General features: G+C 73.0%; 36 protein-coding genes and 1 pseudogene (1 of these 37 only partly in view). 27 read left to right on the forward strand and 10 right to left on the reverse strand.

Annotated elements, in window-relative coordinates:
* Positions 1-391, forward strand: partial view of an MATE family efflux transporter gene (locus ABD126_RS30475; protein ID WP_343937463.1) — the 3' portion only. Its footprint begins 908 nt before the window's first position; the window shows 391 of its 1,299 coding nt (coding positions 909-1,299); the start codon falls outside the window, past its left edge; its stop codon occupies positions 389-391.
* Here ABD126_RS30475 and ABD126_RS30480 read toward each other — a convergent pair.
* Positions 381-1,274, reverse strand: a complete 894-nt coding sequence (locus ABD126_RS30480; RefSeq protein WP_343937465.1) for an NAD-dependent epimerase/dehydratase family protein — start codon at positions 1,272-1,274, stop codon at positions 381-383. The two genes, ABD126_RS30475 and ABD126_RS30480, sit on opposite strands and share 11 nt — an antisense overlap.
* A gap of 116 nt (positions 1,275-1,390) precedes the next feature.
* On the opposite strand from ABD126_RS30480, the gene ABD126_RS30485 reads away from it, so the two are divergent.
* Positions 1,391-2,386 (forward strand): ATP-grasp domain-containing protein, encoded by a 996-nt coding sequence (locus ABD126_RS30485; protein WP_343937467.1) that lies wholly within the window; start codon positions 1,391-1,393, stop codon positions 2,384-2,386.
* On the opposite strand, the gene ABD126_RS30490 is transcribed toward ABD126_RS30485, so the two are convergent.
* The gene (locus ABD126_RS30490) at positions 2,373-2,996 is read right to left on the reverse strand and encodes a response regulator (RefSeq protein WP_343937469.1); all 624 of its coding nucleotides are present in this window, start codon (positions 2,994-2,996) and stop codon (positions 2,373-2,375) included. The genes ABD126_RS30485 and ABD126_RS30490 overlap by 14 nt on opposite strands.
* A complete protein-coding gene (locus ABD126_RS30495; protein WP_343937471.1) occupies positions 2,993-4,090 on the reverse strand; it encodes a sensor histidine kinase in 1,098 nt (365 codons plus the stop codon). The genes ABD126_RS30490 and ABD126_RS30495 overlap by 4 nt, the downstream gene beginning before the upstream one ends.
* A gap of 173 nt (positions 4,091-4,263) precedes the next feature.
* Here ABD126_RS30495 and ABD126_RS30500 point away from each other — a divergent pair, with 173 nt between their 5' ends.
* From ABD126_RS30500 to ABD126_RS30535, 8 genes are all read left to right on the forward strand, one after another.
* Positions 4,264-5,274 carry an ABC transporter permease gene (locus ABD126_RS30500; RefSeq protein WP_343937473.1) on the forward strand — a complete coding sequence of 337 codons (1,011 nt, stop codon included), beginning with the start codon at positions 4,264-4,266 and terminating at the stop codon, positions 5,272-5,274.
* Positions 5,271-5,936, forward strand: coding sequence for an ABC transporter ATP-binding protein (locus ABD126_RS30505; protein WP_343937475.1), 666 nt, complete (start codon positions 5,271-5,273; stop codon positions 5,934-5,936). The genes ABD126_RS30500 and ABD126_RS30505 overlap by 4 nt, the downstream gene beginning before the upstream one ends.
* A gap of 58 nt (positions 5,937-5,994) precedes the next feature.
* Complete coding sequence (locus ABD126_RS30510) at positions 5,995-6,417, forward strand: VOC family protein (protein WP_343937477.1); 423 nt, start codon at positions 5,995-5,997, stop codon at positions 6,415-6,417.
* A gap of 57 nt (positions 6,418-6,474) precedes the next feature.
* Positions 6,475-7,104, forward strand: coding sequence for a nucleotidyltransferase domain-containing protein (locus ABD126_RS30515; RefSeq protein WP_343937479.1), 630 nt, complete (start codon positions 6,475-6,477; stop codon positions 7,102-7,104).
* Positions 7,101-7,847: a nucleotidyltransferase domain-containing protein gene (locus ABD126_RS30520; protein ID WP_343937481.1), complete on the forward strand. Its 747-nt coding sequence runs from the start codon at positions 7,101-7,103 to the stop codon at positions 7,845-7,847. Before ABD126_RS30515 ends, ABD126_RS30520 begins: the two co-directional genes overlap by 4 nt.
* 96 nt (positions 7,848-7,943) lie before the next feature.
* The gene (locus ABD126_RS30525; protein ID WP_343937482.1) at positions 7,944-8,975 is read left to right on the forward strand and encodes an efflux RND transporter periplasmic adaptor subunit; all 1,032 of its coding nucleotides are present in this window, start codon (positions 7,944-7,946) and stop codon (positions 8,973-8,975) included.
* On the forward strand, positions 8,972-9,904 hold the full coding sequence (locus ABD126_RS30530; protein ID WP_343937484.1) for an ATP-binding cassette domain-containing protein: 933 nt from the start codon (positions 8,972-8,974) through the stop codon (positions 9,902-9,904). Before ABD126_RS30525 ends, ABD126_RS30530 begins: the two co-directional genes overlap by 4 nt.
* Positions 9,901-11,205: an ABC transporter permease gene (locus ABD126_RS30535; protein ID WP_343937485.1), complete on the forward strand. Its 1,305-nt coding sequence runs from the start codon at positions 9,901-9,903 to the stop codon at positions 11,203-11,205. Before ABD126_RS30530 ends, ABD126_RS30535 begins: the two co-directional genes overlap by 4 nt.
* A gap of 302 nt (positions 11,206-11,507) precedes the next feature.
* Here ABD126_RS30535 and ABD126_RS30540 read toward each other — a convergent pair whose 3' ends face one another.
* The 3 genes from ABD126_RS30540 to ABD126_RS30550 form a co-directional block, all read right to left on the reverse strand.
* The gene (locus tag ABD126_RS30540; protein ID WP_343937487.1) at positions 11,508-12,122 is read right to left on the reverse strand and encodes a pentapeptide repeat-containing protein; all 615 of its coding nucleotides are present in this window, start codon (positions 12,120-12,122) and stop codon (positions 11,508-11,510) included.
* A gap of 29 nt (positions 12,123-12,151) precedes the next feature.
* Positions 12,152-13,195 carry a hypothetical protein gene (locus ABD126_RS30545; protein WP_343937489.1) on the reverse strand — a complete coding sequence of 348 codons (1,044 nt, stop codon included), beginning with the start codon at positions 13,193-13,195 and terminating at the stop codon, positions 12,152-12,154.
* 126 nt (positions 13,196-13,321) lie between these two features.
* Positions 13,322-13,891, reverse strand: a complete 570-nt coding sequence (locus tag ABD126_RS30550; protein ID WP_343937491.1) for a TetR/AcrR family transcriptional regulator — start codon at positions 13,889-13,891, stop codon at positions 13,322-13,324.
* A 138-nt stretch (positions 13,892-14,029) separates the two neighbouring features.
* Here ABD126_RS30550 and ABD126_RS30555 point away from each other — a divergent pair, with 138 nt between their 5' ends.
* The 3 genes and pseudogenes from ABD126_RS30555 to ABD126_RS30565 all read left to right on the forward strand — a co-directional run bounded on the left by ABD126_RS30555 (position 14,030) and on the right by ABD126_RS30565 (position 16,506).
* The gene (locus ABD126_RS30555; RefSeq protein ID WP_343937493.1) at positions 14,030-15,148 is read left to right on the forward strand and encodes a hypothetical protein; all 1,119 of its coding nucleotides are present in this window, start codon (positions 14,030-14,032) and stop codon (positions 15,146-15,148) included.
* Positions 15,149-15,333: 185 nt separating this feature from the next.
* Positions 15,334-16,137, forward strand: a pseudogene (locus ABD126_RS30560) (S1 family peptidase); the annotation flags it as partial.
* Between the two features lie 51 nt (positions 16,138-16,188).
* A complete protein-coding gene (locus ABD126_RS30565) occupies positions 16,189-16,506 on the forward strand; it encodes a proprotein convertase P-domain-containing protein (protein ID WP_343937537.1) in 318 nt (105 codons plus the stop codon).
* 124 nt (positions 16,507-16,630) lie between these two features.
* On the opposite strand, the gene ABD126_RS30570 is transcribed toward ABD126_RS30565, so the two are convergent.
* Positions 16,631-17,245, reverse strand: coding sequence for a TetR/AcrR family transcriptional regulator (locus tag ABD126_RS30570; RefSeq protein WP_343937495.1), 615 nt, complete (start codon positions 17,243-17,245; stop codon positions 16,631-16,633).
* Positions 17,246-17,345: 100 nt separating this feature from the next.
* Between ABD126_RS30570 and ABD126_RS30575 the strand changes: the two genes are divergently transcribed.
* The 9 genes from ABD126_RS30575 to ABD126_RS30615 all read left to right on the forward strand — a co-directional run bounded on the left by ABD126_RS30575 (position 17,346) and on the right by ABD126_RS30615 (position 28,781).
* Positions 17,346-18,527, forward strand: coding sequence for a lipase family protein (locus ABD126_RS30575; RefSeq protein WP_343937497.1), 1,182 nt, complete (start codon positions 17,346-17,348; stop codon positions 18,525-18,527).
* 347 nt (positions 18,528-18,874) lie between these two features.
* Positions 18,875-22,240 carry a fibronectin type III domain-containing protein gene (locus tag ABD126_RS30580; protein ID WP_343937499.1) on the forward strand — a complete coding sequence of 1,122 codons (3,366 nt, stop codon included), beginning with the start codon at positions 18,875-18,877 and terminating at the stop codon, positions 22,238-22,240.
* Between the two features lie 255 nt (positions 22,241-22,495).
* Positions 22,496-24,022 carry a sensor histidine kinase gene (locus ABD126_RS30585; protein WP_343937501.1) on the forward strand — a complete coding sequence of 509 codons (1,527 nt, stop codon included), beginning with the start codon at positions 22,496-22,498 and terminating at the stop codon, positions 24,020-24,022.
* Positions 24,010-24,651 carry a response regulator transcription factor gene (locus ABD126_RS30590; RefSeq protein ID WP_343937503.1) on the forward strand — a complete coding sequence of 214 codons (642 nt, stop codon included), beginning with the start codon at positions 24,010-24,012 and terminating at the stop codon, positions 24,649-24,651. The genes ABD126_RS30585 and ABD126_RS30590 overlap by 13 nt, the downstream gene beginning before the upstream one ends.
* Before the next feature lie 77 nt (positions 24,652-24,728).
* Positions 24,729-25,748, forward strand: a complete 1,020-nt coding sequence (locus tag ABD126_RS30595) for a hypothetical protein (protein WP_343937505.1) — start codon at positions 24,729-24,731, stop codon at positions 25,746-25,748.
* Positions 25,745-26,527, forward strand: coding sequence for a hypothetical protein (locus tag ABD126_RS30600; RefSeq protein ID WP_343937507.1), 783 nt, complete (start codon positions 25,745-25,747; stop codon positions 26,525-26,527). The genes ABD126_RS30595 and ABD126_RS30600 overlap by 4 nt, the downstream gene beginning before the upstream one ends.
* The gene (locus ABD126_RS30605) at positions 26,524-26,844 is read left to right on the forward strand and encodes a cupredoxin domain-containing protein (protein ID WP_343937509.1); all 321 of its coding nucleotides are present in this window, start codon (positions 26,524-26,526) and stop codon (positions 26,842-26,844) included. Before ABD126_RS30600 ends, ABD126_RS30605 begins: the two co-directional genes overlap by 4 nt.
* A complete protein-coding gene (locus tag ABD126_RS30610) occupies positions 26,841-27,959 on the forward strand; it encodes a hypothetical protein (RefSeq protein ID WP_343937511.1) in 1,119 nt (372 codons plus the stop codon). Before ABD126_RS30605 ends, ABD126_RS30610 begins: the two co-directional genes overlap by 4 nt.
* Before the next feature lie 48 nt (positions 27,960-28,007).
* The gene (locus ABD126_RS30615; RefSeq protein ID WP_343937513.1) at positions 28,008-28,781 is read left to right on the forward strand and encodes a Calx-beta domain-containing protein; all 774 of its coding nucleotides are present in this window, start codon (positions 28,008-28,010) and stop codon (positions 28,779-28,781) included.
* Here the strand turns inward: ABD126_RS30615 and ABD126_RS30620 are convergent.
* Positions 28,765-31,731: an AfsR/SARP family transcriptional regulator gene (locus tag ABD126_RS30620; RefSeq protein WP_343937515.1), complete on the reverse strand. Its 2,967-nt coding sequence runs from the start codon at positions 31,729-31,731 to the stop codon at positions 28,765-28,767. The genes ABD126_RS30615 and ABD126_RS30620 overlap by 17 nt on opposite strands.
* Before the next feature lie 17 nt (positions 31,732-31,748).
* Here ABD126_RS30620 and ABD126_RS30625 point away from each other — a divergent pair, with 17 nt between their 5' ends.
* The 5 genes from ABD126_RS30625 to ABD126_RS30645 all read left to right on the forward strand — a co-directional run bounded on the left by ABD126_RS30625 (position 31,749) and on the right by ABD126_RS30645 (position 38,018).
* Positions 31,749-32,993, forward strand: coding sequence for a hypothetical protein (locus ABD126_RS30625; protein WP_343937517.1), 1,245 nt, complete (start codon positions 31,749-31,751; stop codon positions 32,991-32,993).
* A 160-nt stretch (positions 32,994-33,153) separates the two neighbouring features.
* Positions 33,154-34,554 (forward strand): FAD-binding oxidoreductase, encoded by a 1,401-nt coding sequence (locus tag ABD126_RS30630; RefSeq protein WP_343937519.1) that lies wholly within the window; start codon positions 33,154-33,156, stop codon positions 34,552-34,554.
* Positions 34,555-34,755: 201 nt separating this feature from the next.
* Positions 34,756-35,514 carry a bestrophin-like domain gene (locus ABD126_RS30635; RefSeq protein WP_343937521.1) on the forward strand — a complete coding sequence of 253 codons (759 nt, stop codon included), beginning with the start codon at positions 34,756-34,758 and terminating at the stop codon, positions 35,512-35,514.
* A 4-nt stretch (positions 35,515-35,518) separates the two neighbouring features.
* The gene (locus ABD126_RS30640; protein ID WP_343937523.1) at positions 35,519-36,637 is read left to right on the forward strand and encodes an NHL repeat-containing protein; all 1,119 of its coding nucleotides are present in this window, start codon (positions 35,519-35,521) and stop codon (positions 36,635-36,637) included.
* Between the two features lie 265 nt (positions 36,638-36,902).
* Positions 36,903-38,018: a DUF418 domain-containing protein gene (locus ABD126_RS30645; RefSeq protein ID WP_343937525.1), complete on the forward strand. Its 1,116-nt coding sequence runs from the start codon at positions 36,903-36,905 to the stop codon at positions 38,016-38,018.
* An 8-nt stretch (positions 38,019-38,026) separates the two neighbouring features.
* Here ABD126_RS30645 and ABD126_RS30650 read toward each other — a convergent pair whose 3' ends face one another.
* Together ABD126_RS30650 and ABD126_RS30655 are read right to left on the reverse strand one after the other, a co-directional pair.
* The gene (locus ABD126_RS30650; protein WP_343937527.1) at positions 38,027-38,449 is read right to left on the reverse strand and encodes a nuclear transport factor 2 family protein; all 423 of its coding nucleotides are present in this window, start codon (positions 38,447-38,449) and stop codon (positions 38,027-38,029) included.
* A 263-nt stretch (positions 38,450-38,712) separates the two neighbouring features.
* A complete protein-coding gene (locus tag ABD126_RS30655; RefSeq protein ID WP_343937529.1) occupies positions 38,713-40,905 on the reverse strand; it encodes a discoidin domain-containing protein in 2,193 nt (730 codons plus the stop codon).
* Between the last annotated feature and the right edge of the window lie 381 nt (positions 40,906-41,286).

A 41,286-nucleotide genomic window follows, 5' to 3' on the forward strand; every position in this document is an offset into this window, starting at 1 on the left:
GCTCGCGACGGCCGGCTACGCGGTGGTGACGGTCGTGTTCGTGCTGGCCGGGGCGCCGCTGGCGGACCTGATGGCGGCGGACCCGGCGGTGGTGGCGGAGGTCCGGGCGTTCCTGACCGTGATGGGGCCGACGTTCGGGTGCAACGGCCTGGTGCTGGTCGCGTTGACCGTGGTGCAGCAGGTCGGGCGCGGTGGCGCGGCGGTCGGGTTGAACCTGGCGTACTTCGTGCTGGTGATCGTGGTCGGGTGGATCGCGGTGGCGCGGACCGGCGACGCGCACGGCCTGGTGGTGACGATGGCCGTGCTGGGGTACGCGAGCGCGGTCGTGGGGCTGCCGGCGTCGGTGTGGTTGGTGCGCAAGGCGATCCGACCGCGGCTGGTCACCGTGTGAACGTCTCGCGCAGGGCGTGGTCGATCGCGCCGGGTGTGCCGTCGCCGACGAACAGCTCGCGCAGCAACAGGTCCGGCAGGTGCGCCGGGTCCAGTCCGGACTCCTTGCCCTGGACGGATTGCGTGATGCCCGTGAGGCGCATCGCGGCTTTGAGGACACCGGCCGGCAGGGACCGCACGCGGCGCGGGTGACCGGTGGCGTCGGCGATGCGCCCGAACATCTCGCGCCAGGTCAGGTTCTCGTCGGCCACCGGGATGTCCGCACCGGACCGCTCGTCCAGCGCCGCCACCACCACTTGCGCGACCCGGCGGGCGGTCGTGGCGGCGCTGCCCCCGGGCGGCGCGACCAACGGCGACCGCGACCGCGCCCACTTCTCCAACGGCTCCGCCCAGTTCGGCAGCCGGTCGCCCGCGCGCCCGAACACGAACGGCAGCTCCAGCACGGCGACCGGCAGGTCCGGCCCGGCGGCCTCGCGGGCGGCGCGGGCCTGCTCCACGCGGCTGCGGATGTACGGGTGATTCGCGGCGAGCCGCCACTCGGGGTGCTCGCGGTGGAAGTGCGTGTAGTACGAGCCCAGGACGACGGCCCGGGTGAGGCCGTGCGCCCTGGCGGCGGCCAGCAACCGGGCGACCGGCTCGACGTTGCCGGCGTGGAACACCGGGTAGGCGGGTTTGCGCGGGACGTTCCGGTCGTCCACACCGGCCGCGAACACGACGCCGTCGTGGCCTTCGAGCGGGGGCGTGTCCTTCGTGGCGTCCAGGGCGTGGTCGACGTCGGGTCCGGGCGTGCGCGCGACGGTGGTCGCGTGGTGGCCCTTCTCCCTCAGAAGCGCGACGACGTGCCGCCCGACCAACCCGCTCGCACCGACCACAACGATCCTCATGGGGACATCATGTCGCCTCCGGCCTCGCCCGCGACGCCGGAGGCGGCGCAATCCAACACTGTGCTTGGCTATGGGCCGTGGATGGGCGTTTCCCTCAGACCGGGCTGCGGCACTTCGTGACACAGGTCGAGCAGGCGTGTGCCGAACACGGGGCGAAGGTGCGGTGGCACTCCGACCACTGGGTGGCCGAGGTGCTCGCCGACGACCGGCGGTTCCTGGTCATCGGGCAGGTGTTCCCGCTCAACACGGCCTCGGCCGCGCAGGTCGCCACGGACAAGGTCGCCACCGCCGGGCTGCTGGCCGACCGGGGCGTGCCCGTCGTGCCGCACCACCTGCTGCGCTTCGCCACCGACCGCGACCCGGTCGCGCTGACCACCAAGCTGGTCGGGCTGCCGGCCGTGCTCAAGCCGCACCGCGAGAGCAGCGGCGTGGACGTGCTGCGGGCGCGGGACGAGACCGAGGCGCGGGCCGGGCTGGCCCACCTGGCCGGGCGGTACCGGGCGATCGCGGTGTCGCCGCTGCTGCCGATCGAGGACGAGTTCCGGCTGGTCGTGCTGGACGGCGAGGTGCTGCTGGTCTACCGCAAGGCCATCGCGCCGGGGGAGTGGCGGCACAACCTGAAGTTCGGCGCGCGGCCGGACCTCGACGTGCCCGCCGACCGCGCCGCCGCCCTCGGCCCGCTCGCCCTAGCGGCGATGCGGGCGCTGGAACTGCGGTTCGCCAGCGTGGACGTCGTGTGGGTGGCAGGCCGGCCGCTGGTGCTGGAGGTCAACAGCGGGGTGTCGCTGGAGCACTTCAGCCAGGCCGGGCCGCGCCACCGGGACCTCGCGGCGGAGGTCTACCGGACGGCGATCCGGGCGTGCCTGGCGAGCACGGAGGTCGGGGGCGCCGGCGGTGGGGGTGCGGGCGGCGGCGGTGGGGGCGCGGGCGGCGGCGGTGGGGGCGCTAGCGGTGGGGCTGCGGGCGGTGGGGGTGCGGGCGGCGGCGCCGGCGGTGGGGGTGTCGGCGGTGGGGGTGTCGGCGGTGGGGGTGTCGGCGGTGGGGGTGTCGGCGGTGGGAGTGCCGGCGGTGGGGGTGCCGGCGGTGGGGGCGCGGGCCTCACGGCCGGATGAGGCCGCGCTCGCGGGCCGCCGCCACCGCCGCCGTGCGGTTGTCCACGCCCAGCTTGGCGTAGATGTGCACCAGGTGGGACTTCACCGTGGCCTGGCTGAGGAACAGCCGCTTGCTGATCTGCTGGTTGGACAGGCCGGCCGCGACCAGGTCCAGCACCTCGGTCTCCCGCCGGCTCAGCGCGGACCCCGGCGAGCGCAGCCGGCCCAGCAGGCGCTGGGCGACCGCGGGCGCGAGCGCGGACCGGCCCGCCGCCGCGTCCCGCACGGCCGCCGCCAGGTCCGCCGGGTCGGCGTCCTTGAGCAGGTAGCCGGTCGCGCCGGCCTCGATGGCGGCGAGGATGTCCGCGTCGCTGTCGTAGGTGGTCAGCACGAGCACCCGGGGCCCGCCTGCCCGCGCGGTGATCTCCCGGGTGGCCTGCGCGCCCGCCATGCCCGGACCGAAGCGCAGGTCCATCAGCACGACGTCGGGCGCGAGGGTCACCGCCAGCTCCACCGCCCGCTCGCCGCTCGCGGCCTCGCCGACCACCTCGAAGTCCGGTTCGGCGGCCAGCACCGCCCGCAACCCGGACCGGACGATCGGGTGGTCGTCGGCGATCAGGAGCCGGATCACGGCTCGGCCCGCGGGAAGCTGACCGCCAGCGCGGTGCCCTGGCCGGGCGCGGACTCCACCACCAGCGACCCGCCCAGCTCGGCGACCCGCGCCCGCATCGCGACCAGCCCGAACCCGCCGCTCGCGGGCACCGCGTCGGGGTCGAAGCCCACGCCGTCGTCCACCACGTCCAACGTCACCCGGTCCTCCATGTAGCTCAGCGTGAGGTCGACGTGCCCGGCGCGCGCGTGGCGGACCGCGTTGGCCACCGCCGACTGCGCGACCCGCAACAACGCCACCTCGTACGCGGTCGGCAGCGGGACCGGGGCGCCGTCGACGTGCAGCGTCGCGGGCAGCTCGCGGGTGCCCTCGCACAGCCGCCGCAGCGCCGCCGGCAGCGACTTCCCGGCCAGGTCCGGCGGGGTGAGGGCGTGCACGAACCGGCGCGCCTCGGCGAGGTTGTCCTGCGCGGTCGCGCGGGCCTGCTCGACGTGGCCCGCCGCCGTCCCCGGGTCGTCGGGCAGGCTGCGGGCCGCCGCGCGCAGCAGCAGCTGGATGCTGGACAGGCCCTGCGCGAGGGTGTCGTGGATCTCGCGGGCCAGCCGTTCCCGCTCGCCCAGCACGCCGCGCTCCCGTTCCGCCGCCGCCAGTGACGCCCGGGTCGCCTCCAGCTGGTCGATGAGCTGCCGCCGCCGCTCGCTCTCCCGGTACAGCGCCTGGTAGCCGAGCACGCCCGCGACCGTCACCACCGCGCCCAGCGTCGGCCCCACCACCGCGGCGACCGTGAACTCGCCCCGGTGCCACGCGAACCCGGCGACGGCGACCACGGTCGTGGCCGCGACCGCCAGCAGCCCCGGCACGCGCGGCAGCAGGTGCGCCTGGAGCAGGAACAGCGGGAACGCCAGCCACACCCCGTCCGGGCTGACCGCCAGCACCCCCGCCCACGCGGCGGTCACGGCCAGCAGCCACCAGCGCGGCGGCGCCACCACCCCGAGCGCGTACACCGCGGCGAACGCGCCCGCCGCCACCGCGCCGCCGCGGAACACCACCACCGCCAGCAGCACGGCCACCAGGACGTGCACCGGCCAGGGGCGGGCGAAGCGGTGGGTCGTCACGAGCGTTCGACACTACGTCCCCGCCGACCGGGCATCAACCGGCCGGGCATCAACCGAAAGGTTGACTTCCGGCTCCGCACTTCGGTGCGCGGCAAGCGTTCCCGGGCGCGATGTCCACAGCGGACGCCGGCGGCAGGCTCGACGGTGTCGTGTCGGCACGAGAAGGGTCCGCTGTGTTCGTGGCGTGGAGAGACCTGCGGTTCGCCCGAGGGCGGTTCGCGTTGATGGGCGCCGTCGTGGTGTTGATGACCATGTTGGTGACGTTGTTGTCCGGGTTGACGGCGGGGTTGGCGCGGGAGAGCACGTCCGCCGTCGCCGACCTGCCGGTGGACCACGTCGTGTTCGCCGGCGAGACCTTCGCCGAGTCCGCGATCACGCCGGCCGCCCGTGCGGAGTGGGCGCGGGTGCCGGGCGTGGAGTCGGTGCAGGCGTTGGCGATCTCCACGGTGAAGGCGGTCGCGGGGACGCGGACGGCGACGGTGTCGGTGTTCGGCGTCGAACCGGGCGGTCCCGTGCCGTCGGCCCCGGAGGGTGAGGCCGTGCTGTCGGCCGGGGCCGCCGAGGAGCTGGGAGTCGCCGCCGGGCAGTCGGTGCGGCTGAACGGGCGCAGCGTCGAGGTGGCCGCCGTGTCCGGGGACGCCTCCTACAGCCACCTGCCGGTCGTGTGGACGGGCGCGCCGGCCGACGCGACCGTGCTCGCGCTGACCACCGACGGCACCGCCGACCTGGCCGCCGCCGACCAGCGCCTGGGCACCCGCACGGTCAGCCGCGCGGACGCCCTGTCCTCGATCGGCTCCTACGCCTCGGAGAACGGGTCGCTCCAGCTCATGCGCGGGATGCTGTTCGCCATCTCCGCGCTGGTCATCGGGGCGTTCTTCACCGTGTGGACGATCCAGCGCAGCGCGGACATCGCGGTGCTCAAGGCGCTGGGCGCGACCACCGGCCACCTGATGCGCGACGCACTCGGCCAGGCGTTGGTGCTGCTGGTCGCGGGCACGGCCGTGGGCGCGGGGCTGGCCGCTCTCCTCGGGGCGTGGGCCGCGACCGCCGTGCCGTTCGTGCTGGACGCCTCCCTGGCCCTGCCCGCCGTCGTGATGACCGTGCTCGGCCTCGTGGGAGCCGCGCTGGCGGTCCGCCGCATCACCTCCGTGGACCCCCTCACCGCCCTGGGGAGCACCCGATGAGCCTCAGCCTGACCGACGTCACCCTGACCTACCCCGACGGCGACGGCCGGCTGACCGCGTTGGACGCGGTGAGCCTGGACGTCGCGGCGGGCACCACCACGGCGGTGGTCGGCCCGTCCGGCTCGGGCAAGTCCAGCCTGCTCGCCGTCGCGGCCACGCTCGTCACGCCGGACGCGGGACGGGTGGTCGTGGCCGGCGTGGACGCCACCGACCTGGGCCCGGCGCGGCGCGCCGAACTGCGCCGCACCCGCATCGGGATCGTCTTCCAGCAACCCAACCTGATCCCGTCGCTGACGGCGTTCGAGCAGGTGGAGCTGATGGCCCGGCTGGCCGGCGTCCGGTCCCGCGCGGCGGACCTGCTGGCCGCCGTCGGCCTGGCCGACCACGCCCACCGCCGCCCGCACCAGCTGTCCGGCGGCCAGCGCCAGCGCGTCAACATCGCCCGCGCCCTGGCCCACGACCCGGCCGTGCTGCTGGTCGACGAACCCACCAGCGCCCTGGACCACGCCCGCGGGGCGGAGGTGTTCGCGCTGCTCACGCGGCTGTCCGCGGAACGCGGCGCGGCCACCGTGGTGGTCACCCACGACCGGGCCCACCTCGACGGCGTGGACCGGGTGGTCGAGGTGGTGGACGGCCGGGTGCGGGCCGGCGCGGTCCGGTAGCGCGATCCCGGGGCGCTTGTCAGGATGTGGCCACCCTCGACCCCCCAGGGAGGACCCCGTGGCCTCACGCCTGAACCCGTACATCAGCTTCGACGGCAACGCCCGGGAGGCGATGGAGTTCTACCGGGACGTGCTCGGCGGCGAGCTGCGGCTGAGCACGTTCGGCGAGTACGCGCCCCCGGACACCCCCGGCGGTGACAAGATCATGCACGCCATGCTGGAGACGCCCGGCGGCTTCACCCTGATGGGCGCGGACACCCCTCCCGGCCAGCCGTACCACCGCGGCGACAACATCTCGATCAGCCTCAGCGGCGAGGACGCCGGCGAGCTGCGCGGCTACTGGGAGGGGCTGTCGGCGGACGGGACCGTCGCCGTCCCGCTGGAGAAGCAGATGTGGGGCGACGAGTTCGGCATGTGCGTGGACCGCTTCGGCATCACGTGGATGGTCAACATCGCCGGCTCCTCCAGCCCGGCCCCCTGATCCGCGCGGCGGAAAATCGTTGCGGCCCACCGGCCACCGTCCGGCACACTCCAGCGCGTGCTGGTGTTATCGGTGGTGGTCGGTTCGCGCGCCCACGGGCTCGCCACCTCGGAGTCCGATGTGGACAGACGAGGCGTGTTCGTCGCGCCCACCCGCGACTTCTGGCGGTTCGACAAGCCGCCGACCAGCTACGAGGGCCCGCGGCCGGAGGAGCTGAACTGGGAGGTCGAGCGGTTCTGCGCGTTGGCGTTGAAGGCCAACCCGACCGTGCTGGAGGTGTTCGCCTCACCCCTGGTCGAGCACGCCGACGCCCTCGGCCGTGAACTGCGCGACCTGCTGCCGCACGTGTTGTCCCGCCAGGCGGTGGACAGCTTCGAGCGCGCCACGGCGGCGCAGTTCGCGCGGGGGCTCGGCCGTCCCGGGTGGAAGCAGCTCATGCACGTCGTGCGGCTGTTGCTGGTGTGCCGCGACCTGGTCCGCACCGGCACGCTCAGCATCGACGCGACCGAGCACCGCGACCGGCTCCTGGCCATCCGGCACGGCCAGACCTCGTTGCGGGACACGACGAAGTGGGTGGAGGAGTTGCGCGCGGACATCGCCGCCGCGCGCGGCCCGTTGCCGGTGGAACCCGACCGCGACACCGTCGAGGCGTGGCTGGTCTCGGTGCGCGAGAGGGGGTTGGCGTGAGCTACGAGGTGCCCGACGTGGCGGACGTGGTCGCGGAGCAGCCCAGGCCGCTGCTGTTCGTGACCGTGTCCGGCGCGCACCTGTACGGGTTCCCGTCCCGCGACTCCGACATCGACCTGCGCGGCGTGCACGTCCTGCCGGTGGAGGAGGTCGTCGGGCTGCGGCACGGGCCCGAGACGGTCGAGCGGATGTGGGTGCGCGACGGGGTCGAGCTGGACCTGGTCACCCACGACGTGCTCAAGTTCTGCCGGCTCCTGTTGCGCCCCAACGGTTACGTGCTGGAGCAACTGCTGTCGCCGCTGGTCGAGCACACCACGCCCGCGCACCGCCGGCTGTGCGCGATCGCCCCGCGCTGCCTCACCCGGTGGCACGCCCGCCACTACCGGGGCTTCGCGCGCAACCAGTGGCGGCTGTTCGAGCGGACCGGTGAGCTGAAACCGCTGCTCTACACGTTCCGCGCGCTGCTCACCGGCGTCCACCTGATGCGCACCGGCGAGGTGCTGGCGAACCTGCCCCGGCTCGCCGAGGCCCACGGCGGTCCCGCCTACCTGTCCGACCTCGTCACGGCCAAGGCGTTGGGCGAGCACCGGAGGGTGGAGGAGGACCCGGCGCGGTTCGCGGCGGACGTCGAGCGCTGGCACGAAGTCCTGGACGACGCCCACCAGCGCACGGCGCTGCCCGCGGCCCCGACCGCCGAGCCGGAGCTGCAAGACCTCCTGCTGGACCTGCGCCTGGGTCGCTGACCTGCCGCGGGACGGCCGGATGCAACCCGGTGCGGGTTCCGGGCGTCCTCTCGGTAGGTTGGGCCAAACCGGCAAGTGATCGCTTGGGGGAAACCGGTGTCGAAACAAGCGCAGCTCAGCGCTGCCGTCCTCGCGTGCGCGCTGGTCGCGACCGCGTGCACGTCGAGCGGCCCCGAGGCCGCCACACCCGACCTGGCGCCGCGCGGCACGACCATGACCACGGCCAAGCCGACCAGGCAGGACCTGACCAACAAGGTCAGCCTCACCGGCAAGGTCGCCATGAACCCGGTGTACGGGATCACCGCGCCGGTCGCCGGCCAGGTCCGCTACCTGGAGGTCGCCCAGTCCACGGCCACGCCGACCAAGCCGACGCGCGTGGCCACGGTGTGGGCCGACGGCAAGCCCAACCACGTCGAGGTGCCCGCCGGGTCGAGCTTCGGCGGCCGGCTGGTGGACGACCGCGCCACGGTCACCGCCGGCATGCCCGTCGCGTCGGCGAAGTACGCGGGCTACGGCATCGTCGCCGACATCAACGGCGAGCAGGCCTACCAGATCGCCGACGCGGTCAGCGGCACCATCCAGGCGCAGATCAAGAACGGCCCCGGCCCGTTCCCGTGCACCCTGCTGGGCACCATCGCGGCGCTGCCCGCGGGCACCGTCCCCGCGCCGCCGCCGCCCGCCCAGCCGGAGGAGCAGACCCCGGAGACCGCCGGCCGCCAGGCGCCGCCGCAACAACAGCAGCAGCCGCAACAGCAGCAGCAACAGCCGCAGCAACAGCCGCAGCAGCCCGGCGGCTCGTCCGAGGCGACCGGTCTGCGCCTGGTGTGCACCGCGCCCGACGACGTGAAGCTGATCAACGGCGCGACCGCGACCCTGGAGGTCGTCACGGCCAGCGCGCAGAACGCGCTCGTCGTGCCGGTCGAGGCGGTCGCGGGCGGGCAGGGCAAGGGCAAGGTCGACGTGGTCGGCCCGGACGGCGCGAAGACCACCAAGGACGTCGTGCTCGGCCTGACCGACGGCAAGGTGGTGGAGGTCAAGGAGGGCCTGACCGGCGAGGAGACCCTGGCCGTGCCCGGCCCGGACCTGCCGCAGGCGCCGCAGGGACAGCCCGAGGCGGGTGGCAGGTGACCGCACCCACGCCGCCGACCGGCGCGGGTGTGCCGCCCTTCGCGCCGCCCCAGGCCGGCGCGTTCCCGCCCGCTGCTCCCGTTCCCGGTGCGTTCCCGCCCGCTGCCGACCGTGTCGGCGCGTTCCCGCCCGCTGCCGACGGTGTCGGCGCGTTCCCGCAGGTTGCTGTTCCGGGCCGTTCGCCGCACGCTCCCGGAACACCGCCGCTGCTCCAGCTCACCGGCGTCACGAAGACGCTCAAGGGTCAGCAGGAACCCCGCACCATCCTCGCCGGCGTGGACCTCACCGTCCACAGTGGAGACTCGATCGCCATCCTCGGCCGCTCCGGCTCCGGCAAGTCCACCCTGCTCAGCGTGATCGGCCTGTTCGACCGCCCCGACGGCGGCCGGTACCTGCTCAACGACCGCGACATCACGAAGCTGCCCGAGCGCAAGGCCGCCGCGCTGCGCAGCGCCGAGTTCGGGTTCGTGTTCCAGCGGTTCTTCCTGCTCAAGCACCTCACCGCCGCGCAGAACGTGGCGATGGCGCTGGTCAACGGCCAGGGCTGGCTGCCGCGCCGCAAGCGCAAGGCCAAGGTCATGGCCGCGCTGGACCGGGTCGGCATCGCGCACCTGGCCAAGCACAAGCCGCCGCGCCTGTCCGGCGGTGAGCAGCAACGCGTCGCCATCGCCCGCGCCCTGGTGCGGGAACCGCGCGTGCTGCTCGCCGACGAACCGACCGGCGCCCTGGACACCGAGACCGGCAACCTTGTCGTCGAGGTCCTGCGCGCCACCACCGACCAGGGCTGCGGCCTGGTGCTGGTGACCCACGACCGCGACCACGCCGCCAAGATGGGCCGCGTGCTGCGGCTGGCCGACGGCGTGCTCAACCCGGCTGACGGCGTGCGCAACCCGGCCGACGGCGTGCGCGACGAGCGGGTGGTCGTGTGATCCGGCTGTCCGGGCGGCTGCGGTCGTCGCTGATCATCGGTGGGCAGGGCATCCGGGCCCGCAAGCTGCGCACGTTCCTGTCCATGGTGAGCCTGTTCATGGGCGTGCTGGCGGTCGTCGCGGTGCAGGCCGGCGCGGAGATCGCCAACCGCGCCATGCTCGCCGACGTCGAGCTGCAGACGGGCAAGGACGGCACCCGCATGATGTACATGCCGCCCACCGCCGACGTGGACACGGTCCTGGAGGTCGTGCGCGGCCGGTCCGACGCGGTCGCCATGACCGGCACCCAGGCGATCATCGGTGAACCGGGCGTCAAGCCGATCAACGAGGGCGGCGGCCCGATCGACCAGCCCGGCGGCTACGGCCAGCGCATGACGTGCGACCAGAACGGGTGCCGCGAGCTGAGCGACGGCAACAAGGACCGGCCCGGCGGCCAGGCGATCGAGTTGCAGCTGACCGGCCTGACCGGCGACGTCCGCACGTTCAAGCCGTTCCGCGCGGTCTCCGGCCAGTGGCTGGAGTTCGGCGGCGACCCGTCCCTCGCGCCGAGGCTGGTGCTCAACACCAAGGCGGCGGAGGCGTTCGAGCGCTACCGGGTGCCCGCAGAGATGCGCGTCAACGGCGCGCCCACCAACGCCACCCCGCGCTTCATCGGCGTGGTCGACGACGGCAACTGGAGCCCCGCCGCCTACGTCCGCTCCGACGAACTGGCCAACTGGCTGCCCGCGCGGGGCATGAGCGACGGCCGCAACGGTCCGGGCTTGCAGGTCCTGATGTCCCCGACCGCGTCCGACGTGGAACACGCCCTGCGCGCCCGCCTGGTCGCCGGTGGCGTGCCGGCCGACCAACTCCACGTGAACACGGTCAACACGTTGGAGCGCATGTCCACCGAGCTGAAGCTGATGCGCCTGATCTTCCTGGGCATGGCGGCGCTGGTGCTCCTGATCGGCGTGGCGGGCATCCTCAACGTCGGCCTGGCCACGGTCGGTGAACGGGTGGAGGAGTTCGCGTTGCGCCGGGCCGTGGGCACGCCCCGGTTGTTGCTGGCGGGGATCGTGCTGGCGGAGACGTTGCTGACGGGTCTGCTGACGGCGGCGGCGGCGATCGGCGCGGCGGTGGTCGGCCTGCGGGTGGCGGCGTCCCTGTTCGGCTCGCGGTTCCCGTCCCTGCAGGGCGTGGACTTCCCGTGGCAGGCCGGTGTGGCCGGCGTCGTGGCGGGTCTGGTGGCCGGCGTGCTGGGCGGTCTGGTGCCGGCGCTGCGGGCGGCCCGCATCCCGATCTCCACGGTGATGCGCGCGTGAACCGTTGGACCGCCGTGCCGAGTTTTTAGCGCCGAGCACGGCTGAGCGGAGAGCTGAGAGCTAAGAGCTGAAAAGCGGCGCTCGCCGCGCGGCAGGCCCCCGGGGGGTGGAAGGGCGTCGGTTCGTTCCCCGTACGGCCTGCCGGAGGCAACCACCCTTTGGTCTTCCCCGCAACCGGAAAAGCTGGTTGCGGGGAAGACCAAAGCGCGGTTGGGCTGCGCCCAGGCCGTACGGGGAACGAACCGAGGCCCTTCCTGTGGCTTGGCAGCCCTTTGAAGGGCTTTGTGCGGGTCGCTGATCGCTCAGCCGATCTTGAAGCCCAGTGCTCGCGCGATTGTGACGGCCTGTTCCGGTTCGATCCTTGCCCCGGTCAGCGTGGCTGCGGTGATGTCGATGCCGGACAGGTCCGAGCCGCGCAGGTCTGCCCCGGTGAAGTCCGCGCCGTGCAGCCACGCGTCGGACAGGTCCACCTCGGTGAACGTCGCCCCGGCGCACTTCGCCCCGGTCAGGTCCACGTCGTGCATGCGCAGCCCGGTGAACGACGCCCGCCGCAGGTCCGCCCCGGGCAGCCCGACGAAGGACCAGTCGCCGCCGCTGACCCTGAGCACGTCGAAGCTGCCGCCGTCGAACACGCTGCCGACCATCTTGCAGTCGGTGAACTTGGCGTCGAAGAACTCGCACCGGACGAACGTGCAGTTGAGGAACGCGGCCTCGGTGTGGGTGGACGCGTTGAACTCCACGCCCCGGAACACGCACTCGCGGAACGTCGAGCCCCGGTTGAGCAGGTCCGCCATGTCCACGTCCACGAACAGCGTGCGCTCGTGGGTCTCGCCGACGACCTCGTTCACCGTCCAGTCGCGGTCCAGGACGGTGGTGTCGGTGGGCGGGGTCGGGGTGCCACGTCTGCGCTCGGCCACGTCAGCACTATCCCACTGCCTGGCGCGTCCTAGCCCGCCGGTGCCAGGGCGCCCGCCACGAACAGCACGCCCACCAAGGCGATCACCAGGCCCAGGCCGAACGCGTACTGCCGGGCCGTCGCACGGCCCGGCATCCGGCGCAGCACCACGCTCACCACCACCAGCGCGGTGAGCGCGATCGGCAGCAGCGCCCGCCAGGCGTGGTCGAAGGAGGTCAACGGCAGGAAGGTGTCCGCGCCGTAGAGGGACAGGATCAGCGCCGGCAGGCCCAGCCCGGCCGCCGCCGCTGCCGCGATCGTGTTGAACCGTTGCTGCGCCTCGCCGTCCTGGGCCACCGCGAAGGTGGACATGCTGGTCAGCAGCGCGTGGAACCGCTCCGCCTCCTCGGCCAGCTCCGCGTCGATCGCCTCGCAGTGCCGCAGGGCCGCGCGGTGCGTGTCGCCGGGGCCGGAGCTGTCGCGGTTGCGGTGGTAGGTGTCCGGGTCCCACAGCCACACCCACAGGCCGTTGCGGCAGGCGTCGCGGGCGTGGTCGCGGGCGCGGCCGGTGGCGATGGACAGTTCGATGATGCCCGCCAGCAGCGGGCGCAGCGCGGTGGCGCGGCGTTGGGACAGCAGGTCGGCGATCTGGCGTTCCAGCTCGTAGCGGATGCCGCGCAGCCGCGCCAGCTCCGCGCGGGACGCCTCGGCGAACGCCTTGGCCGCCGTCGCCGCCACGGCCCGCGGGTCGCCGGACACGACGTGCGCCGGGCCGGCCAGGGTCGCCGCCACCTCGATTGCGTGCGGCGGTTCTTCCTGCCGCCAGCCGCCGTTCTCGTGCCACGTCGCCTGCACGACGACCGTCACGACCGGCTCGCCGTCCGCCCGCACGGCCACCTCGGTCATCCCGACGGCGATGCGGCGGTCCCCCTTCTCGCCGAGCACCCGCAGGTACGGCGCGACCAGCAGGGCCTCGACGTCGAGACCGGCGAAGTACTCCTGGTCCACGGTGTGCTCGCGAGCGGTCCGCACGGTGGCGCGGAAACCGTGGTCGGGCCGCGCGGGGGTACCAGCCAGCAGGAGTTCGGACGGCATGCGGCGGATCCTATGTCGACCTTGAGCCGGTCACGGTCGGATCGGGGGAACCGGTTCCACGCCAAGCGATGCCCGCGCCCGGCGCACCGAACCAGCGGCCACTGGACCAGTGGTGGTGCCAGGCGTTCAGGTGTAGTGGCGAAGTCCGATGGAGAGCGTCTGAGCCCAGGGCGCGTCCACGTGCGCGGCATCGACGGCGACCACCAAGTGGCACAGCATTCCCCGCGCGAAGAACAGTTGCACCTGGTCCTCGTCCGCCCCCGACACGCCGCGCACGTACTCGACGGTCCGCGCATACCCGCGCTGCACGACTTCCCGCACGGCGGGGTCGGAGATCGCCGCGCACTGGGCGTGCATCTGGACCAGCAGGAGCGCGTTCTCGTCGGCGATCAGCTTGGCGTAGGCGTCGGCCATGGCGAGCAGGACGGCGTCCGGGGTGGTGGAGGAGGCCAGTGCCACGCCGTCGGCGAGGCTCTCCCGGATCCGGGTGAAGCAACGCTCGACGACGGCCAGGAACAGCGCTTGCTTGTCGGGGAAGAGCCGGTAGACGTACGCCTGCGAGATGCCCGCGGCCTTGGCGACTTCGCCGGTCGTCGTGCCGTAGTAGCCCTTGGCGCCGAACGTGGCGAGCGCGGTGCGCAGGACGGTCTCCCGGCGCTCGTCGGCGGTGGAGAGACGGCGTTCGGCGGCAGGCATGAGACTAATCAATCACTCACACTTCGCCACTGTCAAACCGCCGACCGCGCCAACCCCGTGAATTGTCGATGCACCGCCCCGCAGGTTGCTCCTGCCAGGGGTCGCGCTGATCAACCGGGCTCCCTAGGGTTGCGGACCATGTCGCGTCGTTGGGTCGTGCCGTGCGCACTGCTGGCCGTCGTGCTCGTGTCCTGCACCTCGTCCCCGCAACCGTTCGCGACCAAGCCCGACCCCACGACGACGACCACCACCACGACCCCGGCACCCACCACCACGACGTCGAAGCCCAAGCCGCGCCCCGAGTCCATGGCCAACCCCGCCGGAACCGCCGTCGTCCCGCCGGAAGCCCAACCCGAGGACACCTCCACCCCCACGAAGGTCGTCGGCACCGGCACCCCCGCGAGCTGCACTTCCGCCGCCCTCGCCGACGCCGTCGAAGCCGGCGGCACGATCACGTTCGACTGCGGCCCCGAGCACGTCACGATCGTCCTCGACGACACGCTCCGCATCCGCAACAACCACACCGCCGTCGTCCTCGACGGCGGCGGCACCGTCACGCTCAGCGGCGGCGGGCAGCGGCGCATCCTCTACCTCAACACCTGCGACCGCGCGCTCGGCGCCGGCGCCCGCTGCCAGGACCAGACCCACCCCCGGCTCACCCTCCAGAACCTCACCCTCGCCGACGGCGACGCCACCGGCGACACCGAGGAGGGCGGCGGGGCGGTCTTCGCGCGCGGCGGGGGCCTGAAGGTCGTCAACTCGCGGTTCCTGCGCAACCGGTGCGACGAGAACGGTCCCGACCTCGGCGGCGCGGCGGTCCGCGCGTTCGGCCAGAAGCAGCCCGTCCACGTCGTCGGCAGCACGTTCCAGAACGGCGAGTGCTCCAACGGCGGCGCGCTCAGCAGCATCGGCACCTCCTGGGTCGTGCTCAACAGCGTCTTCAAGGACAACAAGGCGATCGGCCGCGGCGCGAACCCCGCCCGCGACGGCGAACCCGGCGGCGGCAGCGGCGGGGCGCTCTACGCCGACGGCAACGAGTTCACCGTCAAGATCGCGGGCACGCTCATCGAGGACAACCATGCGAACGAAGGTGGCGGCGCGATCTTCTTCGTGAGCAACGATCGCAGCGGCACGATGGTCGTGGACGGCTCGACGCTGCGCCGCAACCCCAGCGCCGGCTTCGAGACACCGGGCCTGAAGGGGATCTTCTTCCTCGGCGCCACCGAAGTGACCATCACCGGCTCCACCATCGAGTAACACCGCGGAAACACGCGGAACACCGGAAGAACTCCCGTCGATCGTCGGATTGTGAGCGAGGCTTCCGGCTGCGCATGATGAGCCGCCGGCGTCAACCGGTGCACAACACCCTGCTGACACACCACTCGACGCCTCGGCCGACCCTGCACCGCACCACCTCCGGCCGGGCGCGGGAAGGAACGACTGTGCGCTTCACAGCGAAGAAGGCGCTTGCCCTTGCCGCGGGCATCGCCGCCACCCTGGCCGCGTTCGGCGGCCAAGCCCACTCCGCCCCGATGCCGCCGGACCCGGGCGGCGTCACCCCGCAGGTCGTCGGCGGCACGCAGGCCGCCAAGGGCGAGTTCCCGTGGATGGTCCGCCTGTCCATGGGCTGCGGCGGCGCGATGTACACCGAGCAGCTCGTGCTCACCGCCGCCCACTGCGTCAGCCGGACCGGCGAGAACACCAGCATCACCGCCACCTACGGCGTCGCGGACCTCCAGGACACCTCCGCCGTCAAGCGGACGTCCAGCTACGTCCACCGCGCCCCGACCTACGGCACGTCCACCGGCGGCGACTGGGCGCTGATCAAGCTGTCCAGCCCGATCTCCGGCGCGGCCCTGCTGCCGATCGCCACCACCGCCGCCTACAACAACGGCGTGTTCGACGTCGCCGGCTGGGGCGCCACCCGCGAGGGCGGCAGCCAGTCCCGGTACCTGATGAAGGCCAAGGTCGACTTCATCGACGACACCACGTGCAAGAACTCCGACCCGTACTACAGCGACCTGATCTTCGCCGCCGAGATCTGCGCCGGCGACCTGGCCAACGGCGGCGTCGACACCTGCCAGGGCGACTCCGGCGGCCCGATGTTCCGCCGCGACAGCGCCGGCCAGTGGATCCAGGTCGGCATCGTCAGCCACGGCAACGGTTGCGCGCGCCCGAACAACCCCGGTGTCTACACCGAGGTGAGCACCTTCGCGGCGGCCATCAAGGCGGCGGCGGACAGCCTCGGCGGCGGCACCCCGAACCCGCCCGGCAAGACCTTCGAGAACGCCACCGACGTGGCGATCCCGGACGCCGGCGCGGCGGTCTACAGCAACATCGCGACCTCGGGCCTGACCGGGAACGCCCCGTCCACGCTGAAGGTCACCGTCGACATCAAGCACTCCTGGAGCGGTGACCTGGTGATCGACCTGGTCGCGCCGGACGGCTCGACCTACCGCCTGAAGAACTCCAGCAACTCCAGCACGCCCAACGTGAACACCACCTACACGGTCAACGCCTCCACCGAGGCCGCGAACGGCACGTGGCGGCTGAAGGTCCAGGACGTCTACAGCCAGGACACCGGCTACATCGACGTCTGGAAGCTCACCTTCTGACCGTAAAACCCCGACACGGCAAGGCACGAAGCGACGGGACCCGCTGCGAGGGTGGGTCCCGTCGCTGTTTTCCGCGGAGAACCGCACGACGAGGTCGCCGAACGCCACCGGCGGCGCCGGGAGGTCAGCGGGTGATCGCGGCCAGCATCAGGCCCTTGATCTCGGCCGCGATGTCCGCCACGTCCAGCGGCGGGTCGTGGGCCTGCCACTCGCGGAGCAGGCCCGTCACCGCCCCCACCAGCGCGATCGCGGTCAGGTGGAAGTCCCGGCGTGGCGCGAAGCCCTGTGCCGCGGCGTGTTCCGCCTCCGCCTCGATGAAGTCCGCCCACCGCGCGACCCAGTCCTGGTGCTGCTGCTCCAGCTCCGCGTTCACGCCCACGGCCTCCACATAGGCCAGTCGCGGCACGCGCGGGTCCGCCGTCACCGACGACACGAACGCGTCCAGCAACGTCGAGATGCGGGTGGCGGCGTCGGCGGAGTCCAGCGCGGCCAGCGCGGCGGTCACGCGGTCCAGGGCCAGGCGGTTGATCCGGTCGTGCAGGAGGAGCAGCAAGCGCTCCTTGTTCTCGAATTCCTCGTAGAAGTTGCGCGTCGACACGCCGGCCGCCCCGCACAGCGCGGTGACCTTGGTCTGTGCGAACCCCTGCCTGGTGAACAGGTCCAACGCGGCCAGCAGCAGGCGGTCCCGGCGCCGCCTCCTGCGCTCGTCCTGACTGATCCCCGCGTACGGCCGGGCCACGGGCGGCTCCTCGAAAAGTGGTAACAGGGATTGTCAGATTAGCGCGTTCGGCCCTACATTGCGGAAACGGTGGTTACCACAACCCCCCGCGGAGGCGACGATGCCGATCCGACTCCTGGTCACCCTGCTGGCCGCACTCCTCCTGACCGCCCCGGCCGCGCACGCCGACGAGCGCCCGCCCGAGCCGTCCCGGGACGCCTTCTACACCCCGCCCACCCCGCTGCCCGGCGGCCCCGGCGACGTGCTGCGCAGCCGCCGGGTCGACTGGCACCCCGAACCGTTCCGCGTCTTCCCCGCCCCGGTCGCGACCCACCAGCTCCTCTACCGCTCCACCTCCGCGACCGGCGCGCCCAACGCCGTCTCCGGCACGCTCCTGGTCCCGCCGGTCCCGTGGTCGAACGGCCCGCGCCCGCTGATCGCCTACGCGATGGGCACCCAGGGCCTCGGCGACCGCTGCGCGCCCACCTACCGGATGCGCGTGGGCACCGAGGTCGAGATCGCCTTCCTCGTGCAGGCCATGCTCAAGGGCTGGGCCGTCGTGGTCACCGACTACGAGGGTCTCGGCACGCCCGGCACCCACACCTACGCGGTCGGCCGGTCCGAGGGTCGCGCGCTGCTCGACGCCGCCCGCGCGGCGCAGTCGTTGCTCGGCCAGACGGGCACCCCGGTGGGCGCGTTCGGCTACTCGCAGGGCGGCCAGGCGGCGGCGTTCGCGGCGGAGCTCCAGCCCGCCTACGCGCCCGACGTGCGGCTGGTCGGCGTCGCCGAGGGCGGGGTGCCGGCGGACCTGAACGAGGTCGCCGAGTTCAACGACGGCGGCCCGGGCTCCGGCCTCGTCGTCGGCGCGGCGGTGGGTTACGCGACCGCCTACCCGGAACTGCCGTTGCCGCTCAACGCGCGCGGCCGGGACGTCGCGGGCCGGGTCGCCGAGGCGTGCGTGGCGGAGTTGGCGCTGCTCGCGCCGTTCACCCGGATCGACAGCCTGACCACCGTGCCGGGCGTGATCCGCGACCCGCGCTGGCAGGCCCGGCTCGCCGAGAACCGGCTGGGCGCCCTCCGCCCGGCCGTCCCGGTCTACCTCTACCACGGCACGGTTGACGAGCTGATCCCGTACCGCACGGCCACCGGCCTGCGCGACCGGTACTGCGCGCTGGGCGCGGACCTCCAGTGGACCGCCCTCCCGCTCGCGGCCCACATCACGGCGGTCAGCGTCGGCGGCACGAACGCGCTCAACTGGCTGGGTGACCGGTTCGCCGGTCGGCCCACCACGCCGTCCTGCTGACCCGCGAAAGTTGTCAGGCAGGTGACAAGAACAATTCCGGAATTGGTGCCGGGGTGACAAACGCAGATTAGTCCATGGACCGTCCGGACTATTGTCTCCAGCGGTGGCCTACTCGCCGGTATACGGTGGGTGACCACCGCTCTCGCGTCTGTGACCAGGGCAAACGTGCCAATGCGCGGACCCGGGAATTAGTCGTGTGTGACAACTTCTCGGAGTGTTTCGGGGAGGTCTTGCGAGGTGTGGCGCGGCGTCGTTAATTTGACGGCACGTAGCGTGGCCGTAACACACGCATTCACACACCCTGCCCCCTATTTCTGGCGTGCCCTCGGCGTCAGGGAGGACGATCCGTGAGACACAGAAAACAGGTCCGGAGGCTGACCCGCCTGGGCGCGGTGGCCACCGCCGCCATGGTCGTGGGCGGACTCGCCATCGGCACGGGCACCGGCACCGCCGCCGCGGGAGAGCTCAACCAGACCTACACCTGCACCTTCCCGCTGATCGGCGACCAGACCGTCTCGGTCGACATCAAGACCCGCGACAACCAGCCCGCGTCCATCGCCACCGGCACGTTCACGCCGGTCATCGAGATCACCGCGATCTCCAACGCCGGCCCCAACGCCACCCAGGGCCTGCGGCTGGTCGGCGCGGAGACCATCCAGGGCGTCGCGCGGGCCACCTCGACCGTCGACGGCCCCGGCTCGCAGGGCGACCTGACCGTCCAGGTCACCACGAACGTCCCGAACCAGCCGATCCCGGCCTCCGGCGACCTGGTCGTCAACGCGGCCGGCGTCGCGCCCGGCCTGCGGTTCGACCAGCCCGGCACCGCCACGCTCTCGGTGACCGACCTCGAACTGGAGATGACCCCGCTCAAGGCCGACGGCACGCCCACCGGCCTGGGCACCTTCATCGCGCCCTGCACCCCGGCGCCCAACCAGCCCACGATCCTGCAGACCTACGAGGTCACCGGCGCGCCGGTCACCCCGGAGCCGGTGATCGGCAGCGGCGCGCACCCGCCGCTCAAGCAGGTCTACAACTGCCCGTTCCCGCTGATCGGCAACCAGAACGTCACCGTCGACATCAGCACCAACCCGCTGCCGAACGAGATCGCGCAGGGCACGTTCACGCCGAAGATCGACATCACGGCGGTGTCCAACGCGGGTTCGACGGCCACGCAGGGCCTGCGCCTGGTCGGCGGCGAGACGATCCAGGGTTCCGCCCTGGCCACCTCGCTGGTGTCCTCGCCGCAGGGCCACCTGGCCGTGCAGGTGCCGACCGCGATCCCGAACCAGCCGATCCCGGCGTCGGGCGACCTGGTGGTCAACGCGTCGGGTTCCGCGCCGGCGCTGCGCTTCGACCAGCCGGGCACGGCGACGCTGTCCGTGCACGACCTGGTCCTGACCATGACCCCGCTCAAGGCCGACGGCACGCCCACCGGCCTGGGCACGTTCACCTCCGACTGCACCCTGGTCGACGCGACCGCGCGCAACGTCCTGCAGACCTTCACCATCACCGGCGCGGCCGACACCGAGGCGCCGGCGAAGGTCACCGGCCTGACCGCCGGCGAGACCACGCAGACGTCGGTCCCGCTGTCGTGGACCGCCGCCACGGACAACGTGGGCGTCGTCGGCTACGACGTGCTGTCCGGTGGCGCGGTGGTGAAGTCGGTGGAGGGCACGTCCGCGGTGGTGGACGGGCTGACCCCCGACACCGCGTACTCGTTCACCGTGGTGGCCAAGGACGCGGCCGGGAACCGCTCCGCCGCGAGCGACGCCGTCAACGCGCGCACCAAGGCCGCGCCGGACACCCAGAAGCCGACCGCTCCCGGCCCGCTGACCTCGACCGCCGCCACGCAGACCTCCGTCTCGCTGGAGTGGGGCGCGTCGTCGGACAACGTGGCCGTCGTCGGCTACGACGTGCTGTCGGGCGGTGCGGTGGTCAAGTCGGTGACGGGGACGTCCGCCGTGGTCGACGGTCTGACCGCCGACACCGCCTACACGTTCACCGTGGTGGCGAAGGACGCGGCGGGCAACACCTCGGACGCCAGCGAGGCGCTCACCGTGCGCACGCCGGCCGCGCCGGACACGGAGAAGCCCTCCGCGCCCACGGGCCTGGCCGTGACCGGGACGTCCGCCAACAGCATCGGGCTGTCGTGGACCGCCGCGTCGGACAACGTCGGCGTGGTCGGGTACGACGTGCTGTCCGGTGGCGCGGTGGTCGCGTCGGTGACCGGCACGTCGGCGACCGTCGAGGGGCTGACCGCGGACACCGAGTACTCGTTCACCGTGGTGGCCAAGGACGCCGCGGGCAACGTGTCGGACGCGAGCGCCGCGGTGACCGGTCGGACGGCCCAGCTGCCCGACACGGAGAAGCCGTCCGCGCCTTCGGGCCTGGCGGTCACCGGCACGACGCAGTCCACGGTGTCCCTGTCGTGGACCGCCGCGTCGGACAACGTCGGTGTCGTCGGCTACGACGTGGTGTCCGGTGGTTCCGTGGTGAAGTCGGTCGAGGGCACGTCCGCGGTGGTGGACGGTCTGTCGCCGAGCACGGACTACTCGTTCGCGGTGGTGGCCAAGGACGCCGCCGGCAACCGGTCGGACGCGAGCGCCGCGGTGTCCGCCCGCACCGGGGACGCGCCGGACACCCAGGCGCCGTCCGCGCCGTCCGGGCTGAAGTCCACGGGTGAGACGACGTCGAGCGTTTCGCTGGAGTGGACGGCCGCGTCGGACAACGTGGATGTCGTCGGCTACGACGTGCTGTCCGGTGGCGCGGTGGTCGCGTCGGTGACCGGGACGTCGGCGACCGTCGAGGGGCTGACCGCGGACACCGAGTACACGTTCACCGTGGTGGCCAAGGACGCGGCGGGCAACACGTCGGACGCCGCCGCTGCCCTGAAGGTGCGGACCAAGGCCGCGCCCGACGTCGTCGCGCCGTCCGCGCCGACCGGGCTGCGGTCCACCGGCCAGACCGAGAACAGCATCGGCCTGGCCTGGGACGCCGCGACCGACAACGTCGGCGTGACCGGGTACGACGTGTTCCAGGGCGCGACCAAGGTGGCGACCGTGACCGGCACCTCGACCAACGTGACGGGGTTGGCGGCGGACACCGAGTACTCGTTCACCGTCGTGGCGGTCGACGCGGCCGGCAACCGGTCGGCGGCGAGCGCGGCGGTCACCGCGCGCACCAAGCCGGGCGGCGGCACGGTCATCCGCTACGGCTACAACCTGGCCGGCAGCACGAAGATCAAGGCCGCCAACGGGACGGTCCAGCTGACCGGCGGCATCGACGCGGGGCTGGACCTGGCGACCGGCAAGTTCGACGCCGACCTGGTGCTGAACCCGACGACGGGCAACTTCAAGATCTTCGGGTTCCTGCCGGTGACGGCGAAGATCCAGTTCGTGCAGGCGGCCAAGACCACGGGCACGCTGTCCGGCGGGGTGCTCAGCTCGACGTCGTCGGTGACCGTGAAGCTGCCGCGGGTGACCGTGATGGGCATCCCGGTGAGCACGAGCCCGAACTGCCAGACGAAGACCCCGGCGTCCATCCCGCTGCAGTCGAAGCCCGGCTTCGACCCGCTCGCGGGCGGCACGCTGGCCGGCACGTACACGCTGCCCGAACTGCAGGGCTGCGGTCAGCTCAACGCGCTGATCAGCGCGCTGACGGCCGGTCCGGGCAACACCATCGAGGTCAAGCTGACCCCGAAGTCCGTGCGGTAGCACGGGTCGGCACGTGGTGGCCCCGTCGCGCCCGCGCGACGGGGCCGCTGTGTTGCGGGGGTGCCGGCCGGGTTTGGCGGGCTGGGCCGGGCTCGCCGGCACTGCGGCGCACGCGGACTCACGCCGCCGCACCCCGATGACCGCGGCCCGCTCAGCACCCCGCCCACCGCCGGCCCGCCCACCGCAGCTCTGCCCGCCCCAACCCGGCCGGCGGGCGTGCGGTCGGTGCCGCGGGGTGGCTTGTAGCGTGAGGGGATGCTGCTCGCGTGGGCGATCGCCGCGGTGGGGTTGGCCTACGTGGTGGCCGGGGTGGTGGGGCGGCGGGTGCAGCCGCGCAACCGGGTTGGCGTCTTGATGGTGCTGGTCGGGTTCGCCTGGGTGCTCGACTACGTCGTGCCGCGCGAGGCGTTCTTCGGGCTCTTCGTGCTCTCCAAGGTGTGGCCCGCCCTGCTCGCCCACCTGGTGACCGCCTTCCCCACCGGTCGGCTGCGGACGGTGCCCCGGCGGCTGGTGGTGGGAGCGGCCTACGGGTTCACGGTGGCGTTGTGCGCCGCCATCCGGTCGTCGTGCGCGGCGTGGGCGAAGGTTCTCGTGGACGCCGAGACGCCCCTGACCGTCGTCTTCGGGGTCGCGGTCCTCGGGTTGCAGGTGCACCGATGGCGGAACAGCAGCCTGGCGCAGCGGCGGACGTTGACCTCGATGTTGGGCGCGTCGAGCGTCGCCGTCGTCGTCTACGCGGCCTGGGACCCGATGGAGCGTTCCGGGTTCGACCCGCCGGTGGTGACGTTGATGCTGGCGCTGGTGGGCGTCCCCGCCGCCTACGTGGGCGGGCTCGTGCGGCGGCGGATGGACCGGGGTGGGGTGGCCGACCTGGTCGTCCGGCTCGGCGGCGGGCGGGGCGGCGGTGTCCAGGAGGCGTTGGCCGCCTCCCTCAAGGACCCCGGCCTCCGGGTCGGGTACTGGATGGCGGCCCAGCAGGAGTACGTGGACGCCTCCGGGGCCGTGGTGGTCGGCGGTGCCGGCGTCACGCAGACGCGGGTGGACGTCGGCGGCGAGCCGGTCGCCCTGTTGCTGCACGATCCCGGGCTCGACCTGGAGCTGGTGGACGCGGCCTGCGCGGCGGTCGGGCTGGCGCTGGAGAACGAGCGGCTGACGGCGGAGCTGCGGGCGCGGGTGCGGCAGTTGGCCGAGTCGCGCGGGAAGCTGGTGCTGGCGGCGGACACCGAGCGCCGGCGGCTGGAGCGCGACCTGCACGACGGGGTGCAGCAGCGGTTGCTGTCGGTCGCGATGACGTTGGGGTTGGCCGAGGTCAACGGCGCGCGCGAGCTGGTGGGCGAGGCCAAGGCGGCGGTGCTCGCGACCATCGAGGACGTGCGCGCGGTGTGCCACGGGGTCTACCCGCCCCTGCTGGCCGAACGCGGGCTGCGCGGGGCGGTCCGGGAGCTGACCGCGCTGGGCGCGGTCGAGGTCGACCTCGACTACGCCGTGCACTCCCCGCTGCCGGCGGTCGTGGAGACGACGGCCTACTACGTGGTGGCCGAGGCGCTGGCCAACGTCAGCAAGCACGCCGAGGCCGCGGCGGTGCGTGTCAGGATCGTGTCCCGGGCCGGGGAGCTGGCGGTCCGGGTGGACGACGACGGGTGCGGTGGGGCTTCGGCCCTGGAGGGGTCCGGGTTGCGCGGGTTGGCGGAGCGGGTGGAAGCGGTCGGGGGGACGATGGAGGTCGTCAGTCCGGTGGGGGCGGGGACGAGCGTGCGGGTGGTGCTGCCGTGCGGGTCGTGATCGCCGAGGACTCGACGTTGCTGCGGGAGGGCTTGGCGCGGCTGCTCGCCGAGGCCGGCTTCGACGTGGTGGCGGCGGTGGAGGACGCGGAGGCGTTGGTCGCCGCGGTGGGGAAGCACCTGCCCGACGTGGCCGTCGTGGACATCCGGATGCCGCCCACCCACACCGACGAGGGGCTGCGGGCGGCGGTTCTGCTGCGCCGGCGCCACCCCGGCGTGGGCGTGCTGGTGCTGTCGCAGTACGTGCGGGTCAGCTACGCGGCCGAGCTGCTCGACGCCGGCGCGGACGGCGTCGGCTACCTGCTCAAGGACCGGGTGTCCGACCTCGCCGAGTTCGCGGCCGTGATCCGGCGCGTGGGCGGCGGCGGGTCGGGGTTCGACCCGCAGGTGGTGGCGCAGATGCTGACCCGGCGGCGCGGCGACCGGGACGACCGGCTGACCGACCGCGAACGGGCCGTGCTGGCGCTGATGGCCGAGGGCCGGACCAACCAGGCCATCGCCGAGCGGCTGTTCATCGCCGAACGGACCGTGGAGAAGCACTGCACCAGCATCTTCGCCAAGCTGGACCTGTCGGCCAGCCCGCACGACCACCGGCGCGTGCTGGCGGTGCTGCGCTACCTCAACGGCTGAGGAGGTGCGGCTAGCCGCACCACGGGGTGGAGGTGGCCGGGTGGTCGCGGGGGTGCGCCCCCGCCAGGCTGGTGATCATGTTGCAGCAGGGGCGGGTTAGGGCTTCTTATCGCACGGATCTGGTCACCGTGCTGTTGGGCACCTGGTTCTCACTGGGGTTGTTCCTCGACGCCTGGGCGCACTCGAACGTGCCCGAGCTGGAGACGTTCTTCACCCCGTGGCACGCCGTGTTCTACTCCGGGTTCGCCGCCACCGGCGCCTGGATCTCGTGGCAGGTGTGGCGCAACGTCCAAGCCGGGCGGCGGGGGCTCGCGGCCGTGCCCGAGGGGTACGGGCCGGCCGTGCTGGCGTTGCCGGTGTTCGCCGTGTGCGGTTTCGGGGACTACCTGTGGCACACGTTCATCGGCATCGAGCAGGGCATCGACATCCTGTTCAGCCCCACCCACCTCGGCCTGATCACGTCGATGATCGTCATCCTGACCACGCCCTTGCGGACGGCCTGGGCGGACGGCGGCAGCCCGTCGTTCCTCCGGTTCCTGCCCGCCGGGCTGGCGCTGTCGTTCGCCACGGCCCTGGTGTTGTTGTTCGCCCAGTACGCGGACGCGACGGTGTACGGGCCCGAGGGGATCATCCGGGCGTTCAGCTTCGAGAAGGGGGCCGGCGGGTCCGGCGGGGCGACGCGGTTGGCGGCCTCGATCACCGTGACCAACCTGGTGCTGCTCGCGCCGTTGCTGTTGGCGGTGCGGCGGTTCCGCGTGCCGGTGGGCACCGCGACGCTGTTGCAGGTCGTGGTCATGCTGTTGAGCACCGCGGTCGCGAACTACGAGAACCTGGAGATCGCGGCGGCGTTCGTGGTGTCCGGGATCGTGGCGGACGTGCTGCTGTGGAAGCTGCGGCCGTCCGAGGAGCGGTTGCGCGAGTACCGGGTCTTCGCGTTCGCGGTGCCCCTGGTGACGTGGGCGCTGTACTTCGCGGTCGCCGGGGTGTCGGTGGGGCGGATGCCCGGCGTCACCGAGATGTGGACCGGTGCGCCGATCGTCGCCGCCCTGCACGGGCTGCTGCTCGCCGTGGTGCTCGTGCCCACGCGACGTTCATGAGGACGTTGGTGTGGCTGGTCGTGGTGGTGCTCATGGCGGGCTTCCCCTCGCCCGCCCACGCCCACGCCGGCGGGTTGACACCGCAGAACCAGCTCAGCCGGGTGGTCGGGATCGAACCTCCCCTCGACGGCGTGTCGGCCCGCATGGTCAACCACGGCTCGCAGCTGGAGATCGGCAACGGGACCGCGCGGGCGCTGACCGTGGGCGATGTCGTCGTGGGGCCCGGGGAAACCAAGCGGTTCCGGGACGAGCGGACCCTGCGGGCGCAGTGGGAGGTGCCGGTCGAGGGGTCGGTGGTGAAGGGGGTCGTGGAGTCCTACCCGCCGCCCAACGTGTGGTTGTGGCTCGCGCTCGTGGTCGGGTTGGGACTCGCGGGTGTCCTGCTGGGCAAGTCGCGACTGGCGTTGGCGGCCGGGGTGGTCGTGGTCGCGGCGGCGCACGTGGTGCACGCCGTGGGCTCGACCCTGGCGGTGACGGGTGGTTCGTTCGTGCCGCTGTTCCTGGGGGCCGCCGGGGTCGGGGTCGTGTGCTGGCCGTTGGCGGTGGTGGCCGTGGTGGCGGCGGTGCGGCGGAAGCCGGCGGCGTCGTTCGTGGCGGCGGTGGTGGGGGCGATGGTCGTGGTGGCCGGGATCCCGGACTTCGACAGCTTCCGCTTCGCGCGGTTGCCGTTCGCCGGACCGGCTTCCCTCGACCGGTTGTTGGTGGCGTTGACGTTGGGCGGGGGAGTGGCGTTGGCCGTGGGTGGGTTCTCGGGGATGCGGAAGGAACTGGCTCGGTGATCCGGGTTCTGCTGGTCGTGTTGGCGTTGGTGGCCGGGTGCTCCGCCGCGCCGGCGGAGGCGCCGAAGGAGCCGGTGGTGTTGCGGCTCTCGGTGGACGAGCCGTCGCCGCAACGGGTGGAGGTCGTGCGGGGGCAGTCGGTCGAGATCACCGTGACGAGCCGGTCGTCGGCCGAGGTCCACGTGCACGGGTTCGACGTCCTCGCGGTCGCCGAGGAGGGGAAGCCCGCGTCGCTGGAGTTCGTCGCCGACCGGACGGGCACGTTCGAGGTGGAGGCCCACCCGGACACCCTGCTGGCGCAGTTGGTGGTGCGGTGACGGTCCTCGCCCACGGGGTGGGGGACCGGCACGACCTGCCGCTGCCGCTCGACCTGGTGCTGCAAGGGGCGGCGGTGGCGTTGTTGGCCTCCTTCCTGGGGCTGGGGGTGCTGTGGACCAAGCCCCGCTTCCGGCCCCAGCCCCGCTTCCAGTCCAGCATCGAGCGGGTGGCGCCGGGGGACCGGTGGTGGCCGCTGCGGCTGGCGGTGGCGGTCGGGCTGGTCTTCGTCCCGGCCCAGGCCTGGCCGCACCTGGTGTTCGTGCTGGGCTGGGTCGGGGTCGCGGTGCTGTCGATGGCGTTCGGGCCGGTGTGGCGGCTGCTCAACCCGTTGCGGCTGGTGGTCCCGGTGTCGCTGGGGCGCGCGTACCCGGCGTGGTTGGGGTACTGGCCGGCGGCGGGCGGGCTGCTGGTGTTCACGTGGGTCGAACTGGTCGAGCCCGGGGCGTTGGGCTGGTTCCTCGCGGGGTACGCGCTGGTCGGCGTCGTGGGCGGGCTGGTGTACGGGGCCGCCTGGTTCGAGCACGCGGACGGGTTCGAGGTGTACTCGTCGTTGCTGGGGCGGCTGTCCCCGTTGCGCGGCAACCCGTTCCGGGCTTTGGTGGCCACACCGGTCAAGCCGGGCCTGGTGGCGGTGGTGAGCGTGTGCCTGGGGTCCACCGCCTTCGACAGCATCGGGTCCACCCCGTCCTGGGCGCGGCTGGCCGTGGTCCCGGACTGGGTCGGGCTGGTCGGGGCCGTCCTCGTGGTCGCCGGGAGCTACCTGCTGGCCTGCCGCGCGTTCGGGGCGGAGCTGGCGCACTCGTTGATCCCGATCGTGGCCGGGTACGTGGTGGCGCACTACTTCTCGCTGCTGGTGGTGGAGGGACAACGGGCGGTGGCGTTGCTGCTGGGGGTGGAGGGGTTCACGCCCAGCGAGGCGCTGGTGGCCCCGGTGGTCGTGGCGTCCGTGCAGATCGGCGCTGTGCTCGCGGGGCACCTGGTGGCGGTGGTGTCGGCGCACGACCGGTCGCTGGCGCTGCTGCCCGTCGAACGGCACCTGACCGGGCAGGTCCCCCTGCTGCTGCTGATGGTCGGGTACACGGCGGGCGGCCTCGCCCTGCTGTTCGCGGGTTAGGGCGTCGCCACAACCGAACCACAACCGGGTCGCCGTAGAACTGCGGGCATGACGTTCACGATGAGGCGCGCGGCGCTCGTGCTGGCGGTGGCGCTCGGCGCCGTCGTCCCGGTGACCGCCGCGCACGCCGAGACCTGCACCCCCACCAAGTTCGCCGTCGCGGCGGTGCAAGCCGAGCAGTACGAGGGCGGCGGGACCGGGACGGCCGCGTTCCGGCTCACGGCGTCGGTGCCCGAGGGGTGCACGACCAGCGGCGCGGTCGTCTACCGCACGCACAGCGGCACGGCCGCCGCCGGCCAGGACTTCGGCCACGTCGAGGGCACCTGGCAGCCCGGCGGCGGCGTCGGCACGGTCGTGTCGGTGCCCGTGCTCGGCGACGGCGGCGCGGAGGACGACGAGTCGTTCTCCCTCGCCCTCTACACGCTGCGCGGCGCGTTCATCGCGGCCGCGACGACCACGTTGCTGGACGACGACGGCAAGGCCGCGCCGCCGCTGGTGGTCTCCGTGGTGGACGGCGGGAAGATCTGCTGGGTGCCGGAGACGTGTCAGGTCCCGCTGACCCTGTCCACGCCGGCCCGCGCCGGGTTCGCCGTGCGCTACCGGACGCTGGACCTGACCGCGGTGGCGGGGATCGACTACGTGCCGGCCAAGGACCTCAAGCTGACCGTGCCGAAGGGCGCCACCACCGCCACCGTGCCGGTGCAGGTCCTGCCGGACGCCGAGGTCGAGGGCGAGGAGGCCTTCGTGCTGGAGGTGTTCGCCACCACCGCCGGGACCATCGGCGACGGCGTCGAGGAGATCGCGATCAGGCCCGCGCCCTGACCTCCGCCGCCTCGGCCGTCGCGCCGACCCGCTGGTAGAGCCGGATCGCCCGGTCCCAGTGGTCGCGCGCGTCGGCCGGGCGGTCGCGGCGCCGCGCCAGGTCGCCCAGGTCGCGTTCCAGGTTCGCCTCCTCGAACGCGTCGGGCACCCGGGACCGCTCGGCGGCGGCCAGGGTGAGCGCGTCCTCCGCCGCCGCCAGGTCACCGGCCCGCAGGTGGGCGCGGCCCAGCAGGTCCAGCACGGTGGCGACGCCGTGGCGGTCGTCCACCTCGCGGCTGATCTCCAGCGCCTGCGCGAAGAACGGCACGCCGTGGTGGTCCCGACCGAGGTGGGCGCGGCCGATGTCCACCAGCACCTCCCACTCCAGCCACCGGTCGCCGATGTCGCGGCTCAGGCGCAGGGCGTGCCCGAGGTCGCGCAGGGCGGCCTCGGCGTCGTCCAGCGCCAGGTGCGCCTCGCCCAGGGTGTCCAACGTCCCGGCCTCCAGTCGTGCGTTGCCCAGCTCGCGGAACGCGGCCAGGGCGGACCGCAGCGGCGCGAGGGCCGCTTCCGGGCGGCCCATCCGGATGTGGGTGTGCCCCAGGTTGCGCTGGGACAGCGCGGTGCCCAGCCGGCTGCCGGCCCGCGTGCAGCAGTCGACCGCCCGGTGGTGCGCGGCCACGGCGTCGTCGAAGCGGCGCAGTTCGGCGTGGGCGTTGGCGAGGTTGTTGTGCACGTGGCCCTCGCCGGCCAGGTCGCCCGCCGCGCGGACGGCGGTCAGCGCCCGGTGGTTGGCCTCGATCGCCGCGTCGAGCCGCCGGGTCATGAAGTGCGCGACCCCCAACGCCCGCCACATCTCCGCCTCCGCCCGCGGGTCGCCGGCCGCCGCCTCGACCGCCACCCGGCACAGCTCCACCCGGTCGTGCCAGTGGCCGGTGGCCTCGGCGAAGCTGGTCAGCAGGTAGGTGAGCTGCCAGGCGGCGGTCGGGTCGCGGTCGCGGGCGAACCGCACGACCGGCAGCAGGTTGTCGCGCTCGGCCTCCAGGAACGCCAGCGCCTCGTGGCGGTCCGGGGCGAACGGCGCTGCCGGCGGCGGGAACCGCAGGGTCGGCTTCACCAGGTCGCGGTCCGGGTTGACCAGCTCGTTGGCCGCGTGCGCCACGAACAGGTACCAGTCCAGCAGGCGGGCGGCGACCTCCGGTTCGTCGTCGTCGGCCAGGCGCTTGCGCGCGTACTCGCCGACCAGGTCGTGGAAGCGGAACCGGTCCGGGGCCACCTCCGTCACCAGGTGCGCGGCGGTGAGCCGGTCCAGGTCGGTGGTGTCCACATCGGACAGCGCGGCGGCCAGGGCGGTGCTGAACGTCGGTCCCGGGGCGATGCCCGACCGGCGGAACAGGCGCGCCGACGTGGCGTCCAACGGGGCGCAGGCGCTGGCGAGGACGGTCTCCACGGTCCGGGAGTCGCCGTCCACGGCCAGGTGGTCCAGGCGGGCGGCGCGCAGTTCGGCGACCAGCGTGGCGACCGGCCGGGTGGGCGTGCCGAGCAGCTTCGCCGCCGCGATCCGCAGCGCCAGCGGCATCCCGCCGCACAGCCGGGCGAGTTCGGCGGTGGCGTCCGGTTCCGCGTCCACGCGCCCGCGGCCCAACACCTTGAGCAGCAGGGCTTTCGAGTCCTCGGTGGTCAGCGAGTCGAGCACCACGGCGTGGATGGCGTGCCGGGCCGCGAGCGCCGCCAGCGACCGGCGGCTGGTGACCACCAGCAGGCTCGACCCGCCCGGCACCAGCGGCAGCACGTCCTCCGCGCGGCCCGCGTCGTCCAGCACCACCAGGCACCGCCTGCCGTGCAGCAGCGTCCGGTAGAGCGCGGCCCGCTCCTCCTCGTCGGCCGGGACGCGGTCCTCCGGCACGTCCAGCGCCCGCAGCACGTGCGCCAACGCCTGCGCGCCGGTCAGCGCGCGCTCCGGGTCGTGGCCGCGCAGGTCCAGGAACAGCCGCCCGCCGGGGAACCGGTGCGCCACGCGGTGCGCCCACTCCACCGCCAGCGACGTCTTGCCCATGCCCGCCGGACCGGACACGACCACCACCGGCACGTCCGCCGCGTCCAGCTCGGCCAGCACGTCCGCGCGACCGGTGAAGTGGCCGACGGTCGCGGGCAGTTGCGCGGGCGCGCTCGCGGCGGCCGGGTCCAGGGCGGTGTCCCGGCGCAGGATCGCGGTGTGCAGCTCCACCACCTCGGGGCCGGGGTCCACGCCGAACTCGTCGGCCAGCCGCTCCCGCAGGCGCTGGAAGGAGTCCAGGGCGTCGGTGTGCCGGCCGCAGCGGTGCAGGGCCAGCATGTGCAGCCGGGTCAGCCGCTCGTTGAGCGGGTCCTCCGCGAGCAGCCGGGGCAGCTCCACCACCGCGGCCTCGTGCTCGCCGTCGCGGACGGCGTGCTCCCACAGCTCCTCCACGGCCGCCCGGCGCAGGCCGTGCAGGCGCTCCACCTCGCGCTCGCCCCACCCGGTCAGCGGGACGTCGGCGAACGCGTCCCCGCGCCACAGCGCCAGTGCCGCCCGCACCTTGTCGGCGCGGCGCTCCCGCCGCCCCGCCGCCAGCAGCTCCTCGAACCGGTGCGCGTCCACCTCCACCGACGCGTCCAGCAGGTAGCCCGGCTCACGGGTGTGCAGCACGTCCGGCAACCCGGACGCCGCCAACGCCTGCCGGATGCGCGCCACGTGGCTGTGCAGCGTCTTCACCGCCGTGCGCGGCGGGTCCTCGCCCCACAGCACGTCCACCAGCCGCGTGAACGGCAACACCTGCCCGGCGTGCAGCGCGAGCACCCCCAGCACGGCCCGCTGCCGCGCCCCGGTCAGCGCCGCGGGACCCGCCGGGCCCTCCGCCCCCACCGGTCCGAGCACGCCGAAGCGCGCCACAACCGGCGCGCAGCCGGGCGACAACCCGCCGTCCGTAGACCTCTTCCCGTCACCCGCCACGACAGAAGGGCTCTGCGATGACCACACACCCCCGCACTCGCCTGCCGGGCCTCCGCCGTTACGCCGTTCCGCTGCTCGTCCTGGCCTCCGCCGTGACCACCGTGCCCCTCCAGGCGGTCGCCCAGGAGCCCCGGCCGGTCGTCGTCCAGGACCCCGACAACCTGCCGCCGACGCCCGGACCGGGCTCGTTGCGCGACAACCCGCAGGTCTACGCCATCGCGGAGGACGCCAACCACGCCCTGCGCTACTCCTACGCCGCCGTCGCCGCCGACCTGGCCCACCCGTACGCCGAGGGCACGGTCGAGCACGACCTCCAGACCGGCCTGCGCACGCTGCCCGCCGACCGGCTGGAGCGGATCGTCAAGTCCGCGCACACCGTCGTCAACGCCGACGTCGCCACCCGCACCGCCCAGTTCGGCCGGCACGGCCTGCTGACCCTCGACGAGTTCCGCAAGGTCGGCTTCGACGGGGCCTTCTCCGGCGTCCGCTTCGACGCCGACGCGCTGAAGAAGTCCCTGCTGGAACGCGCGTCCCAGCTGGAGGCGGCGGAGAAGGCGGCCGAGCAGGACGCGCAGCGCCGGGCGTTCGAGCTCAAGCTGGACCTGAGCAAGCTGCCCAAGCTGACCTCGCTGGACTTCCGCGTCGAGCGGGTCAAGTGCGTGGACGAGACCAACCCCGAGTGGCCCGGCGACGACGAGATCGTGGCCGGCGGCCTGCGCGTGGACCACCTGGGCACCACCAAGAAGGTGTCCGAGTGGTTCGTCGGCGACGGCTTCTACGACGGCAAGGCCAAGACCTACGCCGACCCGGGTCGCCTGTTCACCTCCTTCGACCTGACCGCGAGCGGGTCGTGGCCGCGCGGCTTCCTGGCCGTGGTGATGATGGCCGAGCAGGACGGCAGCGGGTTCGCCGCGGCCGTGCAGGCCGCGTGGGCCAAGGTGAAGGACAAGGTCACCCAGGTCATCGCCCACGTCGTCGCCACCGTGCTCACCCCGTACGTGGGCGCGGCCATCGCCGAGGCGCTCGGGCAGCTCGTCGGCTGGCTGGTCGGCGTGTTCGTGGACTGGCTGCTGGAGCTGTTCCAGGACGACCTGTTCGAGGCCCGCACCGCCCACGTGGAGCTGCCCCACCGGTACGAGTTCCTTTACAACAACCCCGCCCACCTGGGCTGGACCAACCACCGGCTGCCCAGCACGTCGATGTGGTTCACCGGGCACGGCGGCCAGTACAAGGTGAACGTGCACTGGCAGGTCAACTCGTAGCAACGCGCGGGAGCCGCGCGGGCACGGTCGGTGGTCGGGTCTTGCGGCCCTCCGACCAGCCCGCGCGGTTTCCGGCGTCCGGGTCCACCCTGGGGTTTCCACCCTGGGGGTTTCCACACTGCGGGTTTCCACACTGGGGGCTTCGACGAGGAGGTCGGCCATGACGGACGTCTCTGCGCTGCGCGGCCGGTTCGGCGGCGCCGTGCTCACCCGGCGGGACGAGGGCTTCGAAGCCGCCCGCGCGGTGTTCAACAGCGCCATCGAGACCACGCCCGCGGTCATCGCCCAGTGCCTCAACCCGACGGACGTGGAAGAAGCACTCGCTTTCGCCCGTGCGCAAGGGCTGCCGGTGGCCGTCAGGAGCGGCGGGCACAGCGTCGCCGGCGCGTCCCTGGTGGAGGACGGGCTGGTGCTCGACCTGCGCCGGATGAACGCCGTGGCCGTCTCCCCGGACGGCCGCACGGCGGTGGTCGGCGGCGGTGCCACGTGGGCCGCGGTGGACCGGGCGTGCCAGGCGCACGGCGTGGCCACCACGGGCGGCCGGGTGTCCACCACCGGCGTCGGCGGGCTCACCCTCGGCGGCGGGTCGGGCTGGCTGGAACGCCGGTTCGGCCTGGCCTGCGACAACCTGCTGTCGGTGGACCTGGTCCTGGCCGACGGCCGCGCGGTCACCGCGAGCGGGACCGAACGGCCGGAGCTGTTCTGGGCGTTGCACGGCGGTGGCGGCAACTTCGGCGTGGCCACCTCGTTCACCTTCCGCCTGCACCCGCTGCCCGAGTTCTCCTTCGCGCTGGTGCTGCGGCCGGCGTCGCACGGCGAGGAGATGGCCGTGCGGTACCGGGACTTCTGCGCCGACGCGCCCGAGGAGCTGGGCGGCGGCCTGCTGTACCTGACCGGGCCGCCGGAGGAGTTCGTGCCGCCGGAGCTGGTCGGCCGGCTGTGCTGCGGCATCCTCGTCACCTGGACCGGCCCGGCGGACGAGCTGCGGTCCTTCGCCGCGCCCCTGCTGGACCTCGCGCCGGACACCGCCCTGGTCACCGACATCCCGTACGCGGACTTCCAGTGCAGCCTCGACGACCCGCCCGGCTACCGGAACTTCTGGTCCGCCGAGTACCTGGCGACGCTGCCGGACGAGGCGGTGCGGCGGTTCTGCGCGGGCGCGGACCACATGCCGTGCCCGTCGCCGTCGCAGCAAGCGCTGCTGCCGTGGGGCGGGGCCGTGGCGCGCGGGACGGAGTGGCCCATGGCCAACCGCGACGTCCCCTGGGTGGTTCACCCGTTCGGGCTGTGGGAGGACCCGGCCGACGACGACCGCGCCCGGCGCTGGGCGCGCGGGCTGCGCGACGACCTGGCACCGTGGAGCACGGGTGCCACGTACCTGAACTTCATCGGCGACGAAGGCGCGGACCGCGTCGTCGCGGGATTCGGTGCGGCCAACCACGCGCGGCTGGCGGCGGTGAAAGCGGAATTCGACCCGGACAACGTGTTCGACCGTTGGCACAACGTCCTCCCGGCCACCGAGCGTCGCCGGGCCGCGGACACCGTTGGAGCAACGGAGTAGCCCGGGGAGGGGCGCGGCGCCGCAGCCGCGCGGAGCAACCCCGAATTACCCTCGCGTACGGCAGCGCGAAATTCACACGTCCGTTTACCCTTTCCCCGCACAGGGATGAACAAGCTTGTTGTCGTGCAGTTCCGCTCACTACCTTGCGGGTGCGACGAATTCACACATCTGTGGAATTCAACCCGGTAGTGAGAGGACCGCATGGACGTTTACGCCGCGGGTCTGCTGTGGGTCGGCGGCGCGGCCGTGATCGCCGCCGTGCTGGCCTACCTCATCCGCAGGTACGGCGAGGACCAGGGCCGCCCGGACAACAACGAGGCGGCCGGGCAGGTCTTCACGATCGTGGGCGGCCTGCACGCGGTCCTGGTGGCGTTCGTGCTGATCGCCCTGTTCGACGCGGTGAACGCGGCGGACGAGTCGTCGTACAAGGAGGCTGACGGGCTGGTCGCGGCCACCTGGGCGTCCGACGCGCTGTCCAAGGAGACCGGTGACGAGGTCCGCGCGCTGTCCCGCGCCTACGCCATCACCGTGATCAACGAGGAGTGGCCGAAGCTGCGCGAGGGCGTGGACTTCGAGTCCACCGGCTGGTCCCAGCTCGACCGCATCCGCAAGGTCGTCGCCGAGGCGCCGGCGGACAACGAGTGGCAGGTGGACCGCAAGGCCGAGGCGGCCAACCAGCTGTGGCAGGTCTACGAGGCCCGGCAGTCCCGGTTGGACACCGCGGGCGGCGGCGTGAGCACGGTGGTGTGGTTCGTGCTCGTGGTCGGCAGCTTCCTCGCGATCGGCCTGCCGCTGCTGTTCGGCGGGCCGCTGATGCGCACGCACGTCGTCATCGTCGCCACCCTCGCCGCCACCATCACGTTGCTGCTCTACGCGACCTACCAGCTCCAGAACCCGTACGGCGGTGGGGCCGAGCTGGGGCCGGAAGCGTTCCAGGCGGCCGTCGAGCGGTTCGGCTGACGCCGTGATCGAGGCCTTGGCCTGCGTGGCCCTCCAGGTCGAAGCGGACCACCACGGTCCGTCGACGGTGTACCGGCTGGAGCTGCCGTCCGGCCAGGCCCAGGTCCTCACGACGTTGGACACGCGGGTCAACGCGGTCGGCTACTCCGTCCCGCAGGACCGGGTGTACGGGGTGGACGCCGACGGCGACGTGGTCGCGCTGGACCGCACCGGGCGGCCGGTGGCGCGCTCGACCGGGCACCCGCACGTGCTCCGGCACGCGACGGCCGGGGCGGTGGTGGCGGAGAAGCTGGTCGTGCGGGTCGGGCACCTGCTGTTCTGGGTGGACATCGACCCGAAGAGCGACAAGTACCTGCGGGTGGTGCGCGAGGCGTGGCTGTGGCCGCCGCCGCACGCGTTGAACGTGGACGACTTCGACCTGAACCCGGTGGACGGGCTGCTGTACGGGGTGGCGACGTTCCCGTACGGGCGGGCGTACGTCGTGGCGATCGACCCCGGTACCGGACGCGTGGACCGCGTGCCCGGAACGGGTGAACTGCCCGCCACCCACGGCTACGGCGCGGTGGTGATGGGGCGGGACGGCGCGCTGTACGTGACCAGCAACAACCACAAGGGCCGCAGCGTGCTGCACCGGGTGGCGCTGGACGGGTCGGGCGCGGTCACGGAGATCACGTCGCGGCAGGCGCGGTGGAGCATCGACGCGACGAGCTGCCTGGCCACACCCCCGATCGTGGACCCGATCCCCCCGGACCCGACCGTGCCGCCGACCACCCCACCCACCACACCCCCGACGACCCCGCCACTGGACCCACCCCTGGTGCCCCCCTCGGTGTCGCCGACGACGACCACCCCACCGGCCCCACCGCCCCCGGGCGCTCCGCTGAACCCCCAGCCCACCGTCCCACCCACCGTCCCGCCCGCCACCCCACCCGCCACCCCACCCGCCGAGCCGCCCGAGCGCCCCGACCCGACCCGCGAGCCGATGCGGCGGCCGGAGCCCAAGGCCGAGAAGGTCTCCGACGGCAACCGGAACGTGCGAGAACAACGCCGCTGGGGCCTCGCCGCGATCGTCCTCATCCTGGGCGCAGGCGTAGCGGCCCGAGCCCACGCCCGACACCGCTGACGCACTCGACCCCGCTGACGCACCCGACACCGCTGGCGCGCCCAATCCCGCTGGCGCACCCGACACCGCTGACGCGCCCGACCCCGCAGGCGCGCCCGACCCCTCTGGCGTTGGCGCGCAAGGCTTCCGCCCCCGGTGGAGCGCCAGCCCGAACCGGTGTGCGCCGGGTCCTCCGAAAGTGCGACCTCCCGTGGGTCCTCCGGCCGACTCGCCGACGCCGTCCAGCGGCCTACCTTCGGCAGGCGGTAACCACTGGAGGGGGAACATGGGCGGTCGGATCACGGCCCTGGACGTGTTGCGGGGCGTGGCCATCCTGGGGACGCTCGGCACGAACATCTGGATCTTCACCCACCCGGCCGGCCCGGGTGGCTTCCTCACCGGCGCCGACGACTGGGGCGAGGCGCTGCTGCGGATGGTCAGCAACGGCAAGTTCCTGGGGCTGCTGTCGATCCTGTTCGGCATCGGCCTGGCGTTGCAGCACGCGTCGGCGGTCAGGCGCGGGCAGAAGTGGCCGGGCTGGTACCTGTGGCGGTCGGCGCTGCTGCTGTTCGAGGGCCTGCTGCACTACGTGCTCATCTTCGAGTTCGACGTGCTGATGTTCTACGCGATCGTGTCCGTGGTCGTGGCGTTCGTGGTCGGGCGCAGCGACCGGGTGGTGCGGGCGTGGCTCGGCGGCGCGCTGGTGCTGCACCTGGCGTTCGTCGGGCTGGTGACGTGGTTGATGCACCTGGGGGACGGGTCGTTGGGCGGGTCGCTGCCGATCGACACCTCGACGTGGCTCGGGCAGGTGCGGTCGCGGATCGAGTACGCGGACGTGTTCCGCGCCGAGGTCGTGTTCGTGCTGCCGTTGAGCACGGTGCTGTTCCTGGCCGGGGCGCGGCTGCTGCGGGCGGGCGCGCTGGAGGACTCCGAACGCGGCCTGCGCGTCCAGCGGCGGCTCGCGGGGTGGGGTCTCGGCCTGGGCCTGCCGCTCAACGTGGTCACCACGCTGGCCGGCGGCGAGTGGTTCGCCGTCGACCGGTACGTGTCCGCGCCGATCGTGTCGTTCGGCCTGCTCGGCGCGATCACCATGCTGGTGCACCGGATGCGCGCGCCGGAGGGCTTCCTGCGGCGGGGCGTCACGTCGGTGGGGCGCTCGGCGTTGAGCTGCTACATCGCGCAGAACGTCATCGCGTCGGTGCTGTGCTACCGGTGGGGGCTCGACCTGACCGGCCGGCTGGGGCACCTGGGGGTCTGGTACACGGTCGGCGCGTGGGTCGTGGTGTCGGCGCTGTTGATGCTCGGAGCGAGCTGGTGGATGAAGCGGTTCTCGCGCGGCCCCGTCGAGGCGGCGTGGAACTGGGCGTACCGGGCGCCGCAACGACGCCCGGTGGCGGTCTGATCATCCGCTCACGCGAGGCGGTCCGGCACGGGGGCCAGCGGGTACTTCCGCCAGAAGTACGCGTCGGCCGCGTGCTGGTCCGCCGCGAAGTTGACCGCCTCGACGATCTTGCCGTTGCCGACGCGGAAGGCCAGCGCCCACAGGATGTCCAGGCCCTCGGGCTCGGTGCTCCACCCGCGGTGCAGGTCCACGACCCAGTCGCCGTCGGCGGCGAGGAAGACCGGGTCGGCCTTGAAGCCGGCCTTGGCCAGCTCGGCGAAGAAGGCGAGCACCTCGGTCGCGCCGACCTTCGTGCCGGACAGCGGGTGGTGGCCGGGGATGGTCCACCGGATGTCGTCGGCGAAGAACTCCGCGAGCGCTTGCGGGTCGTCGCCGCCGTAGACCCGGTAGAAGCGGCGGATCAGCTCGACGTTGGGGTGCTCGGTGGTCACGTCGGCCAGCCAACCAGCGGGTGGTCCCGGCGGTCCAATGCCTGCGGCCATGCCCGACGGGCATCGGTGCGGACGCTGGTGGGTCAGGTCGTCGGGTCGGGGCTGCCTGGTCGGCGAAGCTGCTCGGCCGCGGCGCGACCAAGCCGGAATTCCAGCCGGGCGGTGGACCGTCCTCGCCAATCCGGAGGGCCACCTGTTCTGCATCTCGGCCGCGGGCTGAGCGACCGGTGGGGGTGCCGCGCGGGCGGCACCCCCACCGCCGATCACGGGTAGCTGACCAGGTACCGGACCTGGTTGGCGGTGTTCGCGACCCCGCCCACGCCGTTGATCACGTTGTCGATCGTCCCGACCCCGCCCAGCGACACGGTCACCAGGTCGTGGAACCGCACACCGGGCGTCCGCGGCACCTCGAACCCGTTCGCCGTCACCACCGAGGGGTTGGCGTTGTTGAAGCAGTACACGCCGACGCCCCAGGCCTCGTGCGTGGTCACCGACGGCGCGACCTTGTACGCCGCCCAGCCCGGGGACGAGCCGTTCATCCACGCGGCCTGGTTCGGCGGGTCGTAGGGCAGTTCGTTCTGGAAGAAGTACGTCCGCCCGCCGTTGCCGTTCCACACCACGTTGTGCTGCTGGTAGTGCTCGACGAACAACCCGTACGCGGTGACGTCGTTGCCGTTGACGACGACGCCGTTCTGCGCGGTGTTGACCGTCCAGCCGACGCCCGCGCCGTGGTCCGCGCGCCACACCCACGTGTGGTCGATGATGGTGTGGTTGCTGTTGACCTGCAACGACACCGTCGCCTTGCCCGCCTGCGACCCGCCGACGCGCAGGTACACGTCGTGCAGCGAGATCGGGTTGGCGGCGTGGTTCGCCGTCGAGCCGGGGGTGCCGACCTGGAGCAGGACGGGCGAGTTGACCACGCCCGCGTCCACCAGGAACCCGGCCAGCTTCACACCGTCCACATCGGACACGGTCAGGGCCGGCTTGCCGGTGTCGGGCGAGAGCGTCGCGAGGCCGAGGCCCAGCACGACCGTGTTCGGCCGGGTGACGGTGATCGTGTCGGACAACCGGTGCACGCCGGGCGTGAGCAGCAGGTGCTTGCCGGCCGCGAGCGCGGCGTTCGTCTGGGCGACCGGGGTGCCGGGCTTGACGATGAAGAAGTCCGCGAGCGAGATCGACGTGCCGGCCGGCGTGCCGGACTCCCAACTCGTGCCGCGCGCGTTCTGCCGCAGGGCGGGGACGAACACGCGGTACTCGCCGTTGGCCAGGTACAGGAACGGCTTCTCGCGCACGACCGGCGTGGTGTCGATCGTCGTGTGCGAAGGGTTGGGGAAGTGCTGCGGCGGCGCGCCCTGCGTGCCGACGAACACCATGTTCCAGACCGAACCGCCCCAGCCGCCCGCGAGGTTGCTGTTGCGGGTCAGGAACTGCTGCTGCGAACCGGACTCGGTGTACCCGTCGATCCTGCTGTCCACGATGAGCCCGCCGGAAGCCCAGCCGTCACCACCGTTCCACAGCTGCACCTGGCCGCGCAGGTGCATCCGCCGGTAGGCGGCGGCCTGCGACACGGCCCAGCGCTCGATCTGCCCGGCGGGAACGGTGACGGACATGTTCTCCGCGCCGCGCCAGAAGTTCTGGGTGGCGTTGCCGAGGTTGTTCGGGTTGTCGCCCTGTTGCAGCCAGTCGGCCTCGACCCGGACGTGCCCGTTGAGGTTGACGTCGTCGGGGCGCAGGCCGAGACCGGCGACCTGCGTGTAGAAGCGGAGGTTGACGTCGGCGTTGTAGGAGCCCGGCTTGAACAGCACCGCGTACCGTTCGGGTCCGAACTGATTGGTCTTCATCTGGGTGGAGATGGCGTTGAGCCGGTTCTGCATCTCGGTCTGCGACGACTCCGGCCCGTAGACGAGGACGTTGGGCCCGAAGTCCGGGTTGCGCGGGTCGGTGGGCGGGACGGTCGGCGTGTCGGTCGCGGTGTTGATGCCGAACTCCCAGAGCGAGTGCCCCCACTGCGTGGCCCGAGCCGTGCCGAGGACGCGCACGTACCGGCCGGTGCCGGTGACGTCGAGGTTCTGCACGCCGCCGGTGGAGGTGGTGGTGGAGTAGACGGTCGTCCAGGTGGTGGTGTTGTCGGAGACCTGGACCTGGAAGGCGCGGCTGTGGGCGGTCTCCCAGTTCAGGTGCACGCGGCAGACCTGTTGAGAGGAGCCGAGGTCCACCTGGATCCACTGCGGGTCGGCGAACGCGCTGGACCACCGGGTGCCGGTGTTGCCGTCGACGGCGGCGGAGGCGGGGGTGCCGGCGTTCTCCGTGGAGGACGCGGTGGCGGGCCGGTTGAGCGCGGCGTTCGTCGTGCCGCACTCGGCGGCGTGGGCGGAGAGCGGAAGGGCGGGGCCGAGCACGGCGACCACGGCGGTTGCCGTCGCGGAAGCGAGCAGCCGGGAACGTGTCAAGCGCATGGTCCTACCTGACTGGGTGTGGGGGCAGGGAGCAGCCCGGAGAGGATGGCCCCCGTGGCACCGGGGGCGTGAGAGAGCGCTCTCTCGGAGCGTAACGCCGGCGTTCCAGCACCGTCAACGAACGGTGGTGGGGGAGCGGAAAACCCGGTCGGACCGGGAAAACCACGCCCGTCCACGCCCGCCCGCCGACTGCCGCCCACCGCCCGCCGCCCGCGACGCTTTCGCGCGAAGCGCGCCCACCGCACGGCGGCCCGCCTTCCGCTCGCGCGAAGCGCGGCGGTCCCCGCCGCGCAGCGGCGGGCTGGGCTCCCAGCCACAAGGGGCCTTCGTGTTCCCCACCGTATGACCTGCCCGAAGGGCTACCACACTTTTCGGGGGTCG

This window comes from Saccharothrix mutabilis subsp. mutabilis (assembly GCF_039521145.1).
In the GTDB taxonomy this organism is placed as follows: domain Bacteria; phylum Actinomycetota; class Actinomycetes; order Mycobacteriales; family Pseudonocardiaceae; genus Actinosynnema; species Actinosynnema mutabilis.

Excerpts from the sequence above, each read along its gene's own strand:
- ABD126_RS30545 (WP_343937489.1), bottom strand. The coding sequence starts at position 13,195 with ATGCCGTCCGAACTCCTGCTGGCTGGTACCCCCGCGCGGCCCGACCAC.
- ABD126_RS30635 (WP_343937521.1), top strand. The coding sequence starts at position 34,756 with ATGGACGTTTACGCCGCGGGTCTGCTGTGGGTCGGCGGCGCGGCCGTG.
- ABD126_RS30480 (WP_343937465.1), bottom strand. The coding sequence starts at position 1,274 with ATGAGGATCGTTGTGGTCGGTGCGAGCGGGTTGGTCGGGCGGCACGTC.
- ABD126_RS30645 (WP_343937525.1), top strand. The coding sequence starts at position 36,903 with ATGGGCGGTCGGATCACGGCCCTGGACGTGTTGCGGGGCGTGGCCATC.
- ABD126_RS30630 (WP_343937519.1), top strand. The coding sequence starts at position 33,154 with ATGACGGACGTCTCTGCGCTGCGCGGCCGGTTCGGCGGCGCCGTGCTC.
- ABD126_RS30655 (WP_343937529.1), bottom strand. The coding sequence starts at position 40,905 with ATGCGCTTGACACGTTCCCGGCTGCTCGCTTCCGCGACGGCAACCGCC.
- ABD126_RS30555 (WP_343937493.1), top strand. The coding sequence starts at position 14,030 with ATGTCGCGTCGTTGGGTCGTGCCGTGCGCACTGCTGGCCGTCGTGCTC.
- ABD126_RS30550 (WP_343937491.1), bottom strand. The coding sequence starts at position 13,891 with ATGCCTGCCGCCGAACGCCGTCTCTCCACCGCCGACGAGCGCCGGGAG.
- ABD126_RS30625 (WP_343937517.1), top strand. The coding sequence starts at position 31,749 with ATGACCACACACCCCCGCACTCGCCTGCCGGGCCTCCGCCGTTACGCC.
- ABD126_RS30575 (WP_343937497.1), top strand. The coding sequence starts at position 17,346 with ATGCCGATCCGACTCCTGGTCACCCTGCTGGCCGCACTCCTCCTGACC.
- ABD126_RS30615 (WP_343937513.1), top strand. The coding sequence starts at position 28,008 with ATGACGTTCACGATGAGGCGCGCGGCGCTCGTGCTGGCGGTGGCGCTC.
- ABD126_RS30585 (WP_343937501.1), top strand. The coding sequence starts at position 22,496 with ATGCTGCTCGCGTGGGCGATCGCCGCGGTGGGGTTGGCCTACGTGGTG.
- ABD126_RS30600 (WP_343937507.1), top strand. The coding sequence starts at position 25,745 with ATGAGGACGTTGGTGTGGCTGGTCGTGGTGGTGCTCATGGCGGGCTTC.
- ABD126_RS30505 (WP_343937475.1), top strand. The coding sequence starts at position 5,271 with ATGAGCCTCAGCCTGACCGACGTCACCCTGACCTACCCCGACGGCGAC.
- ABD126_RS30595 (WP_343937505.1), top strand. The coding sequence starts at position 24,729 with ATGTTGCAGCAGGGGCGGGTTAGGGCTTCTTATCGCACGGATCTGGTC.